At 69.4% G+C, this 55,793-nt stretch carries 53 protein-coding genes (1 of these 53 cut by a window edge); 29 read left to right on the forward strand and 24 right to left on the reverse strand.

What is annotated here, in order from left to right:
- The 4 genes from A176_RS37200 to A176_RS37215 form a co-directional block, all read left to right on the forward strand.
- Positions 1-408, forward strand: partial view of an SDR family oxidoreductase gene (locus tag A176_RS37200; RefSeq protein WP_002637958.1) — the 3' portion only. Its footprint begins 318 nt before the window's first position; the window shows 408 of its 726 coding nt (coding positions 319-726); its start codon lies off the left edge, out of view; it ends in the stop codon at positions 406-408.
- Positions 405-1,244 carry a dihydroneopterin aldolase gene (locus tag A176_RS37205; RefSeq protein ID WP_002637959.1) on the forward strand — a complete coding sequence of 280 codons (840 nt, stop codon included), beginning with the start codon at positions 405-407 and terminating at the stop codon, positions 1,242-1,244. Before A176_RS37200 ends, A176_RS37205 begins: the two co-directional genes overlap by 4 nt.
- A gap of 192 nt (positions 1,245-1,436) precedes the next feature.
- Positions 1,437-2,219, forward strand: a complete 783-nt coding sequence (locus A176_RS37210) for an SDR family NAD(P)-dependent oxidoreductase (RefSeq protein ID WP_002637960.1) — start codon at positions 1,437-1,439, stop codon at positions 2,217-2,219.
- A 40-nt stretch (positions 2,220-2,259) separates the two neighbouring features.
- Positions 2,260-3,009, forward strand: a complete 750-nt coding sequence (locus A176_RS37215) for a queuosine precursor transporter (protein WP_002637961.1) — start codon at positions 2,260-2,262, stop codon at positions 3,007-3,009.
- 16 nt (positions 3,010-3,025) lie between these two features.
- Here A176_RS37215 and A176_RS37220 read toward each other — a convergent pair whose 3' ends face one another.
- From A176_RS37220 to A176_RS37250, 7 genes are all read right to left on the reverse strand, one after another.
- Positions 3,026-3,940, reverse strand: coding sequence for an alpha/beta fold hydrolase (locus tag A176_RS37220; protein WP_002637962.1), 915 nt, complete (start codon positions 3,938-3,940; stop codon positions 3,026-3,028).
- The gene (locus tag A176_RS37225; protein ID WP_002637963.1) at positions 3,937-5,061 is read right to left on the reverse strand and encodes an alpha/beta fold hydrolase; all 1,125 of its coding nucleotides are present in this window, start codon (positions 5,059-5,061) and stop codon (positions 3,937-3,939) included. Before A176_RS37225 ends, A176_RS37220 begins: the two co-directional genes overlap by 4 nt.
- A 1-nt stretch (position 5,062) precedes the next feature.
- On the reverse strand, positions 5,063-5,512 hold the full coding sequence (locus A176_RS37230) for a hypothetical protein (protein WP_002637964.1): 450 nt from the start codon (positions 5,510-5,512) through the stop codon (positions 5,063-5,065).
- A gap of 39 nt (positions 5,513-5,551) precedes the next feature.
- On the reverse strand, positions 5,552-6,115 hold the full coding sequence (locus A176_RS37235; protein WP_044889887.1) for a Uma2 family endonuclease: 564 nt from the start codon (positions 6,113-6,115) through the stop codon (positions 5,552-5,554).
- A gap of 138 nt (positions 6,116-6,253) precedes the next feature.
- A complete protein-coding gene (gene ydfG / locus A176_RS37240; protein ID WP_002637966.1) occupies positions 6,254-7,003 on the reverse strand; it encodes a bifunctional NADP-dependent 3-hydroxy acid dehydrogenase/3-hydroxypropionate dehydrogenase YdfG in 750 nt (249 codons plus the stop codon).
- A 39-nt stretch (positions 7,004-7,042) separates the two neighbouring features.
- Positions 7,043-7,405 carry a 6-carboxytetrahydropterin synthase QueD gene (gene queD, locus A176_RS37245; protein WP_002637967.1) on the reverse strand — a complete coding sequence of 121 codons (363 nt, stop codon included), beginning with the start codon at positions 7,403-7,405 and terminating at the stop codon, positions 7,043-7,045.
- A 361-nt stretch (positions 7,406-7,766) separates the two neighbouring features.
- Positions 7,767-8,924, reverse strand: a complete 1,158-nt coding sequence (locus A176_RS37250; RefSeq protein WP_002637968.1) for a PDDEXK nuclease domain-containing protein — start codon at positions 8,922-8,924, stop codon at positions 7,767-7,769.
- A gap of 395 nt (positions 8,925-9,319) precedes the next feature.
- Here A176_RS37250 and A176_RS37255 point away from each other — a divergent pair, with 395 nt between their 5' ends.
- The 3 genes from A176_RS37255 to A176_RS37265 are packed head-to-tail and all read left to right on the forward strand — an operon-like array spanning position 9,320 to position 14,936.
- Positions 9,320-10,996, forward strand: coding sequence for a right-handed parallel beta-helix repeat-containing protein (locus A176_RS37255; RefSeq protein ID WP_002637969.1), 1,677 nt, complete (start codon positions 9,320-9,322; stop codon positions 10,994-10,996).
- Between the two features lie 54 nt (positions 10,997-11,050).
- Entirely contained in the window at positions 11,051-13,030 is a 1,980-nt protein-coding gene (locus A176_RS37260) for a GAF domain-containing sensor histidine kinase (protein WP_002637970.1), read from the forward strand.
- A complete protein-coding gene (locus A176_RS37265) occupies positions 13,020-14,936 on the forward strand; it encodes an ATP-binding protein (RefSeq protein ID WP_044889884.1) in 1,917 nt (638 codons plus the stop codon). The genes A176_RS37260 and A176_RS37265 overlap by 11 nt, the downstream gene beginning before the upstream one ends.
- A 9-nt stretch (positions 14,937-14,945) precedes the next feature.
- On the opposite strand, the gene A176_RS37270 is transcribed toward A176_RS37265, so the two are convergent.
- The 3 genes from A176_RS37270 to A176_RS37280 all read right to left on the reverse strand — a co-directional run bounded on the left by A176_RS37270 (position 14,946) and on the right by A176_RS37280 (position 17,864).
- On the reverse strand, positions 14,946-16,067 hold the full coding sequence (locus tag A176_RS37270) for a bifunctional methionine sulfoxide reductase B/A protein (protein WP_144429687.1): 1,122 nt from the start codon (positions 16,065-16,067) through the stop codon (positions 14,946-14,948).
- Positions 16,068-16,201: 134 nt separating this feature from the next.
- On the reverse strand, positions 16,202-16,945 hold the full coding sequence (locus A176_RS37275) for a hypothetical protein (RefSeq protein ID WP_021781184.1): 744 nt from the start codon (positions 16,943-16,945) through the stop codon (positions 16,202-16,204).
- A gap of 16 nt (positions 16,946-16,961) precedes the next feature.
- Positions 16,962-17,864, reverse strand: coding sequence for a GspE/PulE/PilB domain-containing protein (locus A176_RS37280; RefSeq protein WP_002637974.1), 903 nt, complete (start codon positions 17,862-17,864; stop codon positions 16,962-16,964).
- Positions 17,865-18,188: 324 nt separating this feature from the next.
- On the opposite strand from A176_RS37280, the gene A176_RS37285 reads away from it, so the two are divergent.
- From A176_RS37285 to A176_RS37315, 7 genes are all read left to right on the forward strand, one after another.
- Positions 18,189-18,929: a MotA/TolQ/ExbB proton channel family protein gene (locus A176_RS37285; RefSeq protein ID WP_002637975.1), complete on the forward strand. Its 741-nt coding sequence runs from the start codon at positions 18,189-18,191 to the stop codon at positions 18,927-18,929.
- A 119-nt stretch (positions 18,930-19,048) separates the two neighbouring features.
- Entirely contained in the window at positions 19,049-19,537 is a 489-nt protein-coding gene (locus A176_RS37290; RefSeq protein WP_002637976.1) for an ExbD/TolR family protein, read from the forward strand.
- Between the two features lie 23 nt (positions 19,538-19,560).
- Positions 19,561-20,145 carry an ExbD/TolR family protein gene (locus A176_RS37295; protein ID WP_002637977.1) on the forward strand — a complete coding sequence of 195 codons (585 nt, stop codon included), beginning with the start codon at positions 19,561-19,563 and terminating at the stop codon, positions 20,143-20,145.
- 84 nt (positions 20,146-20,229) lie between these two features.
- Entirely contained in the window at positions 20,230-20,889 is a 660-nt protein-coding gene (locus A176_RS37300; RefSeq protein WP_002637978.1) for an HAD family hydrolase, read from the forward strand.
- A 17-nt stretch (positions 20,890-20,906) separates the two neighbouring features.
- The gene (locus A176_RS37305; RefSeq protein ID WP_002637979.1) at positions 20,907-21,494 is read left to right on the forward strand and encodes a putative glycolipid-binding domain-containing protein; all 588 of its coding nucleotides are present in this window, start codon (positions 20,907-20,909) and stop codon (positions 21,492-21,494) included.
- A gap of 135 nt (positions 21,495-21,629) precedes the next feature.
- Positions 21,630-22,850: a tetratricopeptide repeat protein gene (locus A176_RS37310; RefSeq protein WP_044889883.1), complete on the forward strand. Its 1,221-nt coding sequence runs from the start codon at positions 21,630-21,632 to the stop codon at positions 22,848-22,850.
- Positions 22,847-23,974 (forward strand): HupE/UreJ family protein, encoded by a 1,128-nt coding sequence (locus tag A176_RS37315; RefSeq protein ID WP_002637981.1) that lies wholly within the window; start codon positions 22,847-22,849, stop codon positions 23,972-23,974. Before A176_RS37310 ends, A176_RS37315 begins: the two co-directional genes overlap by 4 nt.
- A 45-nt stretch (positions 23,975-24,019) precedes the next feature.
- Here A176_RS37315 and A176_RS37320 read toward each other — a convergent pair whose 3' ends face one another.
- Positions 24,020-24,241 carry a DUF5683 domain-containing protein gene (locus tag A176_RS37320; protein ID WP_002637982.1) on the reverse strand — a complete coding sequence of 74 codons (222 nt, stop codon included), beginning with the start codon at positions 24,239-24,241 and terminating at the stop codon, positions 24,020-24,022.
- A gap of 137 nt (positions 24,242-24,378) precedes the next feature.
- Here A176_RS37320 and espC point away from each other — a divergent pair, with 137 nt between their 5' ends.
- A complete protein-coding gene (espC, locus tag A176_RS37325) occupies positions 24,379-26,919 on the forward strand; it encodes a serine histidine kinase EspC (RefSeq protein WP_044889882.1) in 2,541 nt (846 codons plus the stop codon).
- Between the two features lie 420 nt (positions 26,920-27,339).
- On the opposite strand, the gene A176_RS37330 is transcribed toward espC, so the two are convergent.
- Complete coding sequence (locus A176_RS37330; protein WP_002637985.1) at positions 27,340-28,350, reverse strand: alpha/beta hydrolase family protein; 1,011 nt, start codon at positions 28,348-28,350, stop codon at positions 27,340-27,342.
- A gap of 60 nt (positions 28,351-28,410) precedes the next feature.
- On the opposite strand from A176_RS37330, the gene A176_RS37335 reads away from it, so the two are divergent.
- From A176_RS37335 to A176_RS37365, 7 genes are all read left to right on the forward strand, one after another.
- Complete coding sequence (locus A176_RS37335) at positions 28,411-29,046, forward strand: hypothetical protein (RefSeq protein ID WP_002637986.1); 636 nt, start codon at positions 28,411-28,413, stop codon at positions 29,044-29,046.
- Positions 29,047-29,092: 46 nt separating this feature from the next.
- Positions 29,093-29,749: an LON peptidase substrate-binding domain-containing protein gene (locus A176_RS37340; protein WP_002637987.1), complete on the forward strand. Its 657-nt coding sequence runs from the start codon at positions 29,093-29,095 to the stop codon at positions 29,747-29,749.
- Positions 29,750-29,831: 82 nt separating this feature from the next.
- On the forward strand, positions 29,832-31,724 hold the full coding sequence (gene nadE / locus A176_RS37345) for an NAD(+) synthase (RefSeq protein ID WP_002637988.1): 1,893 nt from the start codon (positions 29,832-29,834) through the stop codon (positions 31,722-31,724).
- 165 nt (positions 31,725-31,889) lie between these two features.
- Positions 31,890-33,122: a hypothetical protein gene (locus A176_RS37350; protein WP_226994115.1), complete on the forward strand. Its 1,233-nt coding sequence runs from the start codon at positions 31,890-31,892 to the stop codon at positions 33,120-33,122.
- 142 nt (positions 33,123-33,264) lie between these two features.
- On the forward strand, positions 33,265-33,588 hold the full coding sequence (locus A176_RS37355) for an FKBP-type peptidyl-prolyl cis-trans isomerase (protein ID WP_002637990.1): 324 nt from the start codon (positions 33,265-33,267) through the stop codon (positions 33,586-33,588).
- Between the two features lie 14 nt (positions 33,589-33,602).
- A complete protein-coding gene (gene trxA / locus A176_RS37360) occupies positions 33,603-33,980 on the forward strand; it encodes a thioredoxin (RefSeq protein WP_002637991.1) in 378 nt (125 codons plus the stop codon).
- A gap of 190 nt (positions 33,981-34,170) precedes the next feature.
- Positions 34,171-35,406 (forward strand): hybrid sensor histidine kinase/response regulator, encoded by a 1,236-nt coding sequence (locus A176_RS37365; protein ID WP_002637992.1) that lies wholly within the window; start codon positions 34,171-34,173, stop codon positions 35,404-35,406.
- A gap of 7 nt (positions 35,407-35,413) precedes the next feature.
- Here the strand turns inward: A176_RS37365 and A176_RS37370 are convergent, their stop codons facing one another.
- A complete protein-coding gene (locus A176_RS37370) occupies positions 35,414-36,301 on the reverse strand; it encodes a hypothetical protein (protein ID WP_044889880.1) in 888 nt (295 codons plus the stop codon).
- Between the two features lie 117 nt (positions 36,302-36,418).
- Here A176_RS37370 and A176_RS37375 point away from each other — a divergent pair, with 117 nt between their 5' ends.
- A complete protein-coding gene (locus A176_RS37375; protein WP_044889879.1) occupies positions 36,419-39,166 on the forward strand; it encodes a TonB family protein in 2,748 nt (915 codons plus the stop codon).
- A complete protein-coding gene (locus A176_RS37380) occupies positions 39,163-39,987 on the forward strand; it encodes a hypothetical protein (protein ID WP_002637995.1) in 825 nt (274 codons plus the stop codon). The genes A176_RS37375 and A176_RS37380 overlap by 4 nt, the downstream gene beginning before the upstream one ends.
- 15 nt (positions 39,988-40,002) lie before the next feature.
- Here the strand turns inward: A176_RS37380 and A176_RS37385 are convergent, their stop codons facing one another.
- Positions 40,003-41,250: a sterol desaturase family protein gene (locus tag A176_RS37385; protein ID WP_002637996.1), complete on the reverse strand. Its 1,248-nt coding sequence runs from the start codon at positions 41,248-41,250 to the stop codon at positions 40,003-40,005.
- Positions 41,251-41,550: 300 nt separating this feature from the next.
- Between A176_RS37385 and A176_RS37390 the strand changes: the two genes are divergently transcribed.
- The 3 genes from A176_RS37390 to A176_RS37400 all read left to right on the forward strand — a co-directional run bounded on the left by A176_RS37390 (position 41,551) and on the right by A176_RS37400 (position 45,380).
- Complete coding sequence (locus tag A176_RS37390; RefSeq protein WP_158513123.1) at positions 41,551-43,368, forward strand: YCF48-related protein; 1,818 nt, start codon at positions 41,551-41,553, stop codon at positions 43,366-43,368.
- Positions 43,369-43,429: 61 nt separating this feature from the next.
- Positions 43,430-44,017, forward strand: a complete 588-nt coding sequence (locus tag A176_RS37395; RefSeq protein ID WP_002637998.1) for a Crp/Fnr family transcriptional regulator — start codon at positions 43,430-43,432, stop codon at positions 44,015-44,017.
- Between the two features lie 43 nt (positions 44,018-44,060).
- Entirely contained in the window at positions 44,061-45,380 is a 1,320-nt protein-coding gene (locus tag A176_RS37400) for an MFS transporter (protein ID WP_002637999.1), read from the forward strand.
- Position 45,381: 1 nt separating this feature from the next.
- On the opposite strand, the gene A176_RS37405 is transcribed toward A176_RS37400, so the two are convergent.
- The 5 genes from A176_RS37405 to A176_RS40470 form a co-directional block, all read right to left on the reverse strand.
- Positions 45,382-46,362 carry an Ig-like domain-containing domain gene (locus A176_RS37405; protein ID WP_002638000.1) on the reverse strand — a complete coding sequence of 327 codons (981 nt, stop codon included), beginning with the start codon at positions 46,360-46,362 and terminating at the stop codon, positions 45,382-45,384.
- Positions 46,363-46,475: 113 nt separating this feature from the next.
- Complete coding sequence (locus A176_RS37410) at positions 46,476-47,177, reverse strand: hypothetical protein (RefSeq protein ID WP_002638001.1); 702 nt, start codon at positions 47,175-47,177, stop codon at positions 46,476-46,478.
- Between the two features lie 114 nt (positions 47,178-47,291).
- Positions 47,292-47,936: a hypothetical protein gene (locus A176_RS37415; protein ID WP_021781182.1), complete on the reverse strand. Its 645-nt coding sequence runs from the start codon at positions 47,934-47,936 to the stop codon at positions 47,292-47,294.
- 140 nt (positions 47,937-48,076) lie between these two features.
- Complete coding sequence (locus A176_RS37420; protein ID WP_002638003.1) at positions 48,077-48,673, reverse strand: hypothetical protein; 597 nt, start codon at positions 48,671-48,673, stop codon at positions 48,077-48,079.
- A 43-nt stretch (positions 48,674-48,716) separates the two neighbouring features.
- Positions 48,717-49,103, reverse strand: coding sequence for a hypothetical protein (locus A176_RS40470; protein ID WP_002638004.1), 387 nt, complete (start codon positions 49,101-49,103; stop codon positions 48,717-48,719).
- Between the two features lie 569 nt (positions 49,104-49,672).
- Between A176_RS40470 and A176_RS37430 the strand changes: the two genes are divergently transcribed.
- Both A176_RS37430 and A176_RS37435 read left to right on the forward strand, forming a co-directional pair.
- Positions 49,673-50,536 carry an exonuclease/endonuclease/phosphatase family protein gene (locus tag A176_RS37430; protein ID WP_002638005.1) on the forward strand — a complete coding sequence of 288 codons (864 nt, stop codon included), beginning with the start codon at positions 49,673-49,675 and terminating at the stop codon, positions 50,534-50,536.
- A gap of 134 nt (positions 50,537-50,670) precedes the next feature.
- Positions 50,671-52,260 (forward strand): carboxypeptidase regulatory-like domain-containing protein, encoded by a 1,590-nt coding sequence (locus A176_RS37435; protein WP_226994116.1) that lies wholly within the window; start codon positions 50,671-50,673, stop codon positions 52,258-52,260.
- Positions 52,261-52,447: 187 nt separating this feature from the next.
- On the opposite strand, the gene A176_RS40975 is transcribed toward A176_RS37435, so the two are convergent.
- From A176_RS40975 to A176_RS37460, 5 genes are all read right to left on the reverse strand, one after another.
- Entirely contained in the window at positions 52,448-53,047 is a 600-nt protein-coding gene (locus A176_RS40975; protein WP_002638007.1) for a MarR family winged helix-turn-helix transcriptional regulator, read from the reverse strand.
- A 183-nt stretch (positions 53,048-53,230) separates the two neighbouring features.
- Entirely contained in the window at positions 53,231-53,863 is a 633-nt protein-coding gene (locus tag A176_RS37445; protein WP_002638008.1) for a hypothetical protein, read from the reverse strand.
- Between the two features lie 4 nt (positions 53,864-53,867).
- A complete protein-coding gene (locus A176_RS37450) occupies positions 53,868-54,308 on the reverse strand; it encodes a hypothetical protein (protein WP_002638009.1) in 441 nt (146 codons plus the stop codon).
- A 106-nt stretch (positions 54,309-54,414) separates the two neighbouring features.
- A complete protein-coding gene (panD, locus tag A176_RS37455) occupies positions 54,415-54,807 on the reverse strand; it encodes an aspartate 1-decarboxylase (RefSeq protein ID WP_002638010.1) in 393 nt (130 codons plus the stop codon).
- Between the two features lie 106 nt (positions 54,808-54,913).
- Positions 54,914-55,756 (reverse strand): LEA/WHy family protein, encoded by an 843-nt coding sequence (locus tag A176_RS37460; protein WP_002638011.1) that lies wholly within the window; start codon positions 55,754-55,756, stop codon positions 54,914-54,916.
- Between the last annotated feature and the right edge of the window lie 37 nt (positions 55,757-55,793).

Below are 55,793 nucleotides of genomic sequence, written 5' to 3' on the forward strand. Positions count from 1 at the left end.
CTCGCGGTGAACCTGGACACGCCCTTCTTCCTCACCCAGGCGCTGCTCCCCGCGCTGCGCGCTGGCAAGGACCCGCTGGTGGTGCACATCACCGACGTGGGCGGTGAGCGGCCGGTGAGTCACTACGCGCATTACTCGGTGAGCAAGGCGGGGCTCATCATGCTCACCCGCGCGCTGGCGGTGGAGCTCGCGCCGCACATCCGTGTCAACGCGGTGTCGCCCGGGACGGTGGCCTTTCCCGAGAACTTCGGCGCCGAGGACCGCGACGCCGTGCTGCGCCGGATTCCCATGGCCCGCGAGGGCAGTGTCGAGGACATCGCCCGCACCGTCGTCTTCCTCGCTTGCGAGGCGCCGTACATCACCGGGCAGGTCATCGCCGTCGATGGCGGCAGGAGCGCACAGCTATGAGCTCGGAGCAGGCCTTTCATCCTCCCGTCGTCACGACGCCGGAGGGCCGGCCGCTGGACGTCATCGAGATGCGGGGGCTCACGGTGGATTGCATCGTGGGCATCTTCAACCGGGAGCGCACGGTGGCGCAGCCGCTGCGCTTGGACGTGGCGCTGTTCCTGGACACCCGCGCCGCGGCGGCGGAAGGCAAGCTGGCGCACACGGTGAACTACGGTCGGCTCGCGGGAGAGCTGCGCTTCCTGCTGGAGGCGTGCCGCTTCGAGCTGTTGGAGTCCGCGGTGGAGACGGTGTGCCGTTACGTGCTGGCGCCGCCCACGGAGGACGTGCAGCGCACACAGGTGCGCGCGGCCACGGTGCGCGTCACCAAGCCGCTCGCGCTGGGCGGGCTCGCGGTTCCGTCGCTCCAGATTCACCGCACCGCGGAGGAGATGGTGTACGGCCGTGAGGACAAGTCCTTTGGCCGCGTGGACATCATCCACGAGGGGACGGGGTACGGCGTCTACCGGCTGCGGGTGAAGCCCGGGGGCTCCATCCCTTCGCACGTGCACCAGCAGATGGAGGAGAGCGAGCTGGTCCTGGGGCCAGGGCTGCTGCTCCAGTTCAAGCCGGTGGCCCGGGGCATGGCCTTCCATTGGCCGCGCGGCTTCGTGCACCGCTATGACAACCCGTCGGCGACGGAGCAGACGGTGTTGTGTGTGGACAGGCCCGGCTTCATCCCCTCGGACGAGGTTGAGACGGAGCCGCCGTCCACGGGCCTGGCGCCTGTGACAGGGCACTCCTATTACCCGCTGGATGAGCCCGCGGTGGCCGGCTCGCCCGCGGAGCACCATCCGTGAGTGGGGCGGGGCGCGGGATTCGGGCGCCCTGCTTCGGGCCCGAGCGCGTCCCGGAGCACCTGCCGCGGGAGGCGTTTGGCGCGGCGGGCACACCCATGACGTGGACTCCCGTGAGCGCAGCGCATGGGGCGCAGTGGGTCACCGGTGGTGGGATGGGCGTACCCATGACGTGGCCCCCAAGGAGCGCATCACATGAGCCCTGACGTGGGGACTCGGAAGGTCCTTATCACCGGTGGCGGGACGGGCATTGGCCGGGCGGTGGCGGAGGCGCTGCTTCGTGCTGGTGGCCGGGTGGTGGTGACGGGCCGTCGCGCGGAGGTGCTGGAGTCGTTGGCGGCCCAGTGGCCGGGACAGGCCTTCGCGCTGCCGTGTGACCTGGCCTCGCCGGAAGCCCGAGACGGGCTGCTGCGCCGTGCCTCCACGCTGCTGGACGGCCTCGACGGTTTCGTTCACAGCGCGGGGCAGGTGGTGCATCAGCCGCCCGGCCACATTGGCGAAGACGCGCTGCGAGCCCAGCTCGAGGTCAACCTCGTCGCGCCGTTGCGGCTGGGCGAGCAGGCCCTGGAGGTCCTGGAGCCGGGCGGCGCACAGGTGTTCATCGCCTCCACGCTGGCCACGCGGCCCGTCCTCACCAGCGCGGTGTACAGCGCGGCGAAGGCGGGCCTGCTCCAGGTGATGAAGGTGCTGGCGCTGGCCGGTGCCGCGAGGGGCGTGCGCGCCAGCGCGGTGCTCCCGGGCGTCGTCGAGACGGACATGGTGCGCGAGGTGCGCCTGGCCCCCGGCGAAGGGCCGCTGTCCGAATCCGAGGCCCTGCGGCGCCAGGAAGCCCAGCTAGCGGGACTGCGGGCCCTGCATCCGCTCGGCCGGCTGGGGCGTCCCGAGGACGTGGCCGAGGCGGTGCGCTACCTGCTGGGCGCGTCCTGGATTTCCGGTTCCGAGCTGGTGTTGGACGGGGGGCTACTGCTGCGGGAGTGAGGCGCGGTATGACGCGGCCTCGGCTCACAAGGACGGCAGGATGCTCCTCGACAGACGGCTACAGCTCTTCGTGGTGTTGGCGGGAGTGTTCGTCACCTCCCTGGTGGTGGGCGACATCATCGGGGTGAAGCTGTTCGAGGCGCAGGTGGGGCCGGTGGTGGCGGTGATGTCCATCGGCATGCTGCCCTTCCCGGTGACGTTCCTCCTCACGGACATCCTCAACGAGTTCTACGGGAAGAAAGCCGCCCGCTTCGTGACGTGGGTGGGCTTCTTCATGGCCATCTTCGCCTTCATCGTGATTGCCATCGCGGTGCAGGTGCCGTGGGCGCCGCTGACGCGCGCGGAGGGCTACACGGGCGCGGTGGAGAACTCGTTCAACAACGTGTTCGGCGGCTCGCAGCGCATCCTCATCGCGTCGATGATTGCGTACCTGGTCGGCCAGTTCTGCGACATCGCCATCTTCAACGGGCTCAAGCGGCTGACGCGCAACCGCCTGCTGTGGGTGCGCGCGACGGGCTCCACGCTGGTGTCGCAGCTCATCGACACGGTGGTGGTGCAGTACGTGGCGTGGACGGGCGTGCTGCCCAACGACACCATCATCAGCATCATCTACACGTCGTACGTGGTGAAGGTGCTGGTCGCGGTGGGCCTGACGCCCTTCATCTACCTGGGCCACGCCTTCGTGGAGCGCAAGCTGGGCATCGCCCCCGTGGTGCTGGGAGAGAATGGCGAACCCATTGCCCCGCCCGCGCCGCCGGTCAGCCAGGAGGAGCAGTCCCGCGCGGCCTGAGCGCGGGACGCCGGTCTCAGTCCGCTGAACGCAGCAGGGCGGAGAGGATGTCCGTCCAGTGCGAGTAGAGGGAGAAGTGCCCGCCGCCGGGGTGGAAGCGGGGCACCGCGCGCGGAATCCGGGCGGCGAGGTACTGCCCCATCTGTGGCGGGACGATGCTGTCGCCCTCCCAGTACCAGAGGTCCACCTCGGTCCGAATCTCCTCCAAGGGGACGTTCCACGGCTGCGCGAGGATGTGCGCCTCGCGCCGCATGCCCGCGACGCCCTTGCGCGTGGCCTCGTAGCGCCAGCCCTGCACCTGCGCGGCGATGCGAGGGTCCGCGAGCACCGTGCGGTCATCCGCCGACGCCTGGGAGCGCAGGCCCGCGAGCGCCCGCGCGGGATTCGCGCGCACCTGCCGGTCGTGCATGGCCATCATCGGATGCAGCAGCCACTCCGGCCACGCGGCCATGGCGTACGCGGTGCGGTAGTCCCGGTTCACCCCCGCCATGGCCCCTGGCCGCGCGAGCGGCGCCGCGCCCGAGACGAGCGCCGCGCGGGTGATGCGCTCACCCAGCTTCCACGCGGACGCGGCCACGTAGGGCCCTCCCGCGGACACGCCGAAGAGGGCGAAGCGGTCAATCTTCAGCGCGTTGGCGAGCTGCTCCAAGTCATTGGGGAAGTCGAGCAGCGTGCGGCCGGATTGGTAGTCCGACAGGCCATACCCTGGCCGGTCCGGAGCGATGAGGCGCACGCCCAGCGCATGGGTGAGCCGGTCATCCGGGTGGCGCATGTGGCGCGAGCCTGGGTTGCCGTGGATGAAGAACACGGGCGTTCCGCTCAAGTCCCCGGACTCGACGTAGGCCAGCCGCCGGCCATCCCTCAAGTGGAGGACGCCTTCACGGACCTGCACGCCCCGGGCTTCGGTGTCGGTGTCGGACGCGACGTTCATGGTTCCATCGGCTTCGAGCGCGCGGCGATCCACGCGGAAATGGAGGGCCACACCTGCGTCGAGCCCTTGCTCGAGGCGGACAGGCCGATGTGTCCCACGGGGTAGCGCCGCGTCTCGACGTCCTTCGAGCCCACCAGCGACGGCAGGGGCTCGCTCATGGCGGGCAGCGCGATGGTGTCGTGCTCGGCGATGACGTTGAGGATGGAGCACTGGATGCGGCTCAGGTCCACGCGCTCGCCGCCCACTTCCATGAGGCCCTGGGGGAACAGGTTCTGCTGGTAGCAGTCCTTGATGTATTGCCGGTAGACCTCGCCCGGGAATGGGACGGGGTCGGCGCCCCAGCGCTCCATGGCGAGGAACGTGGTGACGAAGTCCGGGTCATCGATGCGGCGGCACACCTCCAGCCAGCGGGTGAGGCGCTGCACCGGCGCGGCCATCAGGAAGCCGCTCTCCAGCACGGGCGTGGGCACGTTGCCGTAGGCGTCCACCAGTGAGTCCACGTCGAAGTGGTTGGCGGACGTCCACAGCGTGTAGAGGCCGCCCTTGCTGAAGTCCACGGGCGTGGCCTGGGCCACCAGGTTGCGGACGCCCTCGGGGTACAGCGAGGTGTACGCCAGCGCCATGGTGCCGCCCATGCAGTAGCCGTAGAGCGTCAGCTCCCGGCTCTTGCTCACGCGCAGCGTCCACCGCACCGCCGTCTGGATGAGGCCGCCGAGCAGGTCATCCCAGGTGAGCCGCTCCTCGTCCTGGCCGGGCACGCCCCAGTCGATGGCGTAGACGTCGTAGCCCTCACGGGTGAGGTGCTCGATGAGGCTGCGCCCCGGCAGGAAGTCGAGGATGTACCAGCGATTGATGAGCGAATAGACGAACAGGATGGGCGTGCGGTGCCGCCGCCGCGGGGCCGCGTAGCGCAAGAGCCGCATGCTGCCGCGCGTGTACACGACGGTGTGCGGGGTGGCGCTGACGGGGGGCTCGCGGACGCCGGAGGCCCGTTCGATGAAGGGCTTGAGGTACGGGTACGGATTGAAGGGCCGCGACTTGAGCGCGTGCGCGACGGCGCGGGTCAGCTCGACCTGGCCGGTGACGAATGAGCGAAGACGCTGGGGCGTGGACGCGGGCATGTCAGCGGCGGCGCTTGGAGGGCGCGCGCTCCTTGGGGGTGGGCTCGGGGGACTCGGGCTTGGCTTCGGGCTCCGCGACTTCCTGGCGGTGGAGCAGGTCCACCACCAGCTCCAACTGGGTGCCGAGCGCCTCGACCTGGTCGTTCATCCGGCGGAGCTGATCGCGCAGGTTCTCCACCTCGGACGTGGTGGGCAGGCGCAGCGTGCGCAGGGCGCCCTCCACCAGGCCGTTGCGGCGGATGCGCGCGTTGAAGCCCTGGCGCATGAGGGAGCCGCTGACGCGCAGGTAGGCGGGGCTCTCGGTGACTTTCGCGGCGGCGCGGGTGAGTCCCTGCTCGGCGCGGGTGAACACCTTGCCGGTGCGCGTGTCCGGGTGGGTGAGGTGGCCCAACAGCTTCAGGCCGCGGGCGAGGAGCCCCTGGGACGGCGGCGGTCGTTCCGGCTGACTCATGGGCGGCAGGTTATCCCAACGCGCGCCGCCACCAGGGCCTCATCGCTCCCAAAGTGAACCAAGCTTCAACTTGCCTGCTTCAAAAGGTTCGGCATGAACGGTGGCGCTGCCCGTATGTGCACCCAGCCGGTGCCAGCGCTCTCGTTCCCGCCGGTAGATTTCGAGGAGCTGGATGCGCGGGTCCACGAGCCACAGATGGTTCACGCCCTCGCGGGCGTAGAGCGTCATCTTCCGAGACCGGTCCACGGCTTCGGTCGACGGAGACAGGACCTCGCAGAGCCAGTCGGGGGCAAGCTCCACGCCCACCACGTCTGGAATCTCCGGCATGCGCTCGCGTCTCCACCCGGCAAGGTCGGGCACGAGCACGTTGCCACCGAGGTGCAGTTCTGGCTCAGGGAGGATGACCCATCCGCCCGGGCCTTCCCCTCCGAGCTCCAGGTCGAACGGCGCCAGTTGTTGGCCGAGCCGGATGGCCGCCCTACCGTGCATCATCCTCGGACGGGGGCTGACATGCAGCTCACCCTCGATGATTTCTCCGACGACATGCGGGGGGAGGCGCTCCAACGCCTCGTACACCTGCTCTGGCGGTGGCTTGTCACCCATGCCCCCAGGATGCGGCCATGCCTGGGGCCTCGCAAGTCGCACCGCTTCTTGTCCGTGGATGGCTTCGCTCATGTGTCGAGCATGCGCCATACCTCTGACATCCTTCGGGGAGTAGAAAACCCCAGAGGTCCTCTCGGCTCAGCCCTGCCGCTTCACCGGCAGCGGTCCGAAGGACTGTGACACCGGCATCAACGACATGACGTTGATGTTCACGTGCGCGGGCCGGGTGGCCACCCAGTGCACCGCGTCCGCGATGTCCTCGGGCGTCAGCGCCTGGGTGTTGGCGTAGACGGAGGCGGCGCGCGTGTCGTCGCCCTTGAAGCGGACGCTGGAGAACTCCGTGCCGCCCACGAGCCCCGGCTCGATGTCCGTTACCCGCACCGCGGTGCCATGGAGGTCCGCGCGCAGGTTGAGGCTGAACTGGTGCACGAAGGCCTTGGTGGCGCCGTACACGTTGCCACCCGGATAGGGCCACTCCGCTGCCACCGAGCCCATGTTGATGACGTGGCCCCGGTTGCGCGCCACCATGCCGGGCAGCACCGCGTGCGTGCAGTACAGGAGCCCCTTCACGTTGGTGTCCACCATCGTGTCCCAGTCCTCCAAGCGCGCCGACTGCGCGGGGTCCAACCCCAGCGCCAGGCCCGCGTTGTTGACCAGCACGTCCACGTCCGCGAAGTCAGCGGGCAACGAGCGGACGGTCCGCTCCACGGCCTCACGGTCCGTGATGTCGAGCGTCAGGGGGAGCACCCGCTCGCCCAGCTCGGCGCGCAGGGCCTCCAGCCGCTCGGTGCGGCGCCCGGTGGCGATGACGCGCGCCCCGTCCTGGATGAAGCGCCGGGCCATGGCCAACCCGAATCCCGCGGTGGCGCCGGTAATCAGTACATTCATGACACACCCCTCTGGGAGCCAGCGCCGGGAGGGGCCGGCTCAGTCGTCTTCACCCTGATAGATGCAGCCGCTGGTGCACGTCTCACGGACGACCACCCGGCTGAGCAGGGGAAGGCCTGGACGCAGGCGCTTCCAGATCCACCGCGACAGGTTCTCGCTGGTGGGGTTCTCCAGGCCCTCAATCTCGTTGAGGTAGTAGTGGTCCAGCTTGAGCCGCACGGGCTCGAAGGACTCCTTGATGTCCGAGAAGTCCATCACCCACCCGGACTGCTCGCCCACGGGGCCTCGCACGTGGACTTCCACCCGGTAGCTGTGGCCGTGGAGCCGGCTGCACTTGTGCCCCGGCGGCACGTTGGGAAGCCGGTGCGCGGCCTCGAAGGTGAATTCCTTGAAGATGTCCAAGGCGTCTCCTGACTGCGGGTGGAAGGCGGCTCATATCCCGCGCGCTCCTCCTGACGTCAAGGTACGCCCTGCCGCCCTGAAGGAAGCCCTTCGTGAACTCGCGCTCGGCACTCTCGCCTGGAATGGCGACGGCCAACACGAGGAGCCTCAGTCACCGCAGTTATTCCGGGATATGCCGGACTGGAGATGGCGCCCATCATCCTTCCTTCAATGGGGGGAGTCGGTGGGTGGACAGCGCACAGGCTTGGTTAGGGGGCGCACCTTCGTGCCTCCCCATCGACGAAGGTTTCACCGACACCCTCGCGTCTGAGCATTCCCTTGCTCCCTGGCCGACGGCTCCGCCGCTGGGTAGGGGGCTTGCTCAAGGACTGCGCCGATGGCTTCGTGCGGAACGCCCTACCTGCGGTCGCTGGTGGCGCGGGCCAGTTCGCTCTGCCTCCGGCGCGAGCTGCGAGTACAACTCGTGGAGCTTCGCCCGCAGCAGCTCCTTGGACGGCAGGAACGTCTGGTACTCGGCGACGAGCGTTGGCGACGTTGTCCGGGCAAGAGCGTACTCGACGACCTCGTCGTCCTTCGTCGCGCAGAGGAGCACGCCGATCGACGGCCGCTCGTGGAGCTTCTTCACGTCACGGTCAAGTGCCTCGACGTAGAACGAGAGCTGTCCGAGATCGGCGGGCTTGAATTTGTCGACCTTCAACTCGAAGGCGACGAGACACTGAATGCCACGGTGAAAGAAGACGAGGTCGATCACGAAGTCTTGGCTGCCGACCTGCACCGGATATTGCGAGCCGACGAAACAGAAGTCGCGTCCCAACTCAGTGAGGAAGCGGCCAAGGTTCCGAAGGAGGGCGTCGTGGAGGTCGGCTTCGGAGTGATCGGCGGCGAGGCCGAGAAACTCGATGTTGTAGACGTTCTTGAACTCGTCGATTGCCGTCGGGTGAGTTTGTCTCACCGCTGGCGAGACTTTCTTCGTGGCGCGTGCCTCGCGAAGAACGGCGCCCGAGCGGATCTGCCGTTCGAGCTCCCGCTTGGGCCAGCGCTCCTTGATGGCAGCGAGAATGTAGAACTCGCGTGTATCGAGGGGCTTGGCTTGGCTGAGGATGATGAGGTGGTGTGTCCACGGCAGTTGTCTCACCAGTGGTGAGATTCTTCGGTTCGACCGGTACGCCTCGTAGAACTGGCGCATCCGAAAGAGGTTCGGGCGCGTGTAGCCCCGGACACCCGGGTAGCGCCTCGCGAGATCCGCGGCGAGCTCCTCGACGATGCCGTCGCCCCACTCCGCGCTGGCGATCTTCCGGCTGATGTACTCGCCCAGCTCCCAGTAGTGGGTCACCAGCTCCGTGTTCACCGCTTGGTGCGCGCGTCGTCGGGCCACTTCGATGAGCGCGATGACCTCGGCGAACCGCGTGTCTCCGTCGTCGACGAACGCCCGCTTGGCGCGAGGCACGGCGAGCTTCGTCGCCAGGGTGGCGGGCGTCGCGCGCGTCAAAGGCTTCTTCGAGGAGGAACTCTTCTTCATGCGAAAGGCGGGAACATAGGTTTCGGCGGCCGAGCCCTGCAATTTGGCAAGCGACGCTGGCCGGTCGATTCCGCGCCCCGCTTCGAAGGGGAAGACCAGGGGTCCTTCCCAGAGGCGCCCCCCCGGCTCGCCTCTTCGCTCCGCGTGAAAAATCCCCGGGAATATCCCCGGCGCCCTTCCACACATCCCACGCCAGCTCCCCGCGAGGGCCCACCTGTCGGTGAAGCGGCGCAGCCGTCACAACCCCGCGAAACCACGTTTCCTGTCTCCTTGCTACACGTCCCGGCAGGCAGGGGTTGCCGCGGTCGGAGGGAATGAACAGCGAGCGGCTCCGGATTGGCGGCCGTCCTCGCGAGCGCCCCCCGCGCCGCGACCCACACCAGGAGTCCGCCAGGATGCGCCATCGTTCGCCGTGGTTCACGGCCCTATGCTCCGCTGCCTTGCTGTCCTTCGTGGCCTGCAACGGCAAGGTCGAGTTCAACCAGGAGAATGGCTCACCTCCCGGCTCCAGCGAGACGCCCTCCGTCCCGGGTACCCCGCCCGGGGAGCCGAACTCGCCCGGAACGCCCGAGCCTCCGCCCGTCATCGTCGAAATCCCCGGGGATCCGCCTCCTCATCCGGACCCCGAGCCAGAGCCGTCCCCCGAGCCGCAGCCCCCGCCCGACCCGACGCCCGAGCCCCAACCGGAACCCGAGCCGCCGCCCCGCTATTCGCGCATCCTCTGGGTGGCGCCCAACGGCAGTGACGGCGCGTCCGCCACGGAGACGGCGCCGCTGCGCACGGTGTCGCGCGCGCTGGAGCTGGTGCGTCCGGGCGAGGCCGTCTACCTGAAGACCGGCACCTATTCGGAGCGCCTCAAGCTCGAGGAGAAGGGCGGCTCGTCCTCCGCCCTGCTCACGCTCCGGGCCGCGCCGGACGCCAAGCCGGTGCTCAAGCCGTCCGGCAGCGGCTCCGCCATGGTGGATGTGCGCGGCGCGTATTGGAGCATCGAGGGGCTCACCATCGACGCGGCGGGCAGCGCCTCCTTCGCGGTGCTCTTCCGCGGCGTGGGCTCGCACCACGGCGTGCTGCGCGGCTCCACGTTGAAGAACGGCACCGCCGGCGCGGGCGTCAACGTGTGCGAGCGGGCCAGCGACATCCTCATCGAGCAGAACGCCATCTCGAACTTCAACCGCAACGGGGATGACAGCCACGGCGTCATCGTCCAGACGACGGCGCGCAACGTGGTGGTGCGGGGCAACGACATCCACCACAACTCCGGCGACGGCGTGCAGTGCATCGGTCCGGAAGGCGGCGCCACCATCTCCGGCACGCCCTTCGACAACCTCCTGGTGGAGGACAACGAGCTGCACGAGAACCGCGAGAATGGCGTCGACGTGAAGACGTGCACCCGCGTCACGCTGCGCGGCAACATCATCTGGGGACACAAGACGTCGTCCACCTCGCGCGGCGAGGGCGTGGTGGTGCATCTGTCCGCCAAGGACGTCACGCTGGAGGACAACGTCTTCTACAACAACGGCCGCGCCATCAGCATTGGCGGGGTGCGGCAGGGCGCGCCGCCCACCAACATCGTCATCCGCCGCAACCTCGTGCGGGACGGGCTGGGCGGCGGCGAGGAGGGCAGCGGCATCCGCGTGGACACGACGTCCAACGTGAAGGTCCACCACAACACCGTCTGGAACATGCCCGGGCCCTGCCTGACGTTCGGCCATGGCGACACCGGCGCCAGCGCCAGCCTGGATGTGCGCAACAACGTCTTCTCCGGCTGCGGCGTGGCGGTGCGTGGCGGCGCCGGGCGCTCGGGGGCGGTGGTGGACGCGAACCTCTACTTCCGGAGCGCGGGCGCGGCGGTGTTCCGCCTCAATGGCGTGGACATGGGCTTCTCGCAGTGGCGCTCACAGAGCGGGTTCGACGGCCGCTCCCAGGAGAAGGCCCCCGGCTTCCTCAACATCGACACCGGGGATTTCCGCCTGGGGTCGGGCTCACCCGCACTCAACGCGGGGCTGTCGCTGGGGCTGAGCTGGTGCGGGCCCGGGCCGGACCAGGGCGCTTTCGAGTCAGACTGCACCTGAGCCGCCGAGGCGTGTAGAGTGGGGTCTCCTTCTGCCCTGGACCCCACTCTCCACGTGCCGTCCTCGTTGGAATTCGTATCGGGCATCACCTTGGTGCCACCGGACTCTCCCGCGCGCGAGCTGCTGAGCGCGGCCGCCGCGCGTGCGGGCCTTCGGGTCGTGTCCGGCGTCGAAGAGGCCTCGCTGGCGCTGGTGGACCTCACCGCGCCAGGCGGGCTCGCCGCGGGTCAGGCCCTGCTCGCCGCCCGGTCCTCCGCGCCGCCCTCGCTGGTGGTGCTGGCGGGGCAGGGCGAGGACTCCTTCGCCACCGCGCAGTCCCTCAAGCCCGCGGACGTGCTCACGGCCCCGGTGCCGCTGCACGAGCTGGCCTGGCGGCTCCAGTGCGCCGCCGAGCGCCACGTGGAGCGCGAGGAGCAGGCGCGCAGCCAGGAGGACCTGGCGCTCCTGCTGGAGCTGACGGCGGACTACGCCGAGTCGTCGGACGTGGCGGCGCTGCTGCACGGCGTCACCCGGCGGCTGGCGGAGAAGCTGGACATCGCGCGCGCCACGCTGGTGATGCTCGGGCGCAGCGCGGACGAAGGCCTCATCGTCGCCACCAGCGATGACCCGACGTTGAAGAACCTGCGCATCGACCTGTCCCGCTACCCGGAGATTCGCGAGGTGATGCGAACGGGCAATCCGGTGGTGATGCAGGAGGCCGCCACGCACCCGCTCCTGGGCGACGTGGAGCGCCGCGCGGTGGCGGCCCGGGGCATCCACGCCATCGCCGCGTTGCCGCTGCCCATCCGCGGGCAGGTGCGCGGCGTGCTGCTGCTGCGCGCCACCGGGCGGCGGCGCACCTTCTCGCCCCGGGAAATCGACTTCCTCACCACCGTGGCGCACGCCACCGCCGTGGCGCTGCGCAGCGCCTCCGTGCTGGAGTTTGTGCGCGGCCAGACGGAGGCGGAGAAGACGGCCCGGCTGGCGGCGGAGGAGCAGGCGGCGTCCTTCAAGCCGTACCAGCTCTTCTTCGCGCACGTCAGCGAGGGCGTGGCCATCCTCGACGACAAGGCCTGCGTGCTGTCGCTCAACCCGTCCGGCGCGGCGATGTTGGACGTGCAGGCGCTGGAGGCGCGGGGCCGCCACCTGCACCAGGTCACCCAGCCGGTGGATGAGAACGTGCTGATGGAGCTGGTGACCACCGCGTCGCGGGGCGAGGCCCGCTCGGGCACGGACGTGGAGGTGTGCACGGGCTCGGGCCGGCGGCTGACGCTGTCCATGTCCGCGGCGCCGCTGCGCGACGAGGAGGCGGCCACCATCCTCTCCTTCCGCGACGTCACGGACGCGCGGAGGCTGGAGGACGAGCTGCTCCAGACGAAGGACTTCCTGGAGCGGCTCATCGACTCGTCGGTGGACGCCATCATCGCGGCCGACCTGAAGGGGCGCATCATCCTCTTCAACAAGGGCGCGGAGGCGCTGTGTGGCTACACCGCGCAGGAGGCCCTGGGCGGGCTCGCCGTCCACCAGCTCTACCCGCCGGGCGTGGCGAAGCGGGTGATGGCCATGATTCGTGCCCCCGAGCACGGCGGCAAGGGCCGCTTGTCGCTCATCCGCGAGGAGCTGGTGCACCGCTCCGGAGAGCGGGTGCCGGTGAACATGACGGCCTCCATCGTCTACGAGGGCGGCCGCGAGGTGTTCAGCGTGGGCATCTTCACGGACATGCGCGCGCGCATGCAGTTGGAGCGCAAGCTGTCCGACGTGGAGACGCGGCTGGAGGAGAGCGAGAAGAGCGCCGTCATCGTCGCGCTCGCCGGCACCGCGGCGCACGAGCTGAACCAGCCGCTCACCTCGGTGATGGGCTACGCCGAGCTGCTGAAGCGGAAGCTGAAGGAAGACGACTTCGCCTGGAAGCCGGTGGACATCATCTACCGCGAGGCGGAGCGCATGGCGGAGATCGTCCGGAAGATTGGGAAGATCACCCGCTACGAGACGAAGTCGTACATGGGGGAACAACAGATTCTCGACCTGGACAAGGCCACCTCCCATGAAGACTGAGACGCGCGCCGTGCGAATCGCCGGCGGTCCGGACGCCGACAGCTTCCAGGTCCTCTTCGAGGCGCTCGACGCCCCCGCGGCCCTGTGCGACCCGTCCCTGCGGCTGGTGGCCGTCAACGACGCCTTCCGCCGCTTCTGCGTGGAGCAGCGCGCCTCCGTGGAGGAGGTGTCGCGCACGCTCGCGGGCGCCAGCGTGCCGGCGGACGGTGCGAGCTGTGACGTGGAGCTGCTGCCGGACCTGCCGGGCGTGGTGCTGACGCTGTCGCGCCGGGGCGAGGTGGTGGCCGTGCGCGCGCGCAACGAGCCGGAGCTGTCCCGTAACCGCCTGGTGGTGGCGGAGCGGGCGCTGCTGGAGCAGGCCCGCACGGAGGGCGTGCTGCTGGATTTGGGCCGCAGCGTGGCCGAGGCCGGCGGCGAGGAGGAGCTGGTCGCCGCGGTGGCGCGAGGCGTGAAGGAGCTGTTCCCCGGGCGCTCGTTCTGCATCCGCATCACGGACGCGCGGACGGGAGGCCTCACGTCGCTCTACGCGGAGGGCCGCCTCAAGGAGGGCGCGCACGAGCCCCTGGTGCTGCTGGCGCGCGCGGTGGACAAGACGAGCCTGGACCGCGCGTCGCTGCCCCTGGACCGCGTGGTGGTACGGGACGAGGTGCCCCTGCTGTTCCAGGACGGCACCCACGGCGTGAGCGCGCCGCTGGTGGCCAGCGGGCAGCTCTTCGGCGCCATCAACATGGAGTATCCGGAGGGCTTCAGCTCGGACGTGCCGCACGACGAGCGCGTGCTGCTCCAACTCGCCAACCAGGTCGCGGTGGCGGTGAAGAACGCGAAGCTCATCGACGAGCTGACCTTCGTCCGCAAGTACCTGGAGGACCTGCTGGAGAAGGCCAACGCCCTCATCCTGGTGGCGAACCGGGACAAGCAGGTCGTCGTCTTCAACCAGGCGCTGAGCGCGCTCACCGGCTTCAGCAAGGAAGAGGCGCTGGGCCGGGACTTCTTCTGGCTCATCCCGGAGAACGAGCACCTGCGGCTCAACCAGCTCATCGCCGCGGCGATTCGCGGCGAGGCGGTGAACAGCTTCGAGACGCGGCTCTTGACCCGCGACGGCGCGGAGGTCCGCGTGTCCTTCGCCACGTCCTCCAAGCTCTCCCAGCACGGCGAGGTGGAGGGCGTCATCGCCATCGGGCAGGACATCACGGTGGTGAAGGAGCTGGAGAAGCGCATCATCCACGCGGAGAAGCTGGCCTCCATTGGGCAGCTCGCCGCCAGCGTGGTGCACGAAATCAACAACCCGATGACGGCGGTGGCCACCTACGCGGACGCGCTGCTCCAGCGCTCGCGGATGACGCCCGGGGCCAACCCCGCGGACCAGGAGAAGCTGCGCAAAATCCTGGAGAGCAGCCACCGCATCCTGCGCTTCACGCGCGACCTGGTCAGCTACGCGCGCCCGGCGCAGGACCGGCCGGAGCGGGTGCAGCTCAACGCCGTCGTGGACATGGCCGTGGGCTTCTGCGAGCACGTGGTGGCGCAGGCGCGTGTCACCGTGCAGCGGGAGTACGCCGACCTGCCGCCGCTGTCCGCCGTGCGCGCCAACCTGGTGCAGGTCTTCGTCAACCTCATCACCAACGCGTGTCACGCGATGCCGCCGGGCGGCGCCGTCCATCTCGTCACCGGCCGGGATGGGCAGGACGCGGTGGTGAAGGTGCGCGACACGGGCACGGGCATCGACCCCAAGCACCTTCAGCGCATCTTCGAGCCCTTCTTCACCACCAAGCCGGAAGGGAAGGGCACCGGCCTGGGCCTCTCCATCTGCCAGGGCATCGTGGAGAACCACGGCGGCCGGCTCTCGGTGGAGAGCACCGTGGGCGAGGGCACCACCTTCATCGTCCGGCTGCCGCTCCAGGAGGCGTGAGCCGGCGGCTCAGTCCCGCATGTAGTGGCAGGTGTAGCCGCCGGGGTTCTTCACCAGGTAGTCCTGGTGGTAGTCCTCGGCGGGCGTGAAGGGGCCCGCGGGCGTGATTTGCGTGACGACGGGCCGGGGCCACTTGCCGGAGGCGTCCACCCGGGCCTTCACCGTCTCCGCCACGCGCTTCTGCGCATCCGACAGGTAGAAGAGGGCGGAGCGGTACTGCGTGCCCACGTCGTTGCCCTGGCGGTTGAGCGTCGTCGGGTCGTGCATGCGGAAGAACCACCGCTCCAGCAGCGTCTCGTACGTCAGCCGGGTGGGGTCGAACACGACGCGCACGGTCTCCGCGTGGCCCGTCTTGCCCGAGCTCACGTCGCGGTAGGTGGGCTTCGCGAGCGCGCTGGAGCCGCCGGTGTAGCCGACCTCCGTTTCGATGACGCCGGGAATCGCGCGCAGCAAGTCCTCCATGCCCCAGAAGCAGCCGCCCGCGAGCAGCGCCGTCTCCGTGAAGGGCGACGAGGTGTCCCGCTTCGACGCGGCGGCGGGGGCGGGGCGGCCGAAGAGCGGCAGCCAGGCCCCGTAGCCTTCCTTCGCCAAATCGTTGACGGAGACGAAGCGCAGGGCCGCGGAGTTGATGCAGTAGCGCAGGTGGGTGGGCGCGGGTCCATCACCGAAGATGTGGCCGAGGTGGGAGTTGGCCGCCTTCGAGCGGACCTCGACGCGCTCCATGCCCAAGCTCGCGTCGCGCTTCTCCACGACGCGGGCGCTGTCCACCGGGCGCGTGAAGCTGGGCCAGCCCGTGTGTGAGTCGAACTTGTCGAGCGAGGAGAAGAGGGGCTCTCCGCTGACCACGTCGACGTAGAGGCCCTCGGCGTGGTGGTTCCACAAGGGGTTCTTGAACGCGGGCTCCGTCGCCCCCTCCTGCGTCACCTTCCAGGCCAGCGGGGAGAGCGTGCGGCGGAGCTCCGCGTCCGAGGGCTTCGTGTAGTGGCGGGTGTCCTGGATGGAGGGCGAGGCCCGTGGTGCGTTCGCGGCGGCGCCTCGGGCCTCGGAGCACGCGGACAGCACCGCGAGGGCCAACAGGGCCAGCGGCATGAGCCTGCGGGCCAGCGAAGCGGTTGTGGGGGCGGTGTGCATGGACGCGGTCTCCGGAAGTCCCCGTGTGAGCGGGTGCTTCTTCATGTACGCGCGATGCCCGAAGGTGGTTTCCGTTGCCCTCGCGCTCGCTGCCTGGGCTCGCCGGGGATGCGGGCGGGCGGGCCCGTGGGGCGTCAGTACCGGACGCGCAGCACCACGTCCGTGGCGTCGCCGTCCAGCGCCTCCAGCCGGACGTGGTACTTGCCGTGGTGCAGCTCGGAGCGGCCTCGCAGGGTGACGGGCGCGCCGGGCCGGGCCACCTCGCCTTGCACGGTGCCTTCCTCGGGCTTGAGCGCCACGCGCACCGCGCCGCCGCCCACGGCGAGCTCCACCAGCATGGGCATGCCGCCCTTCACCGGACGGTGGGCGTTCTCGTAGGACTCCAGCACCGAGCCGGTCAGCGCTCCCACCTTCAGCTCCACGTCCACATCGCCGGTGAGGAAGCTGTCGCGCACGGCCTTCAGGCCCGTCGCGCCGCGCGTGAAGCCGCTCAGGCCCCCGCTGGCGGTGTAGAAGTGGCGCGTGTCGTAGACGGCCTGTTCCAGCCGCTCCACCACGTGGACGCCGTTGACCGTCTCCTCCGGGGCGCCGTCCTTCGGCTTGCCGACGGCGGACAGGGTGAAGGCATTGCTGCCCAGCGTCAGCGGCAGGGTGTGCTCGAAGTGCCCGTCCGCCGTGAGCACCACCGGCGCTCCATTCAGCGACAACGCGGGGGCGACGCCCAGGACCTGGCCGCGCAGGCGCACCTGCGGCTCGGCGGTGACGGAAGGCGGCGGGGGCGTCAGGACGACGCGGACGCCCGCGCGGGACAGGAACAACCAGGCCGCGGTGCCGCCCAGCACGGCCACGGCGCCCAACGCTCCCAGGATGGCCATCATGCGCACGGGCGCCTCCTCACGACTCGCTGGCTTTGTCCTCGTCGTCCAGCTCGCGGGTGAACTCCTCGTTCGACAGCAGGCCCTTGCGCGCCATGATCCGCATCAGCGCCCAGAACTTGCGCTCCAGCTCCTCGACGCGGTCCGGGTCCTCGCGCGCCTGCCCGAAGAGATAGTCCAGGTCATCCAGCACGCCCGTGCCGCCCGCGCTCGGGGCGGGGGCCTTGGGCTTCGCGGTGACGCCCGCCTGTCCACGCTTCTGCTTGCTCTGCTCCTCGCGCTCGCGAATGAGCTCCGCCAGCGACGTCCGCTGCGTCATCTCCGCAGGCGGGAGCTCCTCGCCGATGATGACCTCCTCGTCATCGTCGTCCTGCGTGGGCGCTGGCGCGGGGCGCGCCGTGAGGGGCGGCGAGGCCTTCACCGGTTTCGCCGCGGGCCTGCCGGGCGGAGTGGCCCGGGCCGTCGACGGCGCCGCCACCGGGACCTTGTGGTAGTAGCGGAGGATGGCGCCGCGCACGATGGACAGCGGCGCCACGCGCGGGCTCACCTTGAGGCCGGTGGTGAACTCAATCTCCTCCACCGCCGTCACGTTGAGCGGATCACTCATCGCCACCACGAGCTGCTTGCGCCCACCCGCGCTCTCCAGCGCGATGGGGAACAAGTCATGCTGTTCGCAGAAGCGCGCGCGCAGCATGTGCACCGCGGCCCATTCAGGCGGTGTGTTCGTGAGGTCCACCAGCGGCAGGCCCAGGGCCTGGCTCAGCGCGCCCGCGAGCGTCGCTTCGGTGATCGCCCCCTGCGCGATGAGGGTGGCCCCCAAGCGCTGTCCTGATTTCCGGTGAGCCGCGAGCCCCGCCTCGAGCTGGGCGACGCTGATCGCCCGCTGCTCCAACAGGAGCTCGCCAATGCGCTTCCTCGCCATGGGGCGGCCTTAGCACGCGGGATGAAACCCAGGAAGCGAGCGCGGTGTCACATCTGGAGCCTGTTGGGAATCCCCCCGAAAATGCCCGCAATGCTGCTTGGAGTCCGGGCTGGCAAGAGGGGGTTGAGCGCAAAATTCCTGTGAGATTTCAGCACTTAACGCCGCTGCCCCTGCCTTGACACCCCAGACGCCCATTCCTAAAGTCGGCACACCGTTTTCAACATCCATTCCTGCCGCCCAACCGGGTGGACCGTCCGCTCGGGGGGACGTCAGGTTTGGAAGGTCCGCTAAAGCGGGCCAAGCTGCCTGTGGAGGCAACACTCGATGAACCTGGCGTCTGTGACGAACCTGACCGTGCTGGCGAATGTCGGCGGCCCTCAGCGGGGCTTCTTCGAAGAAGTCGCCATGCGCTGGGAGGCCGGCCAGTGGGGTATGTACCCCATCGCGGCGTGCCTCATCGTGGCACTCGCCATCATGGTCGAGCGCAGCATCATCCTTTTCGGCAAGGCCTCCATCAACAAGGAAGCCTTCCTGCGCGGCCTGAAGAAGCACATCTACGCGGGAGACCTGGACAAGGCCATCAACTACGTGGCCGGCCAGAAGTCCACGCCGCTGACCAACGTCATCAAGGCCGGTCTGATGAACGTTCCCAAGGGCAACGACGAGGTCCAGGCGGCGCTCGACGAGGCCAGCCTCCGGGAGACGCCGAAGATCGAGGCGCGCACCGGTTACCTCGCCATGCTCGGCAACGCGGCGATGCTCGCCGGTCTGCTCGGAACGGTGTCCGGTCTGATCGCCTGCTTCGAGGCCGTGGCGAACGTGAACCCGGCCGACAAGGCGACCATTCTCGCCAACGGTATTTCTGAAGCCATGAACTGCACCGGCTTCGGTCTGCTGACGGCCATCCCGGCGCTGATCTCCTTCTCCGTGCTGACGGGCCGCACGCAGAGCCTCATCAACGACATCAACGAGACCAGCGTCTCCGTGCTCAACCTCATCGTGGCCAACAAGGACAAGTTCAAGAACCTGAACGTGCCCGCGTCGGCGGCTCGCGACGACGAGTAGTCAGTCCTTCGGGAACCCGGAGTCCGGGCGCGCTGTCATGCCCCCTGTGAGGGGGCACGCGGCGCGCTCTCATCAGTCTGACTGGCGCTCACTGAGCGCGGCCGAAGGAGAAGAACGCCATGGCCGGCGGAATGGACACAGGTGGAGGAAAAGGCGGCAAGAAGTCGCTCGACACCTCTATCAACCTCACGGCTTTCATCGACCTGATGGCGGTGACCATCAGCTTCCTCATCATGACGGCGGTCTGGACCCAGATTGGCCGGCTCCAGGTTTCGCAGGCGGGTGGCCCCTCCATGGAGGAGGAGCAGCAGCAGGAAGAGCAGACCAAGACGGTCCAGCTCAGCCTGCTCATCACGCCCACGGAGCTGCGGCTGACCGCGGATCAGAGCGCCTTCGAGCCGATTCCCCTCACCAAGGATGCGAAGGGCAAGACGGACCTGTCCAAGCTGACGGCGCGCTTCAAGGAGCTGAAGGCGCAGTTGCCGGACCAGTCCGCCATCACCCTGCAACCTGAAGACAAGGTCCGCTACGAGGACCTGGTCCGTATCATCGACGAGTGCATCGGCTCTGGGCTGCCCCAGGTGTCGGTGTCCGCGGCGATGGGCTAGCCACACGGAGCTCACGACACGTCATGGCCATTCAGGTTCCAGGCAAGCGATACGGCAAGCGGCTCCAGCACTCCAAGGTGTTCGGGCACGGCGCGACCGCGAAGAAGAGCGGTTACTCCGACCTGCTCATCACCCCGCTGGTCGACATGTTCATCATCATCGTGCTCTTCCTCATCGCGAACTTCTCCGCGACGGGCGAGGTGCTGAACATGACCAAGGACATCGAGCTTCCCGAGGCGGTCAACGTCCAGGAAGTGGAGATGCATCCGGTGGTGATGGTCTCCGGCGCGCAGATTCTCGTCTCCGGCACCGTCATTGGCCGCGTCGAGGACTTCACCAAGGACGAGTACCTCAACATCCCGGCGCTGGAGGAGAAGCTCCGGGACATGAAGAAGCAGTACGAGGACCTCCACTCCATGGCGCAGGACTCGGCCAACTCCTTCAAGGGCGACATCAACATCCAGGCCCACAAGGACGTGGAGTACTCCATCATCAAGCGGGTGATGTTCAGTTGCGCCACGGCGGGCTACAACAACATCAACTTCGCGGTGATGACGGCGGGTGGTGGCGACGCGGTGAAGGAAGCCAGCGCCAAGGCCACGCCGTAGTTTCCAGGTGATTGGGCCTCGTGCCCCGCGACGCCCTGGTCCTCGTGGCCAGGGCGTTTTCGTTTTTCCGAAGGACTCGTGTTCATGCTGCTCCGTGCCGTCATCTTCGACCTGGATGGAACGCTGGTGGATTCGCTGGGCGACATCGCCGACGCGACGAACCATGCGCTGACCCTCCACGGGCTGCCCACCCATCCGGAATCCGCCTACCTGCGCTTCGTGGGCAGCGGTGTCCGGGAGCTGATTCGCAGGGCGGTGCCCGCGGGCCGGGAGGACCTGCTCGAACCGGTGCTGGCGTCGTACAAGGCCTACTACGACGACCACCTCTTCGACCGGACGGCGCACTACCCCGGCATCCCGGAGATGTTGACGGCGCTGGCCGGGGACGGCGCGCGGATGGCGGTGCTGAGCAACAAGTCGGACGACTTCGTGAAGCGCTTGGTGGCCAGGCTGCTGCCGGGCGTTCCCTTCGCCGCCGTGTACGGTGAGCGGCCGGACCTGCCGCGCAAGCCGGACCCGACGGCGGCGCTGGCCTTGGCCCGGGAGCTGGGTGTGGCCCCCACCGAGTGCGCCTTCGTAGGCGACACGTCCATCGACATGGACACGGCGCGCGCGGCGGGCATGTACGGCGTGGGTGTGGCCTGGGGCTTCCGCGAGGTGGCGGAGTTGAAGGCCCACGGCGCGCGCGCGGTGGCGGACACCGCACAGTCGCTGCTGACGGCGCTTCGCGACGCGCGGCCCTGATTAGGATGGGAGGTCCCATGACCTCCTCTCTGCTCCCGCGTCGACTCCGCGCGCTCGTCTGGCGGCGGATGATTTCCCCTGGAAGTGAGTACTTCGAGCTGCGTCAGCACACCGAAGGGTGGGAGCTGACGGGCTCGGTGGTGGTGGTGCTCGAGGGCCAGCCGTACTTCGTGGACTACACCCTCCTCACGGACGCCGCCTGGGAGACGCGGGACGTGAGCGTGGTGCGGCGCAGCGTGGAGGGCGAGGCGCGGCTTCACCTTCGCTCGGACGCGGAGCACCGGTGGTGGAACGAGGGCACGGAGCTCGTCGAGCTGCGCGGCTGCCCGGACATCGACCTGGCGTGCACGCCGTCCACGAACACGCTCCCCATCCGCAGGCTCGCGCTGGAGGTGGGGCAGAGCGCCCACGTGCGCACCGCGTGGATTCGCATGCCGGACCTGTCGGTGGAGGTGCTGCCCCAGCAGTACACGCGCCTGTCTCCGACGCGCTACCGCTACGAGAGCAATGGCGGCAGCTTCAAGGCCGAGGTGGACGTGGACGCGCTCGGCCTGGTGACGAACTACCCGCCGGGCTGGGAGCGCGTCGCCGTCTCGGGCGAATGAGGCTCCCCGGGGACGCACCCCGGTCCCTCTTGGCTGTTGAGTAGCGCGTGGAGACGCGTGGCGGTGTGTTGGTCCGGAGACCCAAGTCCGCACGCGCCCGCCATTCGGAAAGTCGCTGCGTACAGTGCCGGCCCCATGCGAGTCCCGACGCGCCGTCGCTCCGCCGCGAGACATGCCGTGGTCATCCTGGCCACGGCATGGGGGTTGGCGTGCGGGCCCACGCCTCCCGCGCGCGAGCAGGAGCCCTTCATTCCCAGGTCCGAGTCGGTGGTGCTGGCGCGCGTGCCCGCCGTGGAACGCGACGCGCGGGCCCGTGAGCGCGCCGCGCTCCGCAAGGCGCTGTCCCTTCACGCGGGGCAGCTCGACGTGGCGCTGCGGCTGGCGCGGATGGATTTGGAGTGGAGCCAGTCACAGGGCGACTTGCGCTACCTGGGCCGGGCACAGGCGGCGCTCTCACCGTGGTGGGATTCGGCCACGCCGCCGCCGGGCGTGCGGATGCTGCGCGCTTCCATCCACCATGCCCGGCGTGAGTTCGCCGAGGCGCGGGTGGACCTGGACGCGGTGGTGAAGGAGGACCCGGGCAACGTGAAGGCCTGGCTGCTGCGAGCGGAGGTGCTGGGCGTCCAGGGCGAGCATCTGGAGGCGGCCCGGAGCTGCAACTGGCTCACCGCGCTGACGAGCCCCCTGTCCATCGCCGTGTGCGAGGCTCGGGTGCGGAGCCTCTCGGGCCATTCGCGCAAGGCGCACGCGCGGCTCGCGGAGGTCCTGGGACGGACGGGGCGGAGTCAGGAGTCCCAGACGCGGGTGCTCGCGACGCTGGCGGAATCCGCCGCGCTCGCGGGCGACGCGGGCAAGGCGGAGCGGTACTTCCTCCGGGCGCTCGCGCTGAACCCGCGGGACACCACGGCGCGCGCGGCCTTCGCGGACCTGCTGCTGGACGCGGGCCGGGCGCGCGAGGCGTCCGTCGTGGTGATGGACCACACGCAGGACGACCGGCTGTTGCTCCGGCGGGTGCTGGCGGAGAACGTGCTGAGCTCCTCGCGGGCGCCCGCGCTCACCCGGGAGCTGGTCCGCCGCTTCGAGGACCGGCGCCTGCGCGGGGACGGCGTGCATGCGCGAGAGGAGGCCCGCTTCGCGCTCCACGTGGAGAAGGCGCCGGAGAAGGCACTTCGGCTCGCGCAGGCCGCCTGGGCGACCCAGCGCGAACCCTGGGACGTGCGGCTCCTCATCGAAGCGGCGTTGGCCGCGGGCAAGCCCGAGGCGGCCCAGCCCGCGCTGGACTTCCTACGGGACACGGGCTGCGAGGACCCGTGGCTGGTGCGCTGGGCCGAACGTGCGCGGAGCGAGGCGCCATGAGCCGGATGGCCGCGTTGTCACTGCTGCTGGTGTCCCTGTCCGCCCAGGCGCAGAAGCCGAGCGACAGCTATCTGCACCTCATCGACAAGGGGGGCGCCATCGCGGGCCGGTGGGACGTGGCGCTCCAGGACCTGGACGAGGTGCTCGGGTTGGACGCGGGTGGAGACGGTGCCATCACCTGGGGCGAGGTGCTCGCGCGGCAGGCGGACATCCGGCGCTATGTGCTCGGCCGGTTGGCGCTGGGGGCGGACGGCCAGCCCTGTGAGTTGGTGGCGCGGGACTCGCTGCGCATCGCCCAGCACTCGGATGGGGCCTACGCGGTGGTGGCCTTCGACGCGCGCTGCGCGGCGCCCGTCACGCGGCTGGACGTGGACTATTCGCTGCTGTTCGACAGCGACCCGCAGCACCGGGGCATCGTCCGCGTGGGCGCGGCGGAGGAGGGCGCGCCGCTCATCTTCTCCGCGTCGCAGCACTTCGCGCGGGTGCGCCTGCGCGGCGCCTCGCCGTGGCGCATGACGGGGCACATGGTGGTGGAGGGCGCGGTGCACGTGATGACGCGGGTGGACCACCTGCTCTTCCTCGTCGCGCTGCTGCTGCCCGCGGTGCTGCGGCGAGCGCCGGATGGCCGGTGGGAAGAAGTGTCCGACTACCGCCTGGCGCTCTGGGATTTGGTGATGGGGGTGTCCGCCTTCACCATGGCGCACGCGTTGACGCTGGCGGCGGCCACGCTGGGGTGGGTGTCGCCGCCGCCGGGCTTCACCGCCTTCGCCATCGCGCTGAGCCTGCTGGTGCTGGCGCTCGACAACCTCCGTCCGCTGGGGTGGGGCGTGCGCTGGGTGGCGGTCTTCGTGCTGGGGCTGCTGCACGGCTTCGGCTTCGCGTCGGTGCTGGCGGGGTGGGGGCTGTCGGCGGGGAGCCTCACGCTGGCGCTGCTGGGCTTCAACCTGGGCGTGGAGTTGGGGCAGCTCGTCTGGGTGGCCGCGTTCCTGCCGCTGGCCTTCGCGCTGCGGGGTTCGGCGCTCTACCGGCGCGCGGTGCTGGGCGGCGGCTCGGCGGCCATCGCGCTGCTGGCGGGCTTCTGGCTGGCGCAGCGTGTCTTGGGGCTGGGCGTGTCGGTTACCTGACACGCGGGCGGAAGGCGCGTTCCGCCCGCGCGTCGCCGCGCCGGGCTACACGACGGTGATTCGGTACTTCGTCTTGTCCTCCGCCCGGTTGTGGGCCGTGACGGCGGCGACGATGTGGCACACCCAGCCGAGGCATCCCCCGGTGCCAATCCAGAAGCCTGGGGTGATGATGAGCCAGAACAGACCCCGGAAGAGGTCGCCGTTGTAAATCTGCCCCACGCCAGGGATGAGAAAAGACAGCAGGGCTGCGAGAGCGGGACGCGACATCGTTGGGTGACCTCCTTGTCTTCCCCTACGCGCCAGTTCCGGAGTCATTGCACGGGGCTTGTAGGTTATTGCTTCCTGGACGCTTGCCCGACGGTCAACCGGGGGGCAGGTGCATTACCAGGGGGGCCCCAGGTAGCATGGCGCCCATGGATACCTGCCGGGTCGGCGGGTGGGTATCGGGGGGATGGGTCATCTTCGGGCTGCTCCGAGCCAATGCGCGTGGAGTCCAAGGCCGGCATCTGTTGGAGATGCTGGGCCTGGCGGTCGTGTATCTCGCGGCCGGCGGACTCGGGCAGAAGGTGGCCATTGTCGGCAACATCAGCCCGGCCTGGCCCCCCGCGGGCGTGGCCCTGGCGGCGCTGGTGGTGCTGGGTGTGTCTCGCTGGCCCGGTGTCTTCGTGGCCGCCACCGTGATGGCGCTCCTCTCCGGTGTGCCCTTCCTGTCCGCGGTAGGCGTGGGACTGGGGAACACGCTGGCGGCGGTGCTGGGCGCGTGGCTGCTGCGACGCGTGGACTTCGACACGTCCCTGGAGCGCATTCGCGACGTCGTCGCGTTGTGCGCGGGCGCGGGTGTGTTGTGTCTGGGCGTGGGCGCCGCGGTGGGCGCGACGAGCCTCGTGCTGAGCGGGCGGCTCGCGTGGGAGTCCCTGGCGGTGGGGCTGCGCGTGGGGTGGGTGGGCGACCTGATGGGCGTGCTGGTGGTGGCGCCCCCGTTGATGTTGTTCCGGCGGTGTGAGCGGCCCCGGCGCTTCAGCGAGGCGGTGGGGCTCGCGGGGCTCACCAGCCTGCTGTGCTGCACCGTCTTCTTCATCCCGGACTTGCCGCGCAGCGCGGCGCACGCGGCGACCTTCCTGCTCTTCCCCATGTCCGCCTGGGCGGCGCTTCGCTTCGGTCCCCGAGGGACGGCGGCGGCCACGCTGTGCATCGCCGCCGCGTCCATCGTGGGCACGGCGCGGGACCACGGGCCCTTCTCCACGGATGACCTGACGCAGGACCTGCTGGTGCTGCAGCTCTTCATCGCCGCCAACGCCGTCACCGGGTTGCTGCTGGCCGCGGTGAGCACCGAGCGCCAGCGCGCGGTGGGGCAGCTCCAGCTCCTGGCAACCACCGTGCGAGGCGTGCACGAAGGCGTGCTCATCGCGGAGGTGCGCGACGGCGGCGCGCTGCGCACGGTGTTCGCCAACCAGGCGCTGTGTTCGCTCCTGGGGTACCGGCTGGAGGACCTGCTCGGCGAGGACCCGTGCACGCTCTACGGCGCGCAGGGGCTGGAGTTCCGGCAGCGGACCCGGCAGTCGCTGCTGGCGGGGGAGCCGGTTTTCGCGGAGGTGCAGTTGCTGCGCAAGGACGGGGGGCTCGTTTCGAGCGAGGTGCTGCTGTCCCCGGTGCGCGCCTCGGACGAGGACGTCACGCACTTCGTGGCGACCCACCGTGACATCTCCGCCACCAAGGAGCTGCAGGCCCGGCTGGTGGCCGCCGAGCGCGTGGCCGCCGTGGGCACGCTGGCGGCGGGCGTGGGGCATGAAATCAACAACCCGTTGGCCTACCTGGTGCTGAACCTGGAGTCCGCCGAGCGGAACCTCACGCAGGGCGGCATGGCCGGCACGCGCGACGCGATGGCGAGTGTGCGCAGCGCCCTGGAAGGCGCCGAGCGCATTCGTCTCATCGTCCGCGACCTGCAGGTGTTCAGCCGTCAGGGCAACCAGGACCGGGGGGTGGTGGACCTCAACGCGTTGGTGCCGCCCGCGGTGCGCATCATCAGCCACGCGCTGCGCCACCGCGCCCGGTTGGTGGAGGAGTTCGGCCCGGTGCCGCGCGTGTCGGGCAGCGAGGCGCGGCTCGGGCAGGTGCTGCTCAACCTGCTGGTGAACGCGATGCAGGCGATTCCGGAGGGCAACCCGTCCATGAACGAGGTGCGCGTGCGCACCAGCACGGATGCCACGGGATGGGCCCGGGTGGACGTGGTGGACAGCGGTGCTGGGATTCCCGCGCACGTGCTGCCTCGCATCTTCGAGGCCTTCTACACCACCAAGTCCAGCGGCGAGGGCACCGGGTTGGGGCTCGCCATCTGCCAGCAAATCATCCGCTCGCACGGGGGCGAGCTGGAGGTGCGCAGCGAGCCGGGGCGTGGGTCCGTCTTCAGCGTGCTCCTGCCGCCCGCGCGGGTGCAGGTGGCCACGCCGCCTCGGCCCCTGCCGCGCGTGAGCCCGCCGCCGGCACCCAGCAAGGTCCGGCGGGGTCGGGTGCTGGTGGTGGACGACGAGCCGCGGCTGGCGCAGTCGATGCGGCTGTTGCTGGAGCCGTACCATGACGTCGTCACCACCACGCGTGGTGGCGAGGCCCTGGCGCTGGTGGACGCGGGCCACCGCTTCGACGTCATCCTGTGTGACTTGCAGATGCCGGAGACGGATGGGTCCGCCGTCTACCAGCACCTGTGCGCGCACGCGCCGGACCAGGCCTCACGGGTGGTGTTCATCTCGGGCGGTGCGTACACGCCGGAGTCGCGCGCGTTCATCGACTCGGTGCCCACGCGGGTGCTGGAGAAGCCCGTTCGCCCGGATGTATTGATGGGCACGGTGGATGCCGCGATGGCGGCCGCCGAAGCGCTGGCGTCCGATGTGAGCTCGGATGGCGTGGTGGCGGAGCCCACCGTGGCCGTGGCGAGTGGCACTCGTCACTGAGGTGTATCTGCTCAGGCGCGAGTCGCTGAGTCGGCTGACTCGCTGATGCGTTCGAGCCCGGCGCGCGCGCTCATGCGGAGGCAGTGCGTCGGCGGGATTACCGATGCGTCCGAGCCCGGCGCGCACGCTCATGCGGAGGCTGTGCGTCGGGGGAGTTCCGATGCGTCCGAGTCCTGCGCGTCCGCTCAGTTGCGGGTGCTTGCGTCTGCGGGCTTGCTGATGCGTCCGCCCCCTGCGCGTCAGCTCAGGCGCGAGTGCTTGTGTCGGCGGGATTACCGATGCGTCCGAGCCCAACGCGCATGCTCAGGCGAGGGTGCCTGCGTCGGCGGGCTTGCGATGCGTCCGGGCTCGGCGCGTCCGCTCAGGCGCGGGTGTTTGTGTCGGCGGGCTTGCTGATGCATCCGCGCCCGACGCGCGCCCTCAAGCGGACGGTGACTGCCGCGCCGGAGCGCTCGCGGAGACCTCCAAGCGCGCCAGCGCATCCCGGATGGCGGCGCACAGCGCGGCGCGCTCCGTGAAGAGCGCGGAGACGTGTCCGGCATCCACCCAGCGCAGCTCGCTGCCGGGCCAGTGCGCGTGGAGCGCCAGCGTCTCCTCCCCAGGCACGAAGCCGTCTCGGCGGCATGCGACCAGGACGGCCGCGTCGGGCTGTTTCGGTGGCGGGAAGCGGGTGAGGTTCGCCAGGTCGAAGATGCGCCCCAGCCGAAGCCGCGCCTGCGCCGCATCCCCGCGAGGGCCATCCAGCAGGGCGAAGGCGATGGACCAGGACAGCAGCCCCTGGGTGAAGACCGGCACGGGGGATGCCCCCGCCGCCAGCGCCGCCACCGCGACAGGCTCCGAGACGACCGCCGCCGTGAGCGCCGCCATGTACCCACCCATGCTGTAGCCCGCGACGCCCAGCCGCGACCGACCCGAGGCACGCAGCCACGCCAGCAGCGCGCGCGCCTCCTCCACCATGCCCAGGTTCATCAACACGTGGTCGCTGACGGTGCGCAGCGCGCCGCCCTTCTGCCCCAGCGGTCGGCGCAGGCCGTAGTAGGGGTTCTCCAACAGGAACAGGTCGATGCCTTCCCTCGCGAGCGGCGCATAGAGGCGCTCGCGCAACGAGAAGCCCTCCTCGCGCGACGAGGCCAGGACGATGCACGCGCCGCGAGGACTCCCATTCCCGGCGCTCAGCCACCGGACGTGGGCTGTCTGCGCCGCCGCGTCCAGCCCGGCCAGGGGCGAGAGGAAGGTGCCATCCCGGACCTGGAGACCCCGTTGAAGCCGGGGCTCGCTCCACGCCGGAGTGACGGGCGAGGGCAGGTGCTGGAAGGGCGCGGCCTCGGCCACGTCCTCAAGGAACTGCTCGTTGCCCCAGCCCTGGGAGAAGAGCCGGCTGCGGCGGGACAGGCCCGCGAAGAGGAAGTCCACCAGATGGGTTCGGGACACGCCGCCATCCTATGGCGCGCCCCTTGACGCCCTGACTATTTTAATCAAATGATTAAATCAATGGGTTCGTTCAGGGGAATGCTTCAGGCGTTGCCTCTCGTCGGCACCTGGTTCCAGGAGGGCGACATCCAACCCGAGGAGGTCCGGGCCTTCTGGCGGCACATGCAGCGGTGCTTCCAGACCGACGCCGTCCAGCTCGCTGGTTCGCTGGGCGACGGGCCCTTCGGCCCGAGCGGCCTGTGCCACGCGGGTGGGGCGCGGCCCTGTCCACGGCATGTCGCGGCGGTGGGCCCCTGCCTCCACCTTCCCTTCGAGGTAGGCGTGCCTCGGGCCGGGTGGGACCTGTGGCGTCAGGTGGTCGCATGCGTGCACGCGCACCAGCACATCCTCCAGGACGAGGCGGCTGGGCCCGCCGCCTGGGCCCGGAACGAGGTGGAGGCGCTGCGGAGCAACGTGGAGCTCCATTTCTGGCGCCGTGGCACCACGCCGTCTCCCTGGCGTCTGGCCTCGCGCCTGCGCACGCTGGGGTGTCGCTCGGAGGACATCACCCGGGCTGGGCACGAGCTCGCGCTGGCCTCGGCGTCCGTCCGGCAGGGGGCGGTGGAAAACGAGGCCTCGCACGTGGCCCTCCAGTGGTTGGAGGCACACGTACCGCACCTGCGATGGAACAAGGCGTATCATCCCAACGCCCGTTAGGAATGCAGCCGGGGGGCGCCGGGCTTATCACTTCAAGGTGCCCCCCATGACCGCTCAAGAACGCATCGAGCGTGCCGCCAGCGCGCTGAAGGTCTTCCCCCTCCCGTCGGCGGTGCTGTTCCCGCACACCGTCATTCCGCTGCACATCTTCGAGCCGCGTTACCGGGCGCTGGTCCGGGATGCGCTGGCGGGAGATCGCATCCTCGCGCTGTCCCAGTTGGAGCCGGGCTGGGAAGGCGACTACGGGGGCCGTCCGCCCATGCAGCCCCTGATGTGCGCGGGCGTCATCGTCTGGGACGAACAGGTGGAAGAGGGCCGCTACAACATCCTGCTCCAGGGCGTCTGCCGCGTCCGCATGACGTCCGAGCTGACAGAGGACAAGGCCTACCGCGAGGTCCAGGCGGAGGCGCTGCCGGACTTCCCCTACGAGGGCCCGGAGGAGGAGCAGCTCCGGCAGGCCGTCTTCGAGCTGGCCGGCCGCGTGCCGCCGTCCTTCGCGGAGAACCTGCTGCCGGTGGCCGCGCGGGCCCAGGGTGGAATGCTCGCGGATGTGGTCGCCTCGGCCGTCATTCCAGAGCCGGAGCGGCGGCAGGCGCTGCTGGCGGAGCTGGACGTGAAGCGGCGCCTGGAGGGCGTCCTGGAGGACGTGGGGGCGCTCATCGGCCGGCTCCAGCCGCTGCGGCCCACGGGCCCCCTGAACTGAGGCGGGTTGCGCTTGCCTTGCGCGTCGGGCCGCGCATTGCTGCGCCCCGGACGTGGCATCGAAAGGGACGGGAGCGACAACCATGCGGCTCGTGAAGCTCGGGCTTGCCAGCGTGAACACCACCGTGGGCGCCTTCACGCGGAACACGGACAAGGCGCTGGCCCAGGCCGGGAAGATGGCGGCGGACGGCGTGACGGTGGGCGTCTTCCAGGAGCAGGTCATCGCCGGCTACCCGGCCGAGGACATGGTGCAGTGGCAGGGCTTCATGGACCGCCAGTGGCCGGAGCTGGAGCGCTTCGCGCGTGAGACGGCGTCGCTGTCCACCGTCTTCGTCGTGGGCGTGGGCATCGCGCACCAGGGCCTGCGCCTCAACTGCGCGGCGGTGGTGGCCGGTGGCCGGATCCTGGGCCTGGTCCCCAAGGAGAAGCTGCCCACCTACAGCGTCTTCTACGAGGCGCGCACCTTCGGCCGAGGCCAGGCGGGCATGGCGGAGGTCCACCGCGGCGTGCCGCTGGGGGACTACCTGTTCCGCTTCGACTTCGGCGTGGTGTCACCGGAGGTCTGCGAGGACATCTGGAGCGCGGACGGCCCCATGCGGCGGCGCACGTACTCCGGCGCGGAGCTGGTGGTGAACCTGTCCGCGTCGCCCTTCCGGCTGGGCTTCGTGGAGACGCGGCGCGAGCTCATCGCCACGCGCGCGGCGGACCATCAGTGCACCATCGCCTACTGCAACGCGGTGGGCAGCAACGACGGCCTCATCTTCGACGGCGGCGGCTTCCTCAACCAGAACGGGCGCCACGTCATGGAGACGCCGCGCTTCCAGGAGGGCTACGCGGCGGCGGTGGTGGACCTGGACCGCACCCTGCGCCTGCGCGCGGAGGCCACCACGTGGCGCGTGGACCGCGAGTCGTGGCTCGCGGCGGGAGGCCAGGAGGTGCCGGTGCTGGACTGCACCGAGGCCGTGCGGACGCGGCGCGACGCGCTGACGTATCCGGTGCCCGCGCACCGCAGCTTCTTCCTGCCGTCGCCGGACACGCGGCGGGGCGCGCGCGAGGCGCTGTGCGAGGACATCCTGGACGCGCTCTCGCTGGGCGTGGGCGACTACTTCGAGAAGACGCGCGCCTTCAAGGTGCTGGGCATCGCGCTGTCGGGCGGGCGGGACTCGCTGCTGACGCTGCTCATCGCGCACCGCTACGCGAAGCGGGCGCGGCCGGAGAACCCGGGCTCGCTCATCCAGGCGTTCTACATGCCCAGCCGCTTCTCCAGCGACGCCACGCGCGACGCGGCGGAGACGATGGCGCGCGAGCTGGGCGTGGCCTTCCAGGTGGTGTCCATCGACGAGGCCTTCGAGCGCGAGCGCGCCGTGGCCCAGACGATGCTGGGCGGCAAGGAGGTCACGCCGATTACGGAGCAGAACATCCAGGCCCGCCTGCGCGCGCAGCGCATGTGGAACTGGAGCAACTCCTGCGGCGGCCTGTTCCTCCAGACGGGCAACATGAGCGAGAAGTCCGTGGGCTACACCACCATTGGCGGTGACCTCATGGGCGCGCTGGCCGTCATCGCCAACGTGCCGAAGACGGTGGTGATGTACCTGCTCGACTACCTCCAGAACACCACGGGCTACGAGGGCATCCGCAAGGTGCTCGCCAAGCCCGCGGGGCCGGAGCTGGCGCATGACCAGGTGGGCGAGGACGAGCTGATGCCGTTCCCCATCCTGGATGCGTGCTTCTACCTGTACGGCAGCGAGAAGCTGACGCCCGCCGAAATCCTCCAGGCCCTCACCGCCATGTTCCCGGAGGTGGAGTCCGCGCGGCTCGGCGGCTACGTGGAGAAGTTCGTCCGCCTCTTCCAGCAGTCCATCTACAAGTGGGTGCAGTCGCCGCTGTCGCTGCACATCGGCAACCTGGACCTGGACCGTGAGCGCGCGCTTCAGCTTCCCGTCGTCACCAGCGCGGAGTGGATGCGCCCGGGGTAGCACGCCGCCGTCCGCTGCCCATACCGCAAAGGTGTGGGCAGTCCTCCACGCCCGGCGGGCCGCTTCCCAGGCAATTACCCTGAAGGGTGAGTGCCGGTGTCGCGCCTTGCCGGACGTCGGGTGGGAAACAACCTTCATGTCTGCCACTCGACGATGGAGGCATGGATGAAAGCGAAGATTCTGGCGGGCGCCGTGGCGGCGCTCATGTACGGAGGGGTTGCTGTTGCCAATGACGGCGACTGCCCACCACCGCAGGCCAGCGCCAGCCAAAACCAGCAGGGCACGATGGTGGCGCAGGCGCAGCAGAACGACATGAGCGGGGACGGCACGCTCCAGGAGGATGACGTCATCATCCTGGAGACGCAGCCGGTTCCCGACGGGTCGGGCAACTCGTCTCAGGACGGCATGGGCGGCAGCGGCGACCAGGGCCTGGACGACTCGGGCATGGGCGGCAGCGGCGACCAGGGCCTGGACGACTCGGGCATGGGCGGCAGCGGCCAGCAGGGCTCGAAGGCCCAGGGCGACATCTACATGAACGTGCCCGTGCGCTGCGAGCCCGTGGGGCAGCAGGGCACGGGTGGCAGCGGGCAGGAGTCGATGACGCCGCCTCCCGCCGCGACGCCTCCTCCTCCGGCGACGCCGCCTCCCGCGGCGCCCCAGGGCACGCATGACAGCGAGCAGCTCGTGGTGCCGCCGGCGCCGCCGCTGGGCACGGGGGGCAGTGGCCAGCCCTCGGCGCCGGTGTACCCGGAGCCGGAGTCCACCTACGCGCCGGACGCCGTGGGTGGCAGCGGCCTGGCCACGACGCCGCCTCCCTCTGACTTCCAGCCCTCGGCCGAGCGCGCCGGGCGCACGGAGGTGAAGAAGGAGGAGCACAACAAGATCAAAGGCCTCTCCGTGATGCTGGGCGGTGGTGTGGAGGGTTACACCGGCGCGCTGGCTCCGCAGATCAGCCCGGGTGCCACCGCGGGTGTGCGCGCGGCCATCCGGCCCTCCAAGGTGCTGGGGCTCGAGCTGGGCTACACCGGCGCGCTGAACAACATCCGAAACGAGGAGACGGGCACGAGCGGCCCGGACCTCGTGCGTAACGGTGGCCAGGCCGTCTTGACGCTGGGCATCACGCCCACCGCGTGGCAGCCGTACCTGCTGGGCGGCATCGGCATCAACAACTACAACTTCCGGGGCGGCGAGGCCCTGGGGTACCGCGATGACACCGTGGGCAACGTGCCCGCGGGCGTGGGTCTGCGAGGTCACGTGGGCCACTTCGTGGTGGACGCGCGCGCCAACTACAACTTCCTCTTCGACAAGGACTTCGCCCCGGGCATCGAGCGCGGCGGCGGTGACTTCGAGGGAGGCGGCAGCTACCAGGGCACCGTGAGCATCGGCGGTACCTTCTGAGACAGAGAAAAGCCCCTTGAGGCTTGAAGCGGAGGCGCGGTGCCCGGTAGCAAACGGGCCCGCGCCTCCGTGCTTTCAAGAGCGGCGCGAGCGTTGCGGGCGCGCTAAGGTGTCGCTCTTCACGCGGTCAGAGGAGTGTTGGATGGCCTTGAATGTGGAAGACGTGAAGGTTGGCACCGGCGCCGAGGCGACGTCCGGCAAGTCGGTCACCGTGCACTACGTGGGGACGCTGACCAGCGGCTCCAAGTTCGACAGCAGCCGCGACCGGGGCCAGGGCTTCACCTTCCGGCTGGGCGCCGGGCAGGTCATCGAGGGGTGGGACAAGGGCGTGGCCGGCATGAAGGTGGGTGGCGTGCGCAAGCTCACCATCCCGCCTGAGATGGGTTATGGCGCGCGGGGCTTCCCCCCCGTTATTCCTCCCAACTCCACCCTGCTGTTCGAGGTGGAACTCCTGGACGTTCGTTAAAAGCGAGGCCCTGCATGGCGGCGGTGGAAATCACCAAGGACAACTTCAAGGAGACGGTGTCCAAGGAGGGCATTGTCATCCTGGACTGGTGGGCGTCGTGGTGCGGCCCGTGCCGTGCCTTCGCACCCATCTTCGAACAGACCTCGACCAAGCACCCGGACGTCGTCTTCGGGAAGATTGATACGGACGCCCAGCAGGAGCTGTCGGGCGCGTTCGAGATTCGCTCCATTCCCACGTTGATGGTGTTCCGGGATGGGATTCTCCTGTTCGAGCAGCCCGGCGCGTTGCCGGCCGCCGCGCTGGAGGACCTGCTCAGCCAGGTGAAGGCGCTGGACATGGAGCAGGTGAAGAAGGAAGTCGCCGCCCGGCGGACCGAGACTCCGCAGGCCTGAGGCTTCAAGAACCAAGGGAGGGGGCCGGCGGCACGTCCGCTGCCGGCCGCTTCCTGGGTGTCGTGGCCCGGGCGGCGGACGCCGGAACGGGATGGCGGCGGGGTGTGTTGATCGGAAGTGGCGCGCATCGGTCAGGCCGGACGGGTCTGCCTGCGGGGCCGCTCCCTTCCACCCCTCACGTCTGGATTCGATGCTGCATTCTTCTTCTCGAGAGACCTCGAACGGGGACCTGCCGCGCGCGCGCATCCTCCTCGTGGACGACACGCCCGCCAATCTGCTGTCCCTGGAGGCCATCCTGGAGCCGCTGGGCCAGGAGCTGGTGCTGGCGCGCTCGGGCGAGGAGGCGCTGCGTGAGCTGCTGCGCGGCGAGTTCGCCTGCATCCTGATGGACGTGCAGATGCCAGGGCTGGATGGCCTGGAGACGGCGAACCTCATCCGGGCACGCGAGCGGACGCGCCACCTGCCCATCCTCTTCATCACCGCGCTCAGCCGGGAGGCGGCCTTCGTCACGCGCGGGTATGAGCATGGGGCGGTGGACTACCTGCTCAAGCCCGTGGATCCGGACATCCTGCGCACCAAGGTGCAGGTGTTCGTGGACCTGTCCCGGCGCGGCGAGATGGTGAAGCGGCAAGCGGTGGAGCTCGCGGAGCGACGACAGGCCGAGGAGGCTTCCCAGCGAGCCTCGGAGCTGGAGCAGCAGCTCATGGGCATCGTCGGCCATGACATCCGCACGCCCTTGTCCGTCGTCCTGGCCACGGCGAAATCCCAGCTCGCCCATGCCGAACTCGCCCCGGAGCAGCAGAAGGCGTTCGAGCGCGTGGCGCGCGGCGGGGAGCGCATCCAGCAAATCGTGGACCTGCTGACGGACTTCACGCGCTCGCGGCTGGGCGGCGGCATCCCCGTCGTGCCACGGGCTGGCGACCTCAACGAACTCTGCCGCGAGGTGGCGGACGAGCTGCACGTGGCCCGGCCGGGCCGCGTCATCCAATGCGACTTCTCGCGCGACAGCCTGCACGGCGTCTGGGACCTGGAGCGCATGGCGCAGGTGCTGGCCAACCTGTTGGACAACGCCTTGAAGTACAGCCCGGAGTCGTCCGCCGTCCGCCTGTCCACCTGGGAGAAGCCGGACGCCGTCTTCGTGGAGGTCCACAACGCGGGCGCGCCCATTCCCCAGGAGCTGTTGCCGCACCTCTTCGACGCCTTCCGGCGGGGCGAGGCCACGCGCGAGCAGGCGAAGGCGAGCTTGGGGCTGGGGCTCTACATCGCCCGGGCGGTGGTCGAGGCGCACCGGGGGCGCTTGAGCGTGCGCTCGTCGGAATCCGAGGGCACCACCTTCCGCATCTGCCTGCCGCGCTGCGCGGATGCCCGCTCGCGCGGCAGTCGTCCGGAAGAGGCCAGCGCGGCCCCGTCGCCGATGCCCGCTTGAGGCTCCGTCACTTCACGACGGTGCAGACCCCGCCGCCGTTGAGGTGCGCCTGGTCAACGACGCTCTGGGCGATGAACGCCTGGAGCGTGCGCACGTCGAACGCGCCCGGTTGGTAGATGACGGGCTGTCCCTGGGCGTCGCGCAGCTCGTTGCCGTCACGGTCGCGCAGGTCGGTGAGCTGCTGCGTCGACAGGCCCTCCGGGGTGATGACGTTGTCCGCGCCCGCGGTGGCCGCGATGGCCTCGAAGCGGAGCTGCACGCCCCGGTGCGTCCCCAGCCGGTCGTAGAACATGTGCTCGGCGTGGATGGTGACCTCCGGGCGCGCCACCGAGCCTTCCGGCACGACGATGCCCTGGGTGCCGTCCGCGCCATTGATGCAGTTGTTCATGAGCGCGTTGACGGGGAAGCCCATGCGGAAGCGCAGGACGGGCTCGTTCTGCTTCGTCGCGTGGCCCTCCACGAAGTAGCTGAAGCCTCGCTCGCGCATCATCGCGAGGTCCTCCGCGCTCACCTGTCCATCCGCCAGCTCGGTGCGCGCCTCGGGAGGGCTCACCCGGAAGCCGACGTCCCAGCGGCCCGCGGGGACGCCGTTCAGGTCCACCAGCGGGATGTCGCCCTTCTGGATGTCCACCAGCACATGACGGTCGCTCGAGCGGACCTCGCCGGACGCGGAGGTGAGGGTGACGTCCCCCAGGGACACCAGGTAGCGGGTGAACTGCACGGACCAGCCATCCTGGAAGAGGGTGTCTGGCAGTCCACGCTGGGTGCCATCTCCTCCACTCATGGTCACCTGCACGTCACCCGCGGCGACGTTGTCGCACGCCGTGCCCGCCAGGCTCCAGGCCGCCAGGGCCACGCACCACCACTTCAGGGTCTGCCGCTGCCGCGTATTCATGCAATAGGTAGTTAATTGCAACTTGGTTGCGAGTCAATTCGAGGTGTGGTGTATCTGGGGTGTGGATGCAACCCGGATGCATGAATCCCGTATCTCCGCGGGACGCTCCGGAACCCAGTGAGGTCATCACCCGTGTGGATTCCGACTCTGGTGCTCTGTGTGCTGAGCGCCACGGGCGAATTGCCTGTGACTCCACCTGTGCCGCTGGAGGCGCCCGGGCCGGTCCTGCCCGCGGACGTGCCTCCGCCAGAGGTGCCTGCCACCGTCTTGTTGCGAATCACCATCGACCGGACGGGCGAGGTGTCCCAGGTGGAGGTCCGGCAATCCGCGGGCACTGCGTTCGACCGGGCCGCGATGAGCGCGGCGCTTCGTTGGAGGTTCCAGCCCGCCCGGCGGGGGGACGAGGCCATCGATGTGCGCGTGGACGTGCCCGTCACCTTCGTTCCACCGGTCCACGGCCATCATCTGGAGACCGTGGCACAGGGCGAGCCCGGGCATTCGCATGGAGGCACAGCCGGCGCGGCGGGGGAGACGAACGCACGGGCGGGACAGGACCCTGGTGATGGGCGCCAGGAGCACCGTCATGGCACTGCGTCATCCTCGGGTGGAGATTTGGAGTCAGAGGAGCGTCCCCCTGTGCCGGGTGCAGCACGGCCAGTGGAGGGCTCCTTGCCCTCTGCTACCGGGCACGCTGCGGCCGTTGGCGCGCCTTCGCCGGACAGTCAGGAACAGGTGGGGGAAGGCACGCCGCCAGCGAGCGATGCACCCGTGGCGCCCCAGCCGCCGTCCTTCTCCACCACGGTGCGCGGCGCCTCGCATGCCCCGCCGCCCGTGGCGGTGGGCGACTTCCACATTCCGGTGGGGCAGCTCGCGGATGTGCCACGCCGTTCGGCGTCGGACCTGATGTTGCTGGCCCCTGGCGTCATGCTGGCCAACCATGGAGGAGAGGGCCACGCGGAGAGCATCTACATCCGCGGCTTCGACGCGGGCGAGGGCAAGGACGTGGAGCTGCGCCTCAACGGCGTGCCGCTCAACGAAGTGTCCCACTCGCACGGGCACGGCTACGCGGACACGTACTTCATCATCCCGGAGTTGGTGGAGTCGCTGCGCGTCACCGAAGGTCCCTACGACCCGTCCCAGGGCGACTTCGGCGTGGCGGGCACCGTCGAGTACCAGCTTGGCCTCGCTCGGCGGGGCCTCACTGCGTCCTTGTCCACCGGGAGCTTCGCCGCGCGCCGGCTGTCGCTGCTCTGGGGCCCTCCGGAGTCCAGCGAGTCCACCTTCGTGGGCGTGCTGCTTCGCCAGGGGCACGGCTTCGGTCCCAATCGCGCCTACTCCAACGCGACGGTCATGGCGCAGACGGAGCTGCGAGTCACCGACGCGTCGCGGCTGCGCCTGTTCGGAACCAGCTACGGCTCGCGCTTCTCCTCACCGGGCGTGGTGCGGGAGACGGACGTGGTGGACTCCCGGATGCCGTGTGCTCCGGACGCGGACTCGCAGTTCTTCTGCTCGTACGACCCGAACCAGGGCGGCGCGGGGCAGCGCCACATCCTCTCCGCCGAGCTCCAGTCGCGGCTGAAGAACGGAGGCCGCTTCGTCCAACAGGGCTACGTGGTGCTGCGGCAGACGCGCATCCGCGACAACTTCACGGGCTTCCTCCTGGATACGCCGCCGGACGGAGAGCGCCAGCGGGGTGACAACACGGAGGGGTACTACCGGGGCTCCACCGTGGGGCTGCGCGGTCGGTACACCCCGGGACTCACGCTGTTGGGCCAGCCGCAACCTTTGGAGCTGGGCTACGTCGCGCGTTACGACGACGTGCGCACGCGGTCGCGTCGGCTGAGGGCTCGTGGCGGCGTGCCCTACGCCACCGTCTACGACAACCAGGTCCGCACCACCAACCTGGGGGCCTACGCGTCGATGCGCGTCGCCCCGCTGTCGTGGCTCACGCTGCGCGGCGGCGTGCGGCTGGACACCTTCCTCTTTGGCGTGGACGACCACAACCGGCCCGCCGTGGACCGCGACGGTCCGCGTCTCACCGACGAGTCCGTGGAGGCCTACGGCTTCTTCGCCAGTCCGCGCGCCTCCGCTGAAGTCCGGCTGACGCCCCGGCTCACGTGGCTCACCAGCGCGGGTCTGGGCGCGCGCTCCAGCGACGCCGCCGCGCTGTCCGACGCGGAGCTGGCGCCCTACGCGCGGGTGACGTCGGGTGAGACGGGCCTGAGCTGGCGGCTGGACGGTCCCCTGGCGCTGGAGGCGCGGGGTGCCTTCTTCGCCACGCGGGTGTCGCAGGACTTCGTCTTCGACGAGACGGTGGGCCGCAACCAGCCCATCGGCGCTTCGCAGCGGCTGGGAGCCTTCGTCAGCGCGCGCGGCACGTGGGCGGAGCGGCTGGACATCCAGGGCTCGCTGGCCTGGGCGCACGCGACGCTGCCGACGCCGGGCGCCTCGGCGTGGAAGCTGTGGGACGGCGCGGTGATGCCGTACATCCCGCAGCTCCTGGGCCGGGTGGATGCCTCGCTGCGCGGCGCCGCCACCGTGGTGGGGCAGCGTTTGGACTGGAACGTGGCCCTGGGGCACAGCGCCATCGGCCCTCGCCCCTTGCCGCTGGACCGCTACAGCGCCCCCATCTTCCTTTTCGACGTGGGCGCGCGCGCCCGGTGGAAGGCGGTGGAGGTGGGGCTGTCGGTGGAGAACCTGCTCGACACGCGCTGGCGCGAATCGGAGTTCAACTTCGTCTCCAACTTCCGGGGGCCGGACGCGCCGCCGTCGCTGATGGCCACCCGTCACTTCACCGCGGGAGCGCCGCGCACCTTCATGGGCACGCTCACCCTGCACCTGGACCTTCTGGAGGACTCGCCATGACGTCACCGATGCACACCACCCGCCGCGCCTTCACGTGGATGCTGGGCGCCGCGCTGGTAGGGGGCGCCTCCGCGTGTGGCCTCTCGGGCACCGGAGGGCGCAGCGTCACCTTCCGTATGGGCCTGCGGACCGCGAGGGCGCCGGGAGAAGCGTCGCCCAGCGAGTTCACCACCGACACGGGTTGGCGCGTCCGCCTGTCCTCGGCGCGGATGGTGTTGGGGCCCATCTACATCTTCGAGAACGCCTCGCCGCTGGAGCCCACCGCGTTGAAGCGGTTGGGTTCATGGCTGCTCCCCACCGCGCACGCGCACGACGGGCACTTCTTCTCCGGCGGCACCGTGCTGGGGGAGTGGGACCGTGAAGTGGTGTTCGACCTTTTGGAGGACGCGGGCGAGGTGCGCGAGCTGGGCCGCTCGCCTGGCATCGCGGGACTGGCGCGCTCCTTCTCGCTGCTGCTCCAGCCGCCATCACAGGCATTGGGAGCGGAGGGCGCGGTGATGCAGGGGCGCTCAATGGTGCTGGAGGGCACGGCGACCCGCGAGGCCGCGCAGGTCCCATTCCGCATCGCCCTGGACTTCCCGCCTCCTGTGGAGCTGCAACGCGTGGACTTCGTGCCCATCGCGGTGGAACTCGACGAGGGCGGGCGCTTCGTCGTGGAGGTGCAGCCGCACCGCTGGTTCGAGGGCGCGCACTTCGACCGCGTGACGGTGCCTCCAGAAGGCGGCACCGTGGAGCTGACGGCGGACACGCAGGTGTACCGAGCGCTGACGCTCAACGTGCGCCGCTTCACCGCCTTCGCCGGAACGTGGGAGTCCGCCTGAGCGGACGCCGTGCGTTCAGCGCGACCCTTGCGGCACGGGCGTCGCGCTCTGGCCCGTGGCGCGCACCACCGCCAGCCAGACCAGCGACCCCAGTGTCCATGCCACGCTGAGTCCGCTCCAGCTCTGCGGCGAGCCGGACTGCACCAAGCTCCACGTCACCATCGCGCCCGTGGCGAGCACGCGTGAGAGCTCCAGCGGCAGGCTCCAGCGGCGACCCTCCAGCATGCCGCTCCACGCCGTGGCCATGGCCCAGAACAGGAGGCTGAGCACCAGCTTCTGCCAGCCGGACAGCGGCGAGGCGTGGTGGCTCACCAGCAACATGAGGGGCATGGCCGCGAGCAACTGGAACACGAGGTAGCCGCGGACGCCGGGCATCTCGGTGGACTGGAACTTCAGCTCCACGCCGTCCTTCTTCCATCCCAGGGATGCGCGGGGCGGGAGGTCCGCGGGCCGCCAGCCGGTGGGCATCACCCAGATGCGCAGGCGGTCCCAGTGGCTCTTCGTGGCCACCGCGTCACCGATGAGCTTCCCCCACGCCTGGAAGTTGATGACCGTCGGGTCCCAGGTGTTGGGCGGCGAGGTGAGGCCGTAGGAGCAGGCCTCCTTCTCCTCCTCGAAGGTGCCGAACAGCTTGTCCCAGATGATGAGGAAGCCCGCGTAGTTCTTGTCGATGTAGAGGTCGTTGCGAGCGTGGTGGACGCGGTGGTGCGAGGGCGTGTTGAGCCAGGACTCAATCCAGCGGGGCATCTTGGGAATGACGCGCGTGTGCGGGATGAACTGGAGCACCAGGTGGAAGGCCACCATGGCGAGCACGGCCTCGGGCGGGAAGCCCACCAGCACCAGGGGCCAGTAGAAGAGGAACGAGAAGAGGCGCTGCGTCACGCTGGCGCGCAGGGCCACCGCGTAGTTGAGCTCCTCGGTGGAGTGGTGCGGGGAGTGCGCCGCCCAGCCGATGTTGGTGCGGTGGCCGAAGCGGTGGAACCAATAGAAGAGGAAGTCCACACCCAGGAACAGGCCCACCAGCGCCAGCGGCGACGACACGTCGAGCCGCCAGGGCGCGAACTGGCCCAGTTGGATGAACAGCGGGAGCACCAGCAGCGCCACGGCCACGTTGACGCACTGGTTGAGCACCGCGGTCCCCATGCTCGCGATGGAGTCCTGGAACGCGTAGTACCCGTTGCGCCGGATGACGCAGTAGGCGAATTCCCCCAACGCCAGGACGATGACGAAGGGCGTGGCGATGGCATAGACGTTGATGCTCATGCCAACGGTGTAGGTCGCCCTGGCAAGGGCCGCCTTAACCTGGGTTAAGCGCACCGGATGAAAGCAGGGGCTGAAGGGCTCGCCTGCCCTGCGCCTGCCCGTCCTGATCGGGGCTCCCTGGAGCTTGGGTGGGCCGCTCATCCCTCGGGACGCACGGCGGACATGCTGGAACCATGATGGAACCGTGAGGCTGTTCTCTCAGGGCCCGTGTCACATGGTCTCGCGACTTCCGGCAGGCCCGCCATGCGGACGGGGCTCTTTGCTTGGGCGCAGGGGTTCATCATGCGGCGTGGCGCGTTGATGGTGATGCTCGCGGAAGTGCTGTTCGCACTTCCTGGAGTCGCGGAGGATTCGCCCCTGCCCTCCGTGGACCTTGGGGTCCGCGAAGTGGGGACACATGAGCTGGTGCTTGTCAGCCGCCGCACGGACGCGGACTGGTGGGCCTTGGCGACCCTGTGGCCAAGCTCCAAGACGTGGCCCTACACCAATCACATCCAAGTGTTCCGGAGTTCGGATGCCGGCCGCTCCTGGAACGAGGATGCGGAGGCGTCGGGGGCCATGACGTATCGCCCTGACTTTTTCGTCTGGTACACGCCCGAAGTCGGCCTCATCGCGGGGGCCAACAGCCAGGATATGCTCCGAACTGCTGATGGTGGCCGCACCTGGGACAGCGTGAGTCCAGCGGACTCTTTCAGGGTTTATGATCTGGAGCAGTCGGGTGGGCGTACGTGGATTTGTGGCTCGTCGGGAAACATCTACCGCAGCGACGACTTCGGAGTGACCTGGACCGATTTGAGGGGGACTCCCTTCAACGCTGATGACCGCTGCATGGACATGTCCTTTCTGGACCCGGAGCACGGCTGGGCCGTGGGGATGAAGGGTTCCTTGTGGGCGACGCAGGATGGGGGAGCCACGTGGCGCCGCTTGGAAACTCCCGGTCAGTCGCCCCAGGGGGCGGAGGCGAGCTGTGGGTCTTTCACGTCACTGAGCGCGGTGACCCTGCTGACACCCGAGGTGGCGTGGGTCCTGGGTTCGGCGGGTCGCTGTCAGACGTCCGATGGAGGGAAGACGTGGCGCCTCCGGCCTTTCATCTCCGGAGAGACGGATGCGGGCTTGCGAGTCACGACGCTGGAGGGCGGGCGGCGCGTCATCACCGTGGGCGCCTCGGACGACGAGGTGCCGGTGATGACTCGGATGCCAGATCCATGGAATGACAACAGTCGTGATGCAACGGTGATGGGGGATGAAACCGCAGTGCGGGTCCGCGGCAACCTCCTGAGTATCTATGTCTCCGGCCGACGTGTGAGGACTTCCCCTCTCACGACCGCAGGCACGGGCGTTTCTGCTCCGCTCGATGGCTTGACTCCGAGCCAGTCGAACGCGTGGGTCGGTTGGAAAGAGGACCAGGTCATGGTGTCCTTTGATCAAGGCCACAGTTGGTTCTTCGTGGGCCGCGTCCCAGAAAAGCCTCTGCGCAACGTGGCCATCTCGAAGGACGGAAGGCTTTTCGGGCAGATGCAGACGGAGAGACTGTTCGTCTCCATGGACCTTGGCCGCACCTGGACGCGGAGCACCGCGTGGCTGGATGCCTATGACTTCGCAGTTGCGATGGGCGACGCTCCCGAGGGATTGGAGTCACCGTTGCACTGCGTTCTCACGGCACCCGAAGCCATTGTGAAGGTGCGGTACAAGAGCTACGGCTGCTCTGGTTTCGAATCGGAGACTCAATTGGACCTGAACCTTTCGAAGGAACGCGTGGTGCTCGCCGGGAGTTCCAACGGCTTCGAACATCGCTTCCAGGTCCAATCGCGGAAGCTGCCTCGTGACGAGGGACTGAAAATCCTCCGGGCACTGGTGAATGCCACCACACGGCAGGAGACGCCGCCCGGCTGCTATCACCACCAGCCGTACAAGACCGTCATCGAGTGGTCCTGCTTGCCGGAGGCTTCCTGGCGTCGCAAAGTCGAGTTCAAGCCAGATAGGTGTGGACCGCCAACCCGGAAGCCCCTCGTCGGTGGCGCGACCAAGCCGGGCGCGACGACCTTCGAGGACTACGAACGCGGAGTGGGCGTGTACAAGTTCGCGCGCCTCGTGTTGGAAGGTGCTTACGCTGAGTGATGTCCTGCGGCGGCGCAGCCCTGACCTTTGCTAGAAGCGGTCATCCCCGAGGCGCCGCCGCTTGAAATACCCGAAGCTCTTCGAGCACATCGCCGCGTTCTCCCCACTGCCCGAAGAGGAGTGGGTGAAGGCGGAAGCCCTGGCGAGGGAACAGGCGCTGGAGAAGCGCGCCCTCTTCCTCCGGCCGGGAGACCCGGCGGACCGCTTCGGGTGGGTGCTCCAGGGCGTCTTCCGCGCGGTGCGCGTGTCTGCGCGGGGGGAAGAGTCCATCAAGGCCTTCCGCGCGGAGAGTCAACTCGTGGGCGCCTACGCGGAGATGCTCCAGCGGCGGCCCTCGATGACGACCATCGAGGCGCTGGAGCCCAGCCGCGTGCTGGTGTTCCACGCCCGCGACCTGGAGGCGCTGGAGGCGGGCCACGCCTGTTGGTCCCGGCTCGCCCGGCGGGTGGCGGAGCAGCACTACATCTTGAAGGAGCGCCGGGAGCAGGAGTTCCTCGACCTGACCGCCGAGGAGCGCCTGGAGCGCTTCTGGGCGGAGCACGCCCACCTGCACGGGCGTGTGCCGCAGCGCGACGTGGCCGCCTACCTGGGCATCACCGAGGTGGCGTTGAGCCGCATCGTGTCACGCCGCCGCAAGCGGGCGGAGTGAGCGCGGCGGTCCGGTCCGTGGTTTCATCGAACCCCGGCACGCCATGTCCTCCCTCCCTTCCTCGCAGGACCTCCCGCACCGGCCCCTGACCCGTGATGACGCCCGCACGCTCGCGTTGGCGGCGCTGGGTGGCGCGCTGGAGTTCTACGACTTCATCATCTTCGTCTTCTTCACCAAGGTCATCGGCGAGCTCTTCTTCCCACCCGACACGCCAGAGTGGCTGCGGCAGTTGCAGGCGTTTGGCCTGTTCGCCGCGGGTTATCTGGCGCGCCCGCTGGGCGGCATCGTGATGGCCCACTTCGGGGACCGCGCGGGCCGCAAGCGCATGTTCACCTTGAGCGTGTTCATGATGTCGGTGCCCACGCTTCTGATTGGCGTGCTCCCCACCTATGAATCGGCGGGCTACGCCGCGGCGCTGGCGCTGCTCCTGCTGCGCGCCGTACAGGGCGCGGCGGTGGGCGGCGAAGTCCCGGGCGCCTGGGTGTTCGTCTCCGAGCACGTCCCCGCGCGTCGGGTGGGGCTGGCCTGTGGAACCCTCACCGCGGGCCTCACGTTCGGCATCCTGCTGGGCTCGCTGGTGGCCACGGCCGTCAATTCGCTGATGACGCCCGAGCAGGTCCGGGGCTTCGGCTGGCGGCTGCCCTTCCTCATCGGCGGTGTGTTCGGCTTCCTGGCCGTGTTCCTCCGCCGCTGGCTGGCGGAGACGCCTGTCTTCGAGGAGCTGCGCCGCCGCAAGGCGCTGGTGAAGGAGCTGCCGCTCAAGGCCGTGCTGCGCGGCCATGGTGGCACCGTGGTGATGTCCATGTTGCTCACGTGGGTGCTCACCGCGGGCATCGTGGTGGTCATCCTGATGACGCCCACGTTGATGCAGAGCCTGCATCAGGTCACCGCCACGCACGCGCTGGTGGCCAGCAGCGTGGCCACGCTGAGCCTGACGTTCGGCTGCGTCGCGTACGGCATGTTCGCGGACCGCGTGGGGGTGGGGCACGCCCTGGGCCTGGGCTGCGTGTTGCTGCTGGCGGCCGCATACGCGCTCTACGTGGGCACGGCGGCGTCTCCGGGGGCGCTGGTGCCGCTGTCCGCGCTGGCGGGGTTGTGCGTCGGCGTGGTGGGCGTGGTGCCCACCGCGATTGTCCGAGCCTTTCCCGCGCCGGTGCGATTCTCCGGACTCTCCTTCTCGTACAACATGGCCTATGCCCTCTTCGGAGGGCTCACCCCGCTGGCCGTCACGTTGATGATGAAGGCCTCGCCGCTGGCGCCCGCGCACTACGTGGCGGCGGTGTGTGTCATGGGCGTGGGCATCGCGCTGCACCTGTCGCGGGCGGGGCGCGAGGCCGCGCTGCACCCCGCCGCAGAGCCCTGACTCAGTAGCGTTCGAACACGAAGTGGAACGTCTCCCGCTCCGTGGGGCCGAAGGTGAGCCGGAGGAAGCGGTCACCTCCTGGCGCGGTGAACTTCAGCGTGTGGGTGATGGCGGGGACGCAGACGGAGCGGGCGGGCTCCAGCGCGGAGGCGACGGCGACCTCGCCTTCCGTCATGTCATGCACGGCGACGGGCACGGCGTGGTCGAGATACAGGACCACGGGCTCGTCCCGCCCGTCACCCGAGACGACTTCGGTGTAGCCCACGAAGGACGCGCCGCTGGAGGGCAGCGTCAGCGCGTAGAACGCATGAGGCGCGTCCGTGGCCGGGTAGACGGTGGGGGAGGCGCTCGCGGTGACGGGGCGCGGGCGCTCCAGCAGCGCGTGGGCGCAGGCGTGCTCCATGGCGGCATCCCGTCGGCCGGTGGTGAAGTCCAGTCGTCCATCACCGAGCCCGGCGTGCGAGGTGTCCACCGGCTGACCCTCGCCGCTGCGCAGGCCCGCGAGGTCCAGCGTGTACCGGGACTCTTCCTCGAGCGGCGGCAGGTCCGACTCAGGGCGGGGGATGTCCACCGTCAGCGTCAGCGCATCCTCGCTCCAGGTGCCCGAAAGCACGCGAGGCGCGTTGGCGGGTGTCGTCTGGTCGATGCGGGTGACCTGCGACGCCGAGGCGTCCATGGGCGTGTCGAAGGTGAGGGTGACGCGCTTGCGCGCCGCCGAGGTCGTGCCGGCCACGAACAGCTCCACCGGTACGACATTCTGCTCGCCCTCGGCGGGCGTGGAGCCCGTGACGATGGGACCTTGGACGGAGCCCGCGTCAGGCTCGGTGCCCGCGTCGGATTGCGTGCCGGCGTCCTGTCCGGTGCCCGCGTCGGGACGGGTACCGGCGTCCGGAGCCGGGGGCACGGGGTCGTCGTTGTCACAGCCGGCCAGCGTCAGCAGGGCGCAGGTGGCGAGCACGGTGGCGGTGGCGGCGGTTCGCATGGAGGGACCTCGGGGAAGACAGGGCGAAGAGGAACCGGGGTGCCCCCTGTCACGAGCAGGGCACCCCGGTGGAGGGGCTGTCGCGGCGCCCGACTCACCCGGAGGGTGAGGGGCTAGCAGTTGAAGATGGCGGGGTTGGTGTCGTCGCAGTCGAAGCGCTGGGTGACGTAGCCAGCGGGCGGCTCACACGCGAAGCGGTACAGCGGGGTGTTGGCGCCGTAGCCGTCTCCGTCCGCGTCCCGGTAGTAGCGGCCCCGGTTGTCGTAGAGGTACTCGGGGACCACGCCGACCGAGCTGGTGGGCGAGCTGATGTTCAGCTCGTAGGTGTGGCCGACCTGCAGGTCGAACACCCGCGCGTGGCGCAGCGTGCAAGTGTCAGAGGTGATGCCGTGGGTGCTGACCAGCGCGGTCAGCGTGACGTTCGGCGTGACGCTCGTGTCCACCGCGGTGATGGTGACGTTCTGTGTGGCGTAGAACGCGACGGACTCCACCGTGGAGGTGGTGGAGGTGCGCGCGATGGGGATGTACGTCACCTTGCCCGTCCCGCCGCCCGACAGCGCGACGGTGTAGTGCCGGTGCTGGGTGCTGATGTTCGGCGCGCCGCTGGCGCCATTCACGTTCACGTTGTCCCCGGGATTGGACGCGTGGAGGCACGCGTGGACCGTCATGTCCGTGTTCGCCACGCTGGTGCAGGTGGCTTCCAGGGGCTGCTCCCGCTCCGAGGTGACGTCCTGGCCCGCTTCGTCCGCAGGCCCGCAGGCGGCCAGCGACAGGCCGAGCAACGCACCGCAGAGAGTCCGCTTCGTCCGCTTCATGGTGAGGCTTCCTTTCGTGAGCCGGGCTGAAAGCCGCAAGCGCCGGCAGTCATCACTCATGACGCATGTGTAACTTAGTTGCAATAACTGGCAAGGTCGGAACCTTCGGCGTCACTACGGGAGGTGCTCGATGACCATGTTGAGTTCGGCCAGGGACGTGGGGCCGAGCCGGACGGTGTACTGGACGCGGTCCGTCAGTTCGTAACCGACCATGTGCTTCAAGCTGTCGCAGTGGCCGCTCGTGGCCTGGGCGCCGGCCTGCTCCACGGTGGATTGGAGGGCCGTCTCGATGAGGGTGACGGGGACCTCCGGGTGGCTCAGGTAGACGACGAAGTTCCCGCTGGCGAAGGCCTTGTAGCTGAACGTGCCCACGTACTGGTCGCCCTCGGGGCGGAGCTGCACCGTGTAGTAGGTGTGGAAGTCATCCACGCGCGGGTCGCGGGACGTGGAGGCGGTCACCGTGACGAAGGGGCCGTTCGTCACGTGCCAGCAGGCGTGTTCGCCGTTGTCCCCGAAGTCGAAGCCCTGGCCGGGGGTGTGGTCCGGGTCCGGCACACAGGCCAGCCCATCCTCTGCGGCGACATAGCCTCGGTGGCAGTGGCACCAGTCACCCGTGGGTTCCCGGTGGATGTGTCCATGGGGCTCGCAGGGGTCTTCCTGTGGAGACGGGTCATCGATGGGCGCGGCGTCTTCACCGTCGCACGCGGTGAGCATCGCGGCACAGACAGCCAACAAGAGAACTCGGAGGGGCGGGCGCATGGGTGCTTCCTATATGCCCTTTGGATTCAAATGCAACTGAAGTGCATTTGGTGTTCGATTCATGCAGGAAGACCCACGCCGGGCGTACTCGCTTCCCGGCGTGGGCCTGATGTGTGGGCACGACGTGCCGTGTCCGCCTGTCAGTGGTGGTGGCCCGCCTCCTCGATGATGAGGGTGAAGGCGGCGTTGCTGGGGAGGACGGAGCGGAACTCCAGGTGGTACTCGGTGTCGGCCTCGAGGTCCGCGATGAGGGCCGTCTTCAGGCTGGAGCAGACGTTGGTGGCGATGTTGTAGCGGCACTCCTGTGCCACCTCGATGCCCGTGGCGGCCTCGAAGATGCGCAGGCCGCGGTGACGCGACAGCATGAAGGCGAACTCACCCGACTCGTCCGGGAGGAACGAGACGCGGCCCGCGTAGTTGAACTGCGAGCGCTTCGGGAGCGTCACTTGGTACGCGGTGTGGGCCTGGCTGACGTCCACCAGGACGGGCGCGCCGAGGGCAGCCGCGGTGACGGGCTCGAAGGGGCCGTATTCGGCGTGGAGGCACGCGTGCTCGACCACGTGCTCCAACTCCTCGGGCTCCTCGCAGGCGGGCAGGAGGTTGAGCAGGGCGTCCTCGCTGCTCTCCATCGCGGCCGTGTCGGGGGACGCCTCCTCGACGGTGGCGCCGCAGCCGGCGAGCAAGAGGGCCACGCCGGTGGCGAGCAGGGACTGCTTGACGGCGAACTTCAGCATCATGGGGTGCTCCTTGGAGGGGTGCTGCGGGTTGACAGGGGTGTGCTCAGGGCGCGGCGGCCGGACGCAGGACGAGCCACGTGGCCACGACCTCGCCCGAGGCCCGGCGCTCGGGTGGAAGCTGCATGTGCGCGCTGGCCTCGCCGAGCTGCAGGTCGGCGGTGCGGCGGAAGGACTCCTGGAAGGACTCGGCGTCCGGGAAGGTGACGCGCGCGACGCAGCCCGCCGCGAAGCAGCGCGCTGGCTCGGCCTTGACGGGCAACACGTTGGACTCCACCTGGGCATGCCACCGCGCCAGCGCGTCCCGGGCGTGTTCCGTCCAGGGCTCCTGGCTCTCGCCCGTGGCCATCAGCTCGGCCAGGACGGCTTCGCGCCGTGCGTCGGCATCGGGGTGCTGCGCGCGCAGGGCCGTCACCAGTGGGAGCCGCGACACGAGAGGCGTGCGTCGGCCCTGAAGACCGCGTCCGCGTGGCGGCTCGATGGGAAGGGGACTCGGCGGCGCTCGGGGACGCGGGCGGGCTGACGGAGCGGGCCGAGATTCCGGTCTGGCGTGAACCGCCAGGGGCTCAGGGGCCTCGATGGGGCGCGTGGTCGCGTCATGCGCCGGGAGCTCCACCGGCTGGCGAAGCCAGAGGGCCGTGGCGCAGGCCAGCGCCAGTCCCGCGAATCCCATGTTCCAGACAAGTCGGCTCACGATGACGCGCCCTCCTTGGCGGCCGGGCAGGGCTCCGCCGTCCCCGCCAGGTCCCCATTCCAGGGACGCCCGCAATAATCAGACATCGTGATTCAAATGCAACCAAGTTGCGTTAGTAGGCTTCAGCGACGCTGGTGTGGGCGGAAGGCGAACCCCTTCGCCCCGTAGGTCGTTGGAGACCCGGGATTTCTTGCGTTTCAAGAAAGTTGGTTGCCCATCACGGAGGTCCTCCACTAGGACCCTTGCGCGCGCTGCGTTCGCGCGTGCGGCCACGCGACAGGGCCGCCCTCTCACGCCGAGGTCACCCGATGGGATTGCCGTCCTTCTTGTTGCGCGTGGTGGTGTTGGTCGTCCTGGCTGTTCCCACGTGGGCCCAGGCGGGCTCGTATCTGCGCGTGGTGAGCTGGAATCTGCGTCACGAGGGGTGGACCGCGGAGCAGACGTATCGCGAGGACGCCGAGCAGATCTGGCGGCAGTACGGCGCCAACGCCAACTCGAACAACGGCTGTGACCTGGTGTTCTTGCAGGAGGTGATGAACGCCAGCGTGGTGCCGGCCATCGTGGCGGAGCTCAACGCCGTCTCCGGCGTGAAGTGGAGCTATGCGCAGACGCCGCTCATCGGGCGCTCGTCGTACAAGGAGATCTACGCGGTGCTGTACCGGGAGGACACGGTGGCGCTGCTGTCGTCCTCCGTGTACGCGGACACGGGCGACAAGTTCGAGCGTGAGCCGCAGGTCGTCCGGGTGCGGCACACGCGCACGGGCGCGGACTACACGTTCATCAACTGGCACACCGTCTGGGGCAACCTGTCGGACCGCGACGCGGAGGTGAGGAACATCGGCACGGTGTTCAAGTCGGTGCAGGACGCCAGCAGCACCGACCAGGACGTCATCCTGCTGGGGGACCACAACATGGCCTGCACGGCGGCGTCGTGGTCCAACCTGGTGTCGCTGTCGCCGACGGTGGCGTGCCGGCTGGATGTCGCCACGACCATCAACCTGTCGGGTGGCTTCGCGAATGCGTACGACCACTTCTGGATGCAGCCGGCGTACGTGACGGAGTTCTCGGCGGCGGGGCGTGACTACATCGCGAACACGCGCGACTTCGTCACCCGGCTGTCGGACCACGCGCCCATCTACCTGACCCTCTACTCCACCAGCGACACGGATTGAGGTCCTCGGCACAGCGCGCGCGAAAGTGGTGGGCCGCCGTCGCGTTGGGGTTTCTGCTGGCCGGGCTCGTGGCGTGGTGGCGTCGGCCCGTGCCCGCCGCCGCGCCCGTGGCTCAGGCTGTGCCTGCGGCTCCCGTGGATGGCTCCGCTTTCGCGCGAGTGGAGCCTCCGCCTTCCGCGCCCATGCCGCCGGAGGGGTTGAGGCTCCGCGTGGTGTTGGAGGGGGGCCGACCCTTCGAAGGGGAGGCCCGCGTGGGCGCGGCCTTCATCTCCGAGGCGGACCGGCAGCTCTGGGAGGTGTCGAGGCGCGAGGGCTCGGAAGGCGCGGGGCCCGAGCGGCTGGAGGACCTGGCCAACGTGGAGGAGTGGCTGCCCGCGGAGGTGACGCCCACCACGACAGGCGGGATGCTGGGGCCGGTGCCCGTGCCGGTGGCGCCTCGGTATCAGGTGATGGCGTGGGCGCCGGACGGGACGTTCTGGTGGGGGGACGTGGTGCCGGAGAAGCCGCTCACCACGGGCGTGCTGGATGGCGGCGTGTTGCAGGCGCGTCATCCAACGGGCGTGCGCGTGAGGTTGTCGGGAGCGCGGTCCGAGCAGGGCCCCTTCTTCGTCCGCGTGGAGCGCGCTGCTTCCCTGGACCCGCGTGATGCCGAGCGCGCGAGCGCGATGCTGCCCGTGGTGCGACAGGCCGCGCCACAGGTCGCCTCGGCGCTCTCGGAGGGTGCGCCGTTGCCACTGTCCATGGATTCGCCGCTGGCGCTGCTGCCGTTGCCCGCGGACCCGCAGGTGCGGCTGTGGCTGCGGAGCGCGTCGGGCCAGGAGGGCGGGCCGGTGGAGGTGCCGCTGCGCGAGGGCCGTGTGGAGTCGGTGGTGCTCGACGTGGAACGGTTGTTTCCGGAGGGAGTGGGCGGGACGGTGACGCTGCGGGGACGGCTCGTGTTGGAGGGTGCCGCCACGCCGCCCGAGGGCGTGACGTTGCTAGGGCCGGGGGGCCAGGCGCTGGCGCTCGCGTCGGATGGACGCTTCACCTCACCGGGATTGCCGTCGTGGACGGCGTCGCGATTCGTCGCCGAGGTGCCTTCGCCGGAATCCGGACGGCCCGTGGCGGCAGCGCGGCAAACCTTCGACTTCGTGCCCGAACCGGGCGTGGCCGAGGCCCACGTGACGTGGCGCGTGGCGGCCTATCGCTGGTTGGTGCTTCGCATGGATGGCTTTCTGCGCGGTCAGTTGGATGCGCGGGCGAGAAGGCCCTATCCGGTGTTCGTGCTCCAGCGCTGGAGCGATGGCGACGTGTGGCGGACGCACGGCGCGGATGCCTTCCTGCATGAGGAGGGCGGCGTGGCGGTATCGCTTCTGGAGCCTGGGCGGTATCGCGTGCTGGTGGCGCTCTCCGCCCACGAGCACCACGTCAGCACCGTCGCGGAGGTGGGGGTGGACGGCGCGGAGCATGCGGTTTCCGTTCAAGTGGAGGCGGCGGGGCCCACCTGCGAGGTGCTCGTCACGGCCGCAGGTGTCCCGGTGTACGGCGCGCGCGTCATGGCAGGGAGTGAGGTGAGCTCCCTTCCTCCCGTGCGCGGACTCACGGACGCGGAAGGTCGATGGCGGCTGGGGCGGGTTCGGAGTGAGGCGCTGCACCTCGAAGTCGAGGCGGCCGGTCACTCACCCTGGGCCGGCGAGGCCGCGGAGGCTTGCCAACGCTTGGGCGTGGTTCACGTGCGGCTCTAGCTGGCACGGTGTGCGAAGCCCCAGTCCGCAGCGGGATTGGGCGGAGACGCAAGGGCTTCACCGCCGACGAACCCCACTCTTCTCGCGCGGGCGCGGGCGTGACACAGCCCGCGTTCTCAACCCACGGTGCGTAGGGACGGCACACGTCACACCCGCCGTGTCCGCACACGTACCGCGAGGAGTCGGCTCAAGCCGCGCTGGCGGCGAGCGTCGCCAGTGGGGCGCGAGCGGGCCTGGGACGCGCGGAGTGCGTCGTCGCGGGCACGACCTCGGAAGCCTCCGAGGCTTCCGCGTCCCCCGCCGTTTCGGCCGTGGCGGCTTCCTCCGGGCGCTTGCCCCCCAACGCTTCGACCCAGCCCTCCAGCAGGTCCATCAGCGCGCTGCGCTGCTCACCCTCCAGCGGCATCAGGAGCCGGGCCATGCGCTCCTGCACGACCGAGTCCGCCTGTTCCGCCAGCGCGCGGCCCTTCTCGGTGAGGCGCACGCGCACGCGCCGCCGGTCATGTCGCACGGAGCGCTCGCGCTGAACGAGCTGCGCATCCTCCAGCCGGTCCAGCAGCCGGCTGAGCCGAGGCGGCGCGATGCCACCGAGCCGCTCGGCGAGGATGTTCACGGGCAGCAGACTCTCGGCCTTCAACCACCAGACGGCCTGGACCTCCATGGGGTCCAGTTGGGAGTGCGGCAGCGAGCCCAGGGGGCTGTTCAATGCACCGCAGCGCGCAACATCGATGAGGAGATTCTTCAGCCGTGCCACCTGCACGCGAACTTCCACCGAGAAATCGGACATTCTCGTAGCCTCCGTGTCGCGAGCGACGGGGGGCCCTCCGGCCCGAGGGAACTCCCGACAGCCCGTCGTCAGAGGGGGCAATCGCCCCGCTTGGGTCCAGAAACGCCTCGGTACGAAAGGCATATCGGACCCCGCGTGCGAAAACGCGAGGGAGGGTGGATCACCTCGGGCCGCGGGCGGCCCTCAGGCGCCGCTGGCCTTCTTGCGCTGGGCCCGCGCCTTCGCGTGGGCCTTGTCGAAGCCCTCGTAGAAGCGCACGGCCTGCTCACCGACCATCTGGATGTGCTGGTTGTTGAAGTACGCGGTGACAGGCGCGGCCACCAGCGGCATGGCCCGACCCAGCGTGTGCATGCCGCCCTTCTCCAGCAGCATGGCGGCCAGCTTCCCCAACACCTTGGGACCCGCGCGGGGCAGGGGGCCCAGGCCGTTGGCGTAGCCGAACAAGTCCAGCATCTCCCCGCGCGCCCGCTCCGTCTTGAGGTTCACCTTGTAGAGGGTGGCCACGTCCGTGAGCAGGATGATTTGCAGGTACGCCATGAAGAGCATGTCCGCCGGCAGCGCCACCAGCCCGAACACGCCGCTGACGCCGCCCACCATGCTGGCCAGGTTCTTCTTCTCGTCGACGATGCGCTGGGACAGCTCGCGCGGCGACGCCTGCGGATAGCGCTTCTCCAGCGTGGTGATGCGCACGCGCGAGCGCGCCACCTCCTGCAACACGATGTCCGACAGCCGCGCCGAGCCGAGCTTCTTCAGCTCCGCCGGAGTCATCTTCTTCATGAAGGCCAGCCGCTCGGCCACGCTGTCGTAGATACCCATGCCCCTAATAACCCCGCTCGGACAGGTACAGGTCCACCAGCGCGCCTTCTTCGTACCAGGCGTGCCGCATCTCCACGTTGAACCAGCGCGAGTCCGGCCGCGGCCCGCGCACCTCCAGCTTCACCTGGTTGGGCGACGTGTCGATGATGGCCGCCCGCGCCTTGCACGCCGCGCCGGGCTCCTCGCCGTAGCCACCCTCCAGGCAGACCTCGTCGCCCACGGAGAGCCGCCGGGTGTACTCGGTGCCCAGGTACAGGGCCTCGTCACACGACGAGCGCACGGAGGACACCTGCTCCTCGCACCGGTTCTTCAACGGCGCCTTCACCACGGGAATCACGCCGTAGAGGGGGTCATCGTTGTTCGGATCCGGACGAAATGCGCCCGTGCCCGTACACCCCGAAAGCACCAGCGAGAGCGCGCACGCGCCCAGCCACGACTGCCTCATCGTATCGACTCCTCCGGAGCTCACGGCCCCATGCCTTAAGGAAGGGGCGAGCATCGCAAAAGGCGTTCGATGGGGCAAAGCAGCCGCGTGGCGGCTGCTTTGGACCTCAGGCGGACCGGCGCTGCGGACCCGGAATCTCCGCGGTGATGCCAGGGACGACTCGGTTGTCCTTGTCCACAAACACGACCTTGGGCTTCCAGGTCGGCACCTCGGCCTCCTCCACTTCCGCGAAGGTGGCCAGGATGACCAGGTCGCCCGGCTTGTTCAGGTGCGCCGCCGCGCCGTTGATGCAGATGACGCCGCTGCCGGCCTCACCTTCCAGCGCGTAGGTCTCCAGGCGCGTGCCCTGGGTGATGTTCCAGACCGCGACCTTTTCGTTCTCCACGATGTCGGCGGCGCGAAGCAGATCGCGGTCGATGGTGACGGACCCTTCGTAATCCAGGTCAGCCTGGGTGACGGTCGCGCGGTGGATTTTCGACTTGAAGAGGATGCGGCGCATGTGTGTCTGGACCTTGGAAAAGCGGCAAGGACGCCCCACCGTAACGTCTGAGGCGCCCTGGGACAACCCTGTGTTCGGTCCCCCCTGCCCGCAGTGCAGGCAGCCGTCACTTAACGAAATTGACGAGTTGATTGAGACTGAGGGGAACGCTCTGGGATTCCGAGGTCAGCTTACCGTCCAAGCGGACCTGCGCGTTTCCGCCTGAGCGCAGGGCCAGGGCGGCGTTGGCCGCGCGGGCGAAGTTGATGGTGAGCGGCAGGGTGACCTGCTTCGTCCCGCTGCCGTCCAGCTTGCCCAGGTTGCCGGTGGACAGCGTGCCCACATCCGCGCCCGCGACCTTCAGCGCGCCGGTGATGCCGGAGACGGGCAGCGCGAAGCTGTTGCGGTTGGTGATGGACAGCGGGAACTCCACGGTGGCGCCGGTCAGCGTGATGTCCTTGATGCGCGGGGCCTGGAAGGACACCTGCGGAACCTTGGGGACCTCGAACGTACCTTCCTTCGCCAGCGGGAAGCTGAGCACGCCCACGGGCGTCTTCACGCCCAGCGAGCCCTGGGCCCTGAAGGCCGCCGTGTCCTTCTTGAGGAACGTCTCCAGCACCGGGACGATGTCCGCGAACTTCACGTTGGCGGGGAAGACGAGCTCGCTCTTGCCGTTGGCCTTGAGCGCCAGCCCCGAGCGCGGCTTGCCGGCCACCACCTGCTTGCCCTCGACGAAGAAGGCGTAGTCCACGTCGGCCAGGTTGAGCCCGAAGCCGTTGGGGTTGTTCAGCTCGTACACGAGGTTGATGGTGGCGTCGGACAGCGAGGCGTCCGCGAGCCGCGCCGTCTTGAAGGAGAGGGTGGGCTTCTTGAAAGCCCCCTTCAGCAAGTTCTGGATGGCGGCACAGCCACTGAGGGTGGTGAGTCCAAGGACGGCCAGGACGAGGAAGGCGCGTTTCATGATGAACATGGGCGTATCACCGGACGTCCCTTTTCCGCGCGGGATT

This window comes from Myxococcus hansupus (assembly GCF_000280925.3).
GTDB lineage: Bacteria > Myxococcota > Myxococcia > Myxococcales > Myxococcaceae > Myxococcus > Myxococcus hansupus.

What these genes read in the sequence shown, in the direction of transcription:
- A176_RS37205 (WP_002637959.1), top strand. Translation starts at nt 405, where the DNA reads ATGAGCTCGGAGCAGGCCTTTCATCCTCCCGTCGTCACGACGCCGGAG.
- A176_RS37210 (WP_002637960.1), top strand. Translation starts at nt 1,437, where the DNA reads ATGAGCCCTGACGTGGGGACTCGGAAGGTCCTTATCACCGGTGGCGGG.
- A176_RS37215 (WP_002637961.1), top strand. Translation starts at nt 2,260, where the DNA reads ATGCTCCTCGACAGACGGCTACAGCTCTTCGTGGTGTTGGCGGGAGTG.
- A176_RS37220 (WP_002637962.1), bottom strand. Translation starts at nt 3,940, where the DNA reads ATGAACGTCGCGTCCGACACCGACACCGAAGCCCGGGGCGTGCAGGTC.
- A176_RS37225 (WP_002637963.1), bottom strand. Translation starts at nt 5,061, where the DNA reads ATGCCCGCGTCCACGCCCCAGCGTCTTCGCTCATTCGTCACCGGCCAG.
- A176_RS37230 (WP_002637964.1), bottom strand. Translation starts at nt 5,512, where the DNA reads ATGAGTCAGCCGGAACGACCGCCGCCGTCCCAGGGGCTCCTCGCCCGC.
- A176_RS37235 (WP_044889887.1), bottom strand. Translation starts at nt 6,115, where the DNA reads ATGGGTGACAAGCCACCGCCAGAGCAGGTGTACGAGGCGTTGGAGCGC.
- ydfG (WP_002637966.1), bottom strand. Translation starts at nt 7,003, where the DNA reads ATGAATGTACTGATTACCGGCGCCACCGCGGGATTCGGGTTGGCCATG.
- A176_RS37250 (WP_002637968.1), bottom strand. Translation starts at nt 8,924, where the DNA reads ATGAAGAAGAGTTCCTCCTCGAAGAAGCCTTTGACGCGCGCGACGCCC.
- A176_RS37255 (WP_002637969.1), top strand. Translation starts at nt 9,320, where the DNA reads ATGCGCCATCGTTCGCCGTGGTTCACGGCCCTATGCTCCGCTGCCTTG.
- A176_RS37265 (WP_044889884.1), top strand. Translation starts at nt 13,020, where the DNA reads ATGAAGACTGAGACGCGCGCCGTGCGAATCGCCGGCGGTCCGGACGCC.
- A176_RS37270 (WP_144429687.1), bottom strand. Translation starts at nt 16,067, where the DNA reads ATGCACACCGCCCCCACAACCGCTTCGCTGGCCCGCAGGCTCATGCCG.
- A176_RS37275 (WP_021781184.1), bottom strand. Translation starts at nt 16,945, where the DNA reads ATGATGGCCATCCTGGGAGCGTTGGGCGCCGTGGCCGTGCTGGGCGGC.
- A176_RS37280 (WP_002637974.1), bottom strand. Translation starts at nt 17,864, where the DNA reads ATGGCGAGGAAGCGCATTGGCGAGCTCCTGTTGGAGCAGCGGGCGATC.
- A176_RS37285 (WP_002637975.1), top strand. Translation starts at nt 18,189, where the DNA reads ATGAACCTGGCGTCTGTGACGAACCTGACCGTGCTGGCGAATGTCGGC.
- A176_RS37290 (WP_002637976.1), top strand. Translation starts at nt 19,049, where the DNA reads ATGGCCGGCGGAATGGACACAGGTGGAGGAAAAGGCGGCAAGAAGTCG.
- A176_RS37295 (WP_002637977.1), top strand. Translation starts at nt 19,561, where the DNA reads ATGGCCATTCAGGTTCCAGGCAAGCGATACGGCAAGCGGCTCCAGCAC.
- A176_RS37300 (WP_002637978.1), top strand. Translation starts at nt 20,230, where the DNA reads ATGCTGCTCCGTGCCGTCATCTTCGACCTGGATGGAACGCTGGTGGAT.
- A176_RS37305 (WP_002637979.1), top strand. Translation starts at nt 20,907, where the DNA reads ATGACCTCCTCTCTGCTCCCGCGTCGACTCCGCGCGCTCGTCTGGCGG.
- A176_RS37310 (WP_044889883.1), top strand. Translation starts at nt 21,630, where the DNA reads ATGCGAGTCCCGACGCGCCGTCGCTCCGCCGCGAGACATGCCGTGGTC.
- A176_RS37315 (WP_002637981.1), top strand. Translation starts at nt 22,847, where the DNA reads ATGAGCCGGATGGCCGCGTTGTCACTGCTGCTGGTGTCCCTGTCCGCC.
- A176_RS37320 (WP_002637982.1), bottom strand. Translation starts at nt 24,241, where the DNA reads ATGTCGCGTCCCGCTCTCGCAGCCCTGCTGTCTTTTCTCATCCCTGGC.
- espC (WP_044889882.1), top strand. Translation starts at nt 24,379, where the DNA reads ATGGCGCCCATGGATACCTGCCGGGTCGGCGGGTGGGTATCGGGGGGA.
- A176_RS37335 (WP_002637986.1), top strand. Translation starts at nt 28,411, where the DNA reads ATGGGTTCGTTCAGGGGAATGCTTCAGGCGTTGCCTCTCGTCGGCACC.
- A176_RS37340 (WP_002637987.1), top strand. Translation starts at nt 29,093, where the DNA reads ATGACCGCTCAAGAACGCATCGAGCGTGCCGCCAGCGCGCTGAAGGTC.
- nadE (WP_002637988.1), top strand. Translation starts at nt 29,832, where the DNA reads ATGCGGCTCGTGAAGCTCGGGCTTGCCAGCGTGAACACCACCGTGGGC.
- A176_RS37350 (WP_226994115.1), top strand. Translation starts at nt 31,890, where the DNA reads ATGAAAGCGAAGATTCTGGCGGGCGCCGTGGCGGCGCTCATGTACGGA.
- A176_RS37355 (WP_002637990.1), top strand. Translation starts at nt 33,265, where the DNA reads ATGGCCTTGAATGTGGAAGACGTGAAGGTTGGCACCGGCGCCGAGGCG.
- trxA (WP_002637991.1), top strand. Translation starts at nt 33,603, where the DNA reads ATGGCGGCGGTGGAAATCACCAAGGACAACTTCAAGGAGACGGTGTCC.
- A176_RS37365 (WP_002637992.1), top strand. Translation starts at nt 34,171, where the DNA reads ATGCTGCATTCTTCTTCTCGAGAGACCTCGAACGGGGACCTGCCGCGC.
- A176_RS37370 (WP_044889880.1), bottom strand. Translation starts at nt 36,301, where the DNA reads ATGAATACGCGGCAGCGGCAGACCCTGAAGTGGTGGTGCGTGGCCCTG.
- A176_RS37380 (WP_002637995.1), top strand. Translation starts at nt 39,163, where the DNA reads ATGACGTCACCGATGCACACCACCCGCCGCGCCTTCACGTGGATGCTG.
- A176_RS37385 (WP_002637996.1), bottom strand. Translation starts at nt 41,250, where the DNA reads ATGAGCATCAACGTCTATGCCATCGCCACGCCCTTCGTCATCGTCCTG.
- A176_RS37390 (WP_158513123.1), top strand. Translation starts at nt 41,551, where the DNA reads ATGGTGATGCTCGCGGAAGTGCTGTTCGCACTTCCTGGAGTCGCGGAG.
- A176_RS37400 (WP_002637999.1), top strand. Translation starts at nt 44,061, where the DNA reads ATGTCCTCCCTCCCTTCCTCGCAGGACCTCCCGCACCGGCCCCTGACC.
- A176_RS37405 (WP_002638000.1), bottom strand. Translation starts at nt 46,362, where the DNA reads ATGCGAACCGCCGCCACCGCCACCGTGCTCGCCACCTGCGCCCTGCTG.
- A176_RS37410 (WP_002638001.1), bottom strand. Translation starts at nt 47,177, where the DNA reads ATGAAGCGGACGAAGCGGACTCTCTGCGGTGCGTTGCTCGGCCTGTCG.
- A176_RS37415 (WP_021781182.1), bottom strand. Translation starts at nt 47,936, where the DNA reads ATGCGCCCGCCCCTCCGAGTTCTCTTGTTGGCTGTCTGTGCCGCGATG.
- A176_RS37420 (WP_002638003.1), bottom strand. Translation starts at nt 48,673, where the DNA reads ATGATGCTGAAGTTCGCCGTCAAGCAGTCCCTGCTCGCCACCGGCGTG.
- A176_RS37430 (WP_002638005.1), top strand. Translation starts at nt 49,673, where the DNA reads ATGGGATTGCCGTCCTTCTTGTTGCGCGTGGTGGTGTTGGTCGTCCTG.
- A176_RS40975 (WP_002638007.1), bottom strand. Translation starts at nt 53,047, where the DNA reads ATGTCCGATTTCTCGGTGGAAGTTCGCGTGCAGGTGGCACGGCTGAAG.
- A176_RS37445 (WP_002638008.1), bottom strand. Translation starts at nt 53,863, where the DNA reads ATGGGTATCTACGACAGCGTGGCCGAGCGGCTGGCCTTCATGAAGAAG.
- A176_RS37450 (WP_002638009.1), bottom strand. Translation starts at nt 54,308, where the DNA reads ATGAGGCAGTCGTGGCTGGGCGCGTGCGCGCTCTCGCTGGTGCTTTCG.
- panD (WP_002638010.1), bottom strand. Translation starts at nt 54,807, where the DNA reads ATGCGCCGCATCCTCTTCAAGTCGAAAATCCACCGCGCGACCGTCACC.
- A176_RS37460 (WP_002638011.1), bottom strand. Translation starts at nt 55,756, where the DNA reads ATGTTCATCATGAAACGCGCCTTCCTCGTCCTGGCCGTCCTTGGACTC.